This window comes from Pseudochrobactrum asaccharolyticum, from assembly GCF_003314995.1.
Taxonomy (GTDB): Bacteria; Pseudomonadota; Alphaproteobacteria; order Rhizobiales; family Rhizobiaceae; genus Pseudochrobactrum; species Pseudochrobactrum asaccharolyticum.
Window position 1 is genome coordinate 369,566 of record NZ_QNRH01000003.1, and the last position, 57,671, is coordinate 427,236.

The window sequence follows — 57,671 nt, forward strand, 5'->3', positions numbered from 1 at the left end:
GAATACGGTTGCGGGCTCAGGTCCTAAAGGCCGTATCCAGAAAAAAGACGTCGAAGCATGTCTGGCCACAGTTGCGCCTGCCGCAGGTGTAACGCAACCTGTTGCCATACCTGCGCCACGCCCGGTTGCAGTGTCTCAGACTGAGGGTATATTGAATGCCACATGGTTGCGGCAGGGTGAAGCCGGATATTTGCCAATCGTGCTGATCCACGGTTTTGCCTCCGATCTCAACAGCTGGCGTATGCTGTTGGCCGGTAGCAACCTTCGCAATCCGGTGCTGGCACTTGATCTGCCTGCGCATGGTCAGTCGCCGCGTTATGTGCCGGATAGTATCGACATGATTGCTGCGGCGGTTGAGACGACTCTAACTGCGCATAATGTGGGATCATGCATTCTCGTTGGTCATTCGATGGGCGGTGCGGTGGCGACTGTTACCGCTGCGCGTGGCTTTACGGATGTGCGCTCACTGGTACTGATCTCCTCAGCCGGTCTGGGGCCACAGATCAACGGGGCTTTCCTTGAAGGGCTGGTGCGGGCGAAATCTGAGGCCAGTGTAACGCCTTGGCTCAAAGAGCTGTTTGCCGATGAAGCACTGCTGTCAAAAGCCTTCATCAATGCAACTGTTGCACAGGCGAATGATGCTGAACTACGTAATGCGCAGGCAGGCATGGCGGCACAGCTTTGCACTGACGGTACACAAACCTTTGAAATCCGCTCAAGCCTTGCGCAATTGAATATTCCGGTGCGTCTGATCTTCGGTGCACAGGATCGTATTATTCCGGTTGCTCATGCGTCCGGTTTGCCGGGTGAAATCGGTGTGCATGTATTCCAAAAATGCGGACATATGCCTCAGATTGAACAGCGCGATGCCGTACTGCGTATCATCAGCGAGTGCAGCAAAGCCGCACATTAGAACGCGCTTCGATCTGATTGGATCAGATCGGCGCTCTAAACCTGCAGATAACAGACCGCACACCGTTCCCTCTGTCCGGTCTGTATTCTGATCACACTCCGGATAATTGTCATGATTATCCGGAGTGCTTTTTATTAGCTTAATTATGTGAAGGTTCTGTGAGCGCAGATGCGGGATGATCTGCTCCGAGTGCGCGTTGTACGGCTGCGCGGGCGGAAGCAAAATCAGGCATCACCCAATTAGGCTCTTGACCCAGAAACTTATCGAGAAAAGCAATGGCAAAGCCCGGCATCTCCGATGCATTTTCACGATAAGTCCACCATGTGCGCAGATCACTGGCACTTTGGTCGATATCAGGGCTGGTGCCGAACTCCTGTTCCTGCACGGCAGCAATCGCGCAGATGCAGTAGTTGGTATAAAGGAAACCCTCCGGCCAAAAACGGATGATTTCAGTTAAATTTTCAAGCTCACCGCTCAGTTCGTTGTCGGATGGATTTACGGCTTTTGCGGGTGCGAGACGGATCAATTCTTTCAGAACCAGACCGGCTGCAAAAATAATGAAATCTTTCCGGTCAACAGCCGCGTAATGCTTGTTCTGATTGACCAGCTCAATCCAGTTCAGAAAGGCTTCAGTCAGACGTTTTTCATCAATATCATAACGCACACCGGTCATTTCGGAGATCAGATTGGCATGTTTGCGCAAAGTCGCCCGAAACCAGCGTAACTGACGCAGCCTGTGGCGTAGATCAGGTACATTTGCCATCTGGTTTTTGAACAGCAGATCCATCATGAGCTCTTTCTTGTATGCTGACTTTTATGCGGGCACTTCATTGACAGCAATCATAAGCGATGACAGGAGAAATGTCATTGCTATTCGCTGGAACAATCGCTGTGTTCTGCTGGCTTTAAATTATACATATTGACATTTAAAAAAACAAATGTTCTTTAATTCGATCAGGAGAATACTCCGGAAAGATAGAGGAGCAACCGGAGGAGATATCATATGGCGATATGGCAATGGGCATTATTGGCATTGGCATTGCTGTGGGGATTCCAGTCGCTCGGTGTCTGGTTTCAGATGCGCCACTATACGGATGTCATGAAAGGCATCAGTAACAAATACAAGGACGGATATGTTGGTGCAGGCCATGTGCGCGGGCGTTTCGGCAAAGGCGTTATTGTATTAATTGTGGTGGATGAGGATCGGGTCGTACGCAGGTTTTTGGAGATGAGCGGGCGTACGGTCTTCGTTAAATTTATTCGTCAGGAAGCCTTTGAAGGTCTGACATTGGCGCAGCTTCGCGAGCAGCTTGAACAGGATAAATTTCAGCCTGCTGTAGCACATGCGGTGCGTTCTGCCATTGAACAGGCGGAGAGACTGGCGGAGCAGTCAGATGGCGGGGAGGGGCTGACCGGTCTGAAACCGGTGAAAGCCTAGCTTATAGAATTTATAGGGGAGGCCGCATCAAAAATGCGGTAATCAGGGAGGTAATATGTCTATTACAGCAATGTTGGCGCAACATGCCGACGTCACTATGCAATCCCTGCATCATGCGGGCGGGCTGGTGTCCGATGCAGTCCTGAACAGCGGATTGCATGGAAAAATGACGGCGCAAAACAGCATCAATGACTTTGTGGTGCTGGCGCAGGCAACCACAGACACGGGCGCAGCGGCAGCGAGTGATAATATCACCGTTGATCAGTTTCGCGAACGTCTGCAAAATGTGCAGCAGGAAGAACAACTGGGTTGGCTGACGGCGCTCGGCAAACACTTTATCGGTGTTTTCCAGAAGGGCGGCGAAGTACTGACCGGTTTTGTTACCGGCATTATTCCGACTCTTATCGTGCTGATGACGGCTTTTTACGCGATCACTGAACTGGTGGGCGAAAAGCGCGTGCATGGTCTGGCGCGCGGTGCCGGTCGTATTGCGCTGACACGTTATACCGTGTTGCCGCTGCTGTCGGTGTTCTTTCTCACGAATCCGATGGCCTATACATTCGGCTCGTTTCTGGAAGAAAAGCACAAGCCTGCCTTCTATGATGCTGCTGTTTCCTATGTACATCCGCCGCTTGGCCTGTTTCCGCATATCAATCCGGGCGAATATTTCGTCTGGGGCGGCATTCTGGTCGCACTGATGGAGCTGGAAAAGAAGGGCGCAGTTCCGGGCGGATATCACATCACTGTAGCGATCTGGTACGCACTGGTCGGTCTCGTGGTGATCCTGCTTAAAGGCATGCTGACAGAACGCATTACAGCCATTATGGCGCGCCGTCAGGGCATTGAGCTCTGAGAAGCGGGAGGGGAAAAATGGCGAAATCCTATAAGTCCGTAACAATTCAGGCTGGTTCCGGCGGCTGGGGCGGCCCGCTGACTATTCAGCCAACTGAACAGCGTAATAAAGTCGTTTCGGTTACAGGTGGCGGTATTCATCCGATTGCCCGTCAGATCGCTGATATAACCGGCGCAGAAGCGGTAGACGGCTTCAAAGCACCGCCGATTGAAAGCGAAATGGCTGTGGTGGTCGTGGATTGCGGTGGCACCGCGCGTTGTGGTGTCTATCCGCGTAAGCGTATACCTACCATCAATGTCATGCCTGTCGGCCAGTCCGGCCCGCTCGCGCAATATATTACCGAGGATATTTATGTATCGGGTGTAAAACCTGAAAATATTACAATCTCCGATGGTTCTGCTCCCGCAGCATCTGCTACGCAGACAATGCATGAAACACCGGTTACAGCTCCTGTTGAGCAGCCGTCGGAAGGCGGTATTATCGGACTGATCAGCAGTGTTGGTCGCGTGATGGGTGGTATTGTCGGTGTGTTCTTCAATGCCGGTCGCCGCACTATTGATCAGGTTATCCGTAACGTGCTGCCATTTATGGCCTTTGTTACCATGCTGATCGGTTTCATCCTCTATACCGGCATTGGTGATATTCTTGCTCAGCCTCTGGGGCCTCTCGCCAATAATATTATCGGTCTTCTGATCCTGTCTGCGATTTGCGGATTACCGTTCTTGTCTCCGGTGCTCGGACCCGGTGCGGTCATCGCGCAGGTGGTTGGTGTGGCGATCATCGGCCCGCAGATTGCCAATGGTACAATTGCACCGGCAATGGCTCTGCCAGCCTTGTTTGCCTATAACACGCAAGTCGGTTGTGACTTCGTGCCGGTTGGTCTGGCACTGGGAGAAGCCAAGCCTAAAACTATTGAGATCGGTGTTCCGGCGGTTCTGATCAGCCGCCAGATCATGGGGCCGGTTTCTGTGCTGATTGCATGGGCTGTCAGCCTGTTGGTTCTTTAAATATACAGAGAGCGGTTTGGTCGCTAATGACCGGCCGCTCTTCAATAAAGATATGAAATATTGACTGAAAGGTACCGCTATTATGACAATTTCTCTGAATACGCGGGTGACTGCTGTAGGGCCTGAAGTAGCGGATCTGGCTGAAGGCGGCGTTGTTATTCTGTTTGCTGACGGTTCCCCGTCAGAACTGGCTGAAGTTTCCGTTCTGCATGCGATTACAGCAGAGCCATCGGCTGAAGCACCGGTCACCGGTGCAACGATCAGCATTGGTTCACTTGAGGCAAAAATCACCTCTGTCGGTGCCAGCGCATGGCAAAAAGTACTTGATATCGGCCATGTGGTGATTTCGTTTAACGGTGCTGATAATGCCGAGCGTCCGGGTGAAATCTGCGCCTCTGAAGTGGATACAGAAGTGCTGGTTGCGCAGTTGCAGGCCGGTGCCAACATTATCATTCGCGCATAATATTGAAAAGCATTGAGACAGGTATAGCATCATGGAACGCTCGACAATCGTACGGGTGCATGAAGGATTGCATGCACGACCGGCTACCCGCTTTGTAAAGCTTGCCAAAGGCTTTGAAGCGGACATTGAGATTGCGAAAGCGGGTAAGAGCGTCAGTGCAAAAAGCTCTGTCAAACTCATGCTGCTCGGTGTGAAAGAAAATGACACTGTGACCATACGGGCTGACGGCGCTGATGCTATTGAAGCGCTGGAGGCGCTGATTGGCTATCTGGAAAATCCGTTGTCAGGGTTGGAAGATCATGCTGACGCGCCCGTTGCTTCCGGTGCGGCTGTCTCTGTTGAAAACAAAGCACCGGTAATTCCTATAGGACAACCGGATGAGACCGGTTTTATCTCCGGCATTGCTGCCAGTGAAGGCATGGCTCTTGGTGCAGCCTATCCATTTTTTTCGCCGGAAATTACCGCCGATAACCGGATGCTGAAACCGGAGGAAATACCGGCAGAGTTGCAACGGTTCCATGAGGCCGTTGCCTGTGTTCAGCAGCGTATGGATGCGGAACTGCAAGCGGATAATCTTGCCGAAAGTGATCGCGGTATTATTGCAGCGCTGAAAGATATTGCCGCAGATGAAGTTTTGCTGGACGAAGCAAAGGGTCTGATCCGTGGCGGGCTGGATGCTCTCTCTGCCATGCTTGGTGCCAGTGCTGCGGTTGCCCGTCAGTTTTCAGAGATCGATGATCCTTACCTCAATGCGCGTGCTGATGATGTGCAGGCTGTTGGTCGTCAGATTTGTCTGGCGCTGCTCGGGCAGCAGGATATCAGTCTCGAAGCGCTGCCGTATGGTGCAATCCTGATTGCTGAGGATATCGGCGCATGGGATTTTGCCCGTGCACCTTTGAAAAAGATTGGCGCGATTGTCTGTGGTCATGGCGGGGCAACGTCTCATGTGGCCATCATTGCACGCACACATGGTATTCCTGCTGTTTTGGGGCTTGGCAAGGCAATATATCAGCTCAAAGATGTAAAACAGATCGCTGTTGATGGTAGCAAAGGCCGCGTTGCGCCTGAGCCTGATGCACTTATTCGCACAGGTTTTGAACAGGGTATTGCAGCGGCTAAAGCTGAAAAGCTGGCTCTGGAAGTCTATCGCACTCTGATCCCGCAGCGTGCCGATGGCGTGGTGATTGAGATTGCCGCCAATCTCGGTGCTCTGGAAGAGATTGAAGTGGCGCAAGCCGCCGGTGCAATGGGCGTTGGTTTGTTTCGCACTGAACTCTTGTTTATGAAACATATGCATCTGCCGTCTGAGGATATGCAGACGGAAACCTATGCTGCTTTACTCAAGGCCTTTGCGCCTTATTCTGTGATTGTCCGTACGCTGGATATTGGTGGTGATAAGCCGGTTGCCGGTATTGAATTTCCGCAGGAGGAAAATCCGTTTCTCGGCTGGCGCGGTATTCGTATGTGCCTCGACAGGCCGGATATTTTCAAGCCGCAACTGCGCGCTTTATTGCGCGCGGCGGTTCACGGTAAACTCAAAGTCATGCTGCCGATGATCTCGGACGCGGGAGAAATTCGCGCAACGAAAACCCTGATTGAAACTTGCAGGCAAGAGCTGATCGGTGAGGGGAAAGCTTGCGGTGAATTTGAACTGGGTGTGATGATTGAAACACCTGCAGCCGTTTTTGCTGCCCGCCAGCTGGCTCAGGAAGCGGCTTTTTTCTCAATCGGCACCAATGATCTGACGCAATATGTCATGGCCGCAGACCGGTTGAACCCGACCGTCGCTAAGCTGAATGATGTATCGCATCCTGCGGTGATGGCGGCCATTGAGATGACGGCAAAAGCAGCAAACGAAGCCGGAATTATGGTGGGGATGTGTGGTGAGGCGGCTGCACGACCGGATTTGATCGCGGAATTTATCCGCATGGGGCTGACGGAGCTGAGCATGAGCCCTGCCTCAATCCCGCGCGCAAAAAAGCTTATTTCCGAACTGAACTAAGAAAACACCGCCGCATAAATTCACTGATGCGGCGGTGTTTTACATTTACGGCAAGTGAAAAATCAGTGTAGCGAAGAGCTTTTGCAGAGCAACGCTATCATTCTGACTGACGCCTTCAATAATACGATCTTCACGCGCTTCAACAGCCAGCAATGCACTTTCCAGATTGTCGATATTTTCCATATCGGCAGGTTTTGCCGTTGCTAATGCACAGGCCAGTGCAATGGCTGCAAAGCCGCTGATCATTGCAGATTTTGACAAGGTGCCTGACTGGCGTACCGGTTGTTGCCGCAACATTTCCTGAAACAGTGTCGTACACAGCTTGGCACTTTGCTGGATAATATCGGTTGCCGGATCTTGCAGGCGGGCAATATCGGCGCCATGCTGTTGTTTGATCCGCGTATAAACGGTCTTGAAAACGGCTTCCTGAATCAGCAGGTTTTCGGCTTTATACCGGTGCAGAACGGCTTTCGTAAGGTAATACATATCACGGTGAAATGCCCGCTGTCCTTCAGAACTACCGTTAAAGTAAAAGCTTAAACTCCGGACATCCGGCGCGGTTTCATGAATGGACGGATTGTCCGAGACAAGGGATATGGAAATCGTTTCGGCAGTGCTGAACGCCTTATCCATAACCGTTGCCGCCACATGCGCCGCACGGTTCATAACAAGTTCAGGCAGAACTACAGATTTTTCAGCTGGCTGCTGACCATAACGGGTGTGTCGCAGAGCATAGCGCAAACCGCGCAGCTTATCTTTAATGCTAACGGCGATGTCGTTGGGAATGTCCTGATGCATGGTCGTTCATCCTGCGCGCATGATGCGGGTATAACCCGAAATGATGACGGGATTATTGTTTCTTCATGACATAAAAAGCAATAAGCTGCATGCAGAAAAGCCTGCATATCTGTGCCCTTATGCAGCGGGCGCAATAAACTGACGCAAATAATCGGGGAATTGGGTTGAAAAGCACGAAACGTAAGTCGGGAACACCTCAGGAAGCAATTGAACTTATCGTCGGATCAGAGAGCGTTGCCAGTGAGAATAAGACAAACCGGCTACGTACCCGAGCAGCCTGGATGTATTATGTCGAGCAAATGACCCAGAACGATATTGCCGATGTTCTGGGCGTTGGCCGTGTAACGATTGTCCGCCTGCTGGCTGAAGCGCGGGCGCGCAATGAAGTGAAAATTACCATTGAAGGCAAGCTGGCCGGTCTGACAGCACTGGAGCGGATGCTGGAGCAGACATTCGGGTTGGAGCGCGCAATTGTAGCTCCGTTATCGACGCCGGACACTGATCCGGTAGCGCCGATTGCGGCGGCGACCGGCGCTTATCTTTCGGAGAAAGTACAGCATGGTATGCGTATTGGCGTTGGCTGGGGGCGGACATTATCCGGCACCTTGCAACATATCGGTGCGCGTAATCTCAATGATCTTAAAGTCATTTCGCTGCTTGGCGGGATCGCGCAGCCGCGCCGTTTCAACCCGCCGGAATTTGCCTGGCAGTTTGCGCAGATTTTTCAGGGGGAGGGCTATCTGATCCCGGCGCCGGCTCTGGTCGACAGCAAAGAAACCCGTGAGGCTTTGATTGAGCGTTGCGGGCTGAAAGATGTTTTCGAAATGGCTGATGATCTGGATATGGTTCTGCTCAGCATTGGTGGCATTGAGACTGCCAGCAGCACATCTTATCGCGTTGGTCTGATTGATGATGTGCAGAAGCGCTCATTGCTCGAAAATGGTGCGGTCGGCGATATGCTGTTTCATTTCTATGATTGCAACGGCGAGATAGTGTCCGATCCGGTGCATGAGCGGGTGATGTCGGTCAGCATGGATAAGCTGCAAAAAGCGCCTATACGTATTCTCACCTCCGGCGGGCCGGAAAAAGTTGCAGCGCTGCTCGGCGCGATGAAACTGCTGAAACCGACGGTCTTTATTACCGACGAGGTGAGCGCGGCGGCAATGCTGACCAGAATACAGGCGGAAAATGCCGGATAAAGCCTGATGTCAGATCAGGCTTTTCAAGTTCAGTAATTCTTGCGCTGTTGCTTCATCAGTAATCAGCACCTGTGCCTTTGTGGTCAGGATACTTGCGCGGATAGCCTGCGCTTTGCGCACGCCACCGGCAGAGATGATCACCTTTGGCACTTTGCGCAATTCTGTCGGATTAATCGCCATAGCGCGCTTATTGACGGGATGATCGACAATCTCACCCGCTTCATTGACGAACTGACACAAAACATCGCCGACAGCGCCTGCTGCCTGCAGGCTTTCAGCGTCTTCGCTTGTCAAAAGTCCGCGGCGGAAAATGGATGCTTGTTTGCTGACATCCGCAACGCTCAGAATTGCAAGATCAATCTCTGATACTTTCTTTTTCAGCGCTTTCAGATCCTGAATTTCCCATAATTCCTGCGCCAGTTTTTCATGTGGCACAAAGACCGGAGCGGTGATCTGAAACAGTTCTGTTTTGTAAAACTCCGCCAGTCGCCATGCGACCGCAGACGGGTTATAGGCCATGGAATGGGTCAGACCGCCCAGCAGAGAGATAACTGAAAGATCGCTGATTTCGCGCCACTTCAGATTGCTCATACAGGCTTGCAGAGTTGCACCCCAGCCAACACCGATTGTCAGTCCGTCTTGCAGACGATCGGAGAGATAGCGCCCTGTGGCATGACCGATGACCGCAGACAGACTGGCTTCCGACTGGTCAGAGGATGGCACAACAATCGCCTCAAATAATCCGAGATGCTTCTCCAATGCCCGTTGCAATTTGATCAACGGCTCCGCATGGGAATTAAGCGAGATTTGCACAATGCCTTCTTCGCGGGTTGCTGCCAGCAAGCGGAAAGCCTTGATCCGGCTGATATCCAGATTTTGCGCAACTTGTTCTTGTGTCAGCCCTTCAATGTAATAGAGCCATGCGGCGCGCAGTTTTAATTCGTCCTGATCGGCCTGAAATTTGGTTTTCGGCTTACTGCTGCGGGCCATTCTTCTACCTTTTATGTCTTTTTCACACAAAGCATTATCTGTCATCTGTTTGTGATAATGGCGTGATATCAGTGCAAAGGTCAAGATTTCTCTAAAAACATATTTGAACAAAATTATTTAATTTGCAAATTTTGTACAAATAAATCATATATTCCATCACAATTTGCGAGACTCTCCTGTTGCGGAGAGGAGTTATCAAGAGGTGGAATATGCGAATTCTGATTTCAAATGACGACGGTATTGATGCATCCGGCATTGCGGTGCTTGAAAAGGCTGCGCGTCTTTTGACTGATGATGTTTGGATCATTGCGCCGGACGGCAATCGGAGTGCTAACGGTCATTGCGTATCGCTGACCGCCGGATTTTCTGTGAATAAAGTCGCTGATAAGCGCTATGCCTGTACCGGAACGCCGGTTGATTGTGTGATTGCCGCTGTTCACTGGGTTTTCCGCGATCAGAAACTGCCGGATCTGGTTCTTTCAGGTATTAATGCGGGGCGCAATGTTGCGGAAGATGTATCTTATTCCGGCACCATGGCGGTCGCACGTGAGGGCGCACTGAACGGTATTGCATCTGTTGCTTTTTCTGCGCCGCGCGATTTTGAACCGGCAGATACAGCGGCACTTGAATGGCTTGCCAGTCATATCCGTAATTTCTGGGAGACCAGAAGTGACTGGGCGCATGATGGTCACTGGCTCAATATCAATCTGCCGCGCAAATTGCCTGCCGCTTTGGAAATGGCTGAAATCGGCCGCGATAAGAATTTGAAATATGTGACTATTCTGGAAGAAACGGAAACTTCGGTGCGCATCCAGCCGCTTGCGGATCGTGATTATATGACCAATGGCAAGGATGAAAATGCGCTGATTGATGCCGGTAAAGCCAGCGTCACCAATCCGAACTGGTTTGGACATTCACCAGTGCCAGCATCCGTGACAGCCCATAAGCCAGCCTGAGTGCTGACAAAAGCATTGTAAAAAACAACCCCGCTCTGAACCTCAAAGCGGGGTTATTTTGTATGGCGCGCCGGAAAACCGGCTTATTTTTAGCCGCCGATCAGCGGATAAACAATTTTAATCACGTCTTCCAGATGATTGTTGGCGAAGCCTTCCTGCTTCAGGACTTTGCTTTCAACGCTGCCATCATCAGAAAAATGATGTTCCATGTAGCCCACTTCGCGTGTGCCACCCATTTCCGGCACCAGTTCGTCTGTGGTGGTAAAAGCGATTGAAGAGCACCATTCCAGATGTACATTACCACGCTTAGCGGAGCGCTGCTGGTGTAAATGCCCGCTGGCAATCAGGCGCAGTTGCGGATGATTAATCAGGGTTTCAAGACGTCGCCAGCCTTTCGGATCAACCGTCCAGTAGGTCAGTTCGGTGCTATCGGTATTGTCGATATAGATCGGCTGATGGGAGAAAACAGCCAGATAGCGCTGTCCAAGTGATGCGATCTGCGCGTCGATCCAGTCATATTGCTCGGCTTCCTGTGGCAGTCCGGAGCCGATCAACATCGAGCTGATGCCAATGATCCGCCAGTTACCCTGATCGATTGCCCAGCGGTCAGCACCGAAATAATCCGCAAATTTAGCATAGCGCGCAGCATTGATGGCGCTGCCGTTTTCACTTTCCGGCTTGGAAAGGTTCGGATTGTCGCCGATGTCGTGGTTGCCGGCGAGAAAATGAATGACCTTGCCGGATTCCTGAAAGAAATCCCGGCACAGCGCATAGTCTTCATCATAGCGGATTCCATCCAGCGTGATGTCGCCGGTGTGGATGATGAAATCATGATTTGATTCCGCCAGCGGCTTGGCCAGCAGGCGATTATTTTCACGAAAATGCTCCGTGCGCGGAGAAAGATGCGTGTCTGAGATTTGTAATATGCTGAATTTGGACATGTTTTGCTCCCGTCTATGAATGAGTTTGGTGCAAATCAACTCATTCTGTACAAAAGTATTGACTGTGAATAAAAAGTTCAATAATTTTTTTGAAAAGTGATGCCGGTTTCTGTTGTTTTAGCAAAAATGGTTCCGGTGAAATGCTGCCATAGCAAATGAAGAAAGTATTGCATGGCGGTTGTAAGTCTCGGGGAGGGGAAGCGGATGTCCGGTATTGAGATCGTCAATCTCAACAAGAAGTGGACGACATTCCACGCAGTGAATGATGTGAATTTTACCGTAGAGCCCGGAACACTGACCGTGCTGCTGGGGCCTTCCGGTTGCGGAAAATCAACGTCGCTGCGTCTGATTGCGGGTCTGGACTCTGTCACCTCCGGTCAGATTATCATCGGCGGTAAAGATGTAACCAATGCTGCACCGGCAAAGCGTGGTCTGGCAATGGTGTTTCAGTCCTATGCTTTGTTTCCGCACCTGACTGTTGCTGAAAATATTATCTTTGGTCTGCGTGTGCGCAAGGTTTCTGCCGGTGAACGCGATCAGCGTCTAAAGCGGGCAGCTGATATTCTCGGCCTGTCGCATCTGCTGGACCGGCGTCCTTCACAATTATCCGGTGGCCAGCAACAGCGAGTGGCGCTGGGGCGAGCCATTGTGGCCGAAGCTTCTGTTTGCCTGATGGATGAGCCGCTTTCCAATCTTGATGCGCAGTTGCGCCACGAAATGCGCAAGGAAATCCGCAATCTGCAACAGCAGCTGGGTATGACCATGGTCTATGTGACCCATGATCAGATTGAGGCAATGAGCCTTGCCGATCAGGTCATTCTGATGAAGGGCGGCAAGATTGAGCAGAAGGCGAAACCCGCAGAGCTCTATCTGGAACCTGCCACCACTTTTGTTGCCCGTTTCATTGGCACACCACCAATGAATGTTATTCGTATGGCTGATTATGACGGCAAAGCCACGATCAGCGGTGCAGCGGATGCTCCGGCAATTATTGACGGTTCTGCAAGCGGCCTTGCTCTGGGTTTGCGTCCGGAAGAAATCCGCATCGCGGATGAAGGGCGTGTCAAAGCCCGTATTGAGGCCATCGAATATCATGGTGCGGACAGTATTCTGGACTGCCGCGTTGGCGATCAGAATTTACAAGTGCGTATCGAAGGCATTCGCCAGTTCCATACCGGTGACATGGTTGGCCTGACATGGGCGCCATCCGCTGTGCATGTGTTTGACGAAGCAGCAGGGCATCGGGTCGAACGCTCCGCTCTGCCGCTTTAACCGCAATACCCGGAACATTACCATCCATCTGGAGATAATAACAATGACTATGCAGGCAAAACGAACTGTGAAAACGCTCTTTGCAACATCTGCAATACTGGCGGTGCTGGGCGGTTGGGGAACAGCCCATGCTGAACAGGTTGAAATCAGTTTTTATTATCCGGTGGCGATCGGCGGGCCGGTAACAAAAATCGTGGATGATCTGATCACTCGTTTTGAAGGGCAAAATCCGGAGATCAAGGTCAAGCCGATTTATTCCGGCACCTACCCTGAAACACTGAGCAAGTCGCTCACAGCCTTCAAGTCCGGTCAAGCGCCGGAAGTGGCGGTGATGCTCTCGACAGATATGTTTACGCTGATCGAAGAAGACGCCATTATTCCATATGAAGATCTGGCAAAAACCGATGATGACAAAGCATGGCTTGCAGGTTTTTCGCCGGTTTTCATGATAAACAGCAAGAGTGAAGATAAAACATGGGGCGTGCCTTTCCAGCGTGGCACCACAGTTTTCTTCTGGAACAAAGATGCTTTCAAGGAAGTTGGACTTGATCCGGAAAAAGGCCCGCAGGACTGGTCAGAGGTGGTTGATTTTGCAACTAAACTGACCAAACGTTCCGGTAGCGGTAATGTTGAACGCTGGGGCATGCAGGTGCCGTCATCGCTCACATCTTATTGGCTGTTGCAGGGTTATGTTGCGCAAAACGGCGGCAAGATTGCTGAGCCGGACGGTAAAAAAACCTACTTCAATTCGTCTGAAGTTGTTGAAGCCATGCAATATTGGGTCGATCTGGCACACAAACACAAAGTAATGAAGCCGGGCGTGATCGAATGGGCGACCAATCCGAAGGATTTCTTCGAGGGGCGTGCAGCCATGATCACCACCACCAGCGGCAACCTGACCAATGTAAAAAACAATGCGCCTTTCCCGTTCGGCGTGCAGATTTTGCCAAAGAACAAGGCCTATGGCGCCCCGACAAGTGGTGGCAATGCTTATATTTTCAATGTTGAAGATGATGCAAAGCAGCAGGCAGCCTTTAAATTTGTAAAATGGCTGTCTTCGGCAGATCAGGCTGCCGAGTGGAGCATCAAAACCGGCTATATCGCTGCGCGCGATGATGCATGGGAAACCGAAGCGATGAAGAAATATGTTGCCGAATTCCCGGGTGCAAAAGTCCCGCATGACCAGATTCAATATATGGTGCCGGAACTTTCAACCTATGAAAATCAGCGGGTTGCCCGTGTGATTGATGACGCGATTGAAGCGGCGTTGACCGGCAATAAGAGCGTTGAAAAAGCGCTGGAAGATGCTCAGACCGAAGCCGAGCGCATTCTCAAGCCTTATCAGTAAGTCTTAAAGTAATTCAGCTGTGCATGACGGGAGGTCATGCACAGCTCATTCCATCAATAAAGTAATGCAGTGCAGCGCGAATAAATTCCGAGCGCACTGATATAAAAGGCTGGAGGGGCTCGCGTGACTCAGGCGAAAAACCAGATAACACCTTGGCTGTTGCTTTTGCCGGCCACAGTTTTGCTGGCAGTGTTTACGCATATTCCTGCGGTGATGACATTCATCAACAGCTTCTATCAGACGCCGCGCGGCAAGCGTCCGCCGCAATTTGTCGGGACAGATCATTATACAACAATGATCAATGATCCGGTGTTTTGGGCAGCTCTGAAGAATAATGCGATTTATGCGCTCGGCACCGTGCCTGCCTCGATCGCGCTGGCAATGCTGATGGCGATTATCGTCAACTCATCCATTCGCGGTCGCTCGCTGATGCGGATGTCTTTCTTCTTGCCAACCGTCTTGCCGATGATCGCGGTCGCTAATATCTGGCTGTTTTTCTACACGCCGGGTTATGGCCTGATTGATCAGTTTCTCGGACTGTTCGGCTTTCATGAAACGAACTGGCTGGGCAATCCTGATACTGTGCTTGGCAGCCTGATGGCGCTGGCAATCTGGAAAGAAGCTGGTTTCTTCATGATTTTTTATCTGGCTGCTTTGCAGCAGATCAGTCCCAGCTTGTCGGAGGCGGCAGCACTGGAGGGCACAGGGCGTTGGTACTTCTTCCGTCGCGTAACATTTCCGCTGCTGATGCCAACCACATTGTTTGTGCTGATTAATGCGGTGATTAATGCCTTCCGTCTGATTGATCATGTGATCGTCATGACGCGTGGCGGGCCGGATAATGCCAGTACATTGCTGCTTTACTACGTTTACAATGTTGCTTTCCGTTTCTGGGATACGGCCTATGCATCGGCTTTGACTGTTGTGCTGTTGCTGGCGCTGGCTCTCATCGCTTTCGTCCAGTTCGGAATTCTTGATCGCAAGGTGCATTACAAATGAGTGCAATGACATTACCGCATCAGCCGCGTGAGTTCTCTTTCTGGCGTGCTATTGAGACTTTCGGCTGTTATCTGCTTGGCTTCTTATGGATTTTGCCATTGCTCTATGCCGTTTGGATGGCCTTTCATCCACCGGAATATGAGGCACGTTTTGATCTGCTTGCCCCGCTGACACTGGAAAATTTCACCAATGCGTGGAATGCCGCTCCTTTCGGGCGCTACTTTTTCAATACGTTCCTGCTGATCAGCACAATTCTGATTAGCCAGTTTATTATCTGTACACTCGCAGCCTATGCTTTTGCCCGTTATGAGTTTCGCGGCAAGACCATTGTTTTCATGCTGGTGCTGGTACAATTGATGATTATGCCGGAAGTGCTGCTGGTTGAGAATTACCGCACTATTGCTAAGCTCGGTCTGGTTGATACAGTTGTAGCGATGGGGCTGCCTTATATGGCATCAGCCTTTGGTATTTTTCTGCTGCGTCAGACATTCCTAACCGTGCCTAAAGAGCTGGATGATGCAGCGCGTGTGGAAGGCGCAGGGGCGCTCACTACTTTGCTCAAAGTCTATGTACCTTTGGCCAAGCCGATCTATGTGGCCTACGGGCTGGTATCCGTGAGCTACCACTGGAACAATCTGCTCTGGCCACTGGTGATTACCAATTCGGTATCAACACGTCCGCTGACAGTTGGTTTGCAGGTGTTCTCTTCACCGGATCAGGGGGTGCAATGGAGCATTATCTCTGCGGCAGCCTTGATGACCTCAGCACCGCTTCTGATCGGCTTCCTGTTGTTCCAGCGTCAGTTTGTACAAAGCTTTATGCGCGCAGGGATCAAGTGAAAACCATACTTTATAATCGGTAGTACGCTGATAAGAAAAGCACATATCACAAATAAATAATGATGCACTTTGAGAGAGGCAAAACGGATGTCGTAATGCCTCTCTACATTTTAAAACTAAACGCTTGCCCGAACATATTTTTGAGCCCACGGCTAAACCAAAAATCCGCCTTGGAATCAGATAAAAATTAAATTTACTGGACCTGCATCACAAAATGGCCGGTTGTGATTTCTGAATATTGGCGTTCAGGCACTGCATATCCGACAGGACGGATCGGGCTTCGTAATTCTTCCGTTTGCAACTGACGCTTCATATGACGTCTGGCCGGATCAAGTACCGGTACTGCGGCCATCAGCTTGCGGGTATAGGGATGTTGCGGGTTTTCAAAGACAGCTGATCGCGGGCCGATTTCAACAATTTCACCCAGATACATCACAGCGACACGATGGCTGACGCGCTCAACCACGGCCATATCATGACTGATAAACAGATAAGACAGACCAAGACTTTCCTGCAAATCCATCATCAGATTACAGACCTGTGCTTTGATTGAAACGTCAAGCGCAGAGACAGCCTCGTCAGCAACAATGACTTTCGGATCAAGTGCCAAGGCGCGGGCAATGGCAATACGCTGACGCTGACCTCCGGAAAACTCATGCGGATAGCGCTTCATAATATCAGCGGAAAGGCCGACACGTTCCAGCAGTGCCGCTGCTTTTTCCTGAGCTGCGGATTTACTGAGCAAGCCACGCTGAATAAGAGGTTCTGCAATCGCATTGCCGACACTCATACGCGGGTTGAGAGACGCAAACGGATCCTGAAAAATCATCTGCACATTGCGGCGTGCCAAACGCAGTTTTTCAGCATTCAGGTTCAAAAGATCTTCATCTTTGAGCAGGATTTCGCCGGAGGTTGCATTGGCAAGCCGCATGATTGTGCGGCCGATTGAAGACTTCCCGCAACCGGATTCCCCCACCAAAGCCAGTGTTTCACCGGGAAAAAGCTGGAAGGAAACATTTTCAACCGCATGCACTGCACCGGTTGCTTTACCCAACAACCCGCCGGTCACATGATAGCGTGTCGTGAGATTGCGGATATCCAGAATTGGTTTTTGCATATCCACCTGTCTGCTAACCGGCACGGGCTCGTGTTTTTCGCCGGTGGCCATATCAATTACAGGGAAAGGCAAAGGTTCCGCAATACCGTTCATTGACCCCAGATGCGGCACGGCTGATAGCAAGGCGCGTGTATAGGGATGAGCAGCATGCCGGAACAGATCGGCGGTTGCACCATTCTCAACCATTTCCCCGCGATACATGACGACTGTGCGGTCAGCGGTTTCTGCAACCACGCCCATATCATGGGTGATGAATAGGACGGAAGTTCCTTCTTCCTCCTGCAGGGTTTTAATAAGGTCAAGAATTTGCGCCTGAATGGTCACATCAAGCGCTGTTGTCGGCTCATCGGCAATCAGGAGTTTCGGGCGGCTGGCAAGCGCCATGGCAATCATGACACGCTGGCGCATGCCGCCGGAAAACTGGTGCGGATAATCGGAAAAGCGTGACGCTGCATTGGGAATACGCACTTTATCCAGCAGGCGCAGTGTCTCGGCTTTTGCGGCTCTCGCATCAATGTCGCCGTGACAGGTCAAAGCCTCGGCAATCTGGCGGCCAATAGTAAAAACCGGATTGAGCGAAGTCATCGGCTCCTGAAAGATCATCGCCATTTCACGTCCGCGCAGATTACGCATCTGATGCTCTTTAAGAGACAAAAGATTTTGCCCGTTGAGGAATATCTCACCGGAAATACGTGCGGTTTGGCTATCCAGAAGCCCCATGATTGACAGTGAGGTGACGCTTTTACCGGAGCCGGATTCACCGACAATGGCAACTGTTTCACCGGCATTCACATCAAAGGAAACACCTTTGACAACCGGATTCCAAAGCCCGCCATTATGAAAGGCTGTTGTCAGGTTGCGGACGGACAGAACCGGCGATGTGACTGGCTTCTGATCTGGCAGGGACATGACCGGCGCCTCCTCAAGCGGATATCATTTGGGCTATTATACAAAGCGCTGCTGTTTCCTCTTAAGCAGAAGCGCTTTGTTGGCAGGCGTTAAGTGGTTGCAGGATTGCGGGCTGATCCGATGGCAACAGGCTCGAAAGTGAAATCACGATCAAACGGAAATGTCGGATGTGCTTTGCGCAAACGTGGCAGGCGTTCAACAAACTGATCAACGACACCTTGCGACAAGGCCATCAGATTTGGATTGGCAATCGGGGCCAGTTCCGGTGACAAATAGCCGGATTTAACAACGACGATTTTCGCCTGCGCAGGATCAAGGCCGAGCAAAGTGAAATCTGCAATATTGTGATACGGGCGGCGTTTGGCACATAAAACCAGATCAATGCCGCCGATACGCACTACTGCCTGACGATCCGCCGGTTTATCGGCATCTTGCAGACGGACAATAGTGCCTTCTACTATAACCGGCTGGCTGCCTGCTGTGTCCAGTGTCGCGCCAATGGTTAGCTCAAAGCTTGTGCCTTCACCTGCCTCAAAACATTTTTCCAGTGCCGGAGCATCGGTAATACCGGCAAAAATCACGCCTTGCGCCTGCTGACTGATCAGTTCAGCCAGAACATCCGCGCGGTCACCAACGCCGCCGCCGGTCGGGTTGTCGCCGGATTCTGCGAGAATAACAGGCGCTGTTGTGCTGGCAATTGCACGGCTGACACAATCAGCAATCGTGCCGGTTTCGCAACCGAAGACAAAATCTTCACGGGCATCCCAATAAGCCTGTGCCAGCTTTTTAGCTTCGCGTTCAAGAACTGTACGATCTGTACCGGTAAGAATAGCGGCAGCGGTGGCACGTGGTTCATCCGCCCAGACATAGCCCACCATTAAAGACGCATCCCAGATGCCATCGATTGCATCAATGTCCGGCAGGCGAGCATAAAGACCTTTGGCTGGTTCATCTTCCGTTGAAGTTCGCTCCCCCGGCAACACAACCGGCACCGGAGCCCAGATCAGACTAGGCTGCACACCTGTTTCAAGGCTTTTTACCAGCATTGTGACCGAGCGGCGCATGGTTTCTTCAACATCAATATGCGGTGCTGTGCGATAGGTGGAAAACATATTCAGCGCATCAATAATCCGCTGGCTGACATTGCCGTGCAGATCATAGCTGGCAGAGATAGGGCAATCATCACCGACAATCATACGGGCATTGCTGATCCAGTCACCTTCCGCATCTTCCATGCCTTCAACAAACATGGCGCCATGCATGGCCAGATACAGACCATCAATCGGCAGAGCCGCTTTCAAGCGTTCAGAAAACTCTGCTTTAAAGGCCTCGTAGGCTGCACGGGAAACCGGTCCGCCAGGGATGGCACGGGCATGCAAGGTTGGCACAAATTCCGCATCATAATCTTTGAGAAAAGCGAAACGCGGTGCTTCAAGCAAGGCATCACCGCGCAATACATCAAAATCTTTCTCTTGCGCGAGCACAGGATTATAGGTGCTGCATTCAGTATGAATTCCGCCTACGGCAATACGCATGAATAACCTCAATCAGATCGGGTTGGCACGGGTCAATAGGGCCCTGCGGGATTGACAAGAAAACGATGAGCAGCAATGGCTGCGGCACCGCGTGCCCAGACATTATGATCAACGCGCAAAGTGCGGATATTGGTTTGCACCGCCTGTTGCGGTAGTACATTGGATTCAATGGCTTGACGCATCACAGTGCCGAACAGTCCGTCAAAAGCATGTTCATCATGGGTTACAAGAATCTGCCCCGGATCATTCAGCTGAATGATATGCGCGATTGCTAAACCCAAAGCTGAACCGGCGCGATGCAGAATACGGATGGCTGTGCTATTGCCGGTCGCAGCCTGAACTTCAATATCATCAAGTTGCTCGCAGACCATGCCCTCTGCACGAGCCGCTTCACGGATTGCATGCATGGATGACACGGTGTCTAAGCAACCGCGTTTCCCGCAACGGCATGGCAGCCCGCCTGGCTCAATCGTCAGATGGGCGATTTCACCGGCACCACCGTGATTACCGCGATATAGCTGACCGTCGATAAAATGCGCACAACCGATACCGTCGCCAAAGGATACCAGACTGAAATTGGTCACTTCACGGGTTTCGCCAAACAGCTTCTCACTGACAGCAACGGCCTTGGCGTCATTCTCGATATAAACCGGCACTTCAACATGAGCCGCAACCATTTCAGCTAAAGGAACATTTTGCCAGCCAAGTAATGTGGACTGAATGCAATGACTTTGCGTTTCGTCAACAAAACCCGAAAGCGCAATGCCGATCCCTGCCAGTCGTTCTTTTGCTTCAAGATTGCTGGCAAGCAATTGTGCTACAGCTTTGGCAATGCTGGTGGCAATGGTTGCAGGATCGCGCGACAGTGGAATAGTCGCCTGCGCAATAATCGTTCCTCCAAGGTCGGTCAGCACCACAGGCGCAGGATCCTGCATCAATGATACACCCAGCGTTAAGGCGCAATTCGGGTGAATATCCAGCAGCAGCGACGGTCGGCCGGAGCCGTAAACCGGCACAGTTTCCTGCAAAATACCGCGATCAATCAAATCACGCACCAAGCCGCTCATCGCCCCCTTGCTGACGCCAAGTATAGACATCAGTGCGCTGCGGCTGAGAGGGCCGGATTCACTGATGGCTCGGAGTATCTGACGCTGGGACGAAGAAAACATTGGTTCAACATAGCAAGAGGAAAGACTTCTTGCTTGACACTAAGTTCAATTAATGAACTAATCAATAGGGAATTAGTGCAAATTCGATCCAATTAAAAAACATTAGCGTGTTAAATAAGTAATAAGGGGTTACGCATGATGATGGGGCGAACATTCCAGAACCTGCACCAAAGTGCTGTAGGTGCCCGTAAATTTGTTATGGCCGGTGTGCTGCTCGCAAGCGCATCTTTGCTGTCATTTCAGAGCTATGCAGCGACACTGACCGTGATGCAGACCGAAGCGCCGCGCTCGATGGATCCGGGTGATCAGACCGCGACCTATACCGCAGCGGTACTTGATCCTATTTATGAAGGCCTGTTGCGCCGCAGTGATACTGAGCCATATGCGCCGTCGCTTGCCACCGAATGGACAGGTGATGAAACAGGTCTGATCTGGACATTTAAACTGCGCGAAGGTGTTAAGTTTCATGACGGCACGGCGTTTAATGCTGATGCTGTAGTGAAGAATTTCTCCCGTCATCTCGATACCAAGCGCGGCCTTGCAGCCAGCGGCCGCTTGCGTCTTATCCTTGATAAAGTTGAAGCTGTTGATGACAACACTGTCAAAATCACGCTTAAAAAACGCTATCCCGCGTTCCTGTCATTGCTGACAACCGCCTCCTGCTGGATGGTCAGCCCAACGGCTGATGAGGCCGGAACCATCGGTGCCAAAGCGGTCGGAACAGGACCATATCGCTTTGCAGAATATAAATCCGGCGAATATGTGCTGCAGGAAAAGAACCCTGATTATTGGGGTGGCAAAACCGATACTGTTGATCAGATCAAATGGACATGGACATCCGAACCGTCGGTCATGAGCATGGCTATTCAGACCGGGGATGCAGATATTGTCAGTCCTCTGCCTCCGGTTTTTGCCGCACAGCTTGGCAGCAGCGATGAGATTAAAGTTGAAAGCTCTGACGGTGCTGCCGTTTTCTGGGTATCGCTTAATATCAAGATGAAGCCGCTGGACGATGTTCGTGTGCGTCAGGCACTGAACCTTGCAACAGATCGTGACGGCTTGGTGCGTGCGATTATGCAGGGCTATGCAACACCGGCAAATTCACCATTGCCGCCGGTTTTTGCCAATTACGACAAGTCTCTTCCAGCAGCAGCTTTTGACATCGACCAAGCGAAGAAGTTACTGGCTGAAGCCGGTTATCCTGATGGTTTCAGCATGTCGACCGCCGTTCAGGAACCGGAAGCCCGTATCGGTGAACTGTTACAGACGATGTGGGCGAAGATCGGTGTTAAACTTGATGTGCGCCGCATGGAAAGCGGCGTGTGGAGCAAGGCCGCCTTCGCCGATGCTGCAGGCAAAGAAGCTGACGGCATTGGTTCTGTGATTGCCTCATGGTCAACACTGATGAACGGCAATGACCAGCAGTTGCGCCCGCTCTATTATTCCGCAAGTGCGGCACCGGCCGGTGCCAATCTCGGATTCTTCAGTGATACCAAGCTCGACAAATTGCTGGATGATGCCATTGACGTGCAGGATGAAGGCGAGCGCAGCAAGCTCTATAATGAAGCGCAAAAAGAGATCATCGATCAGGCACCGCATGTGTTGCTTTACACAACCAAAGATATCTATGCCCTGCGCAAAGGTATTGATCATGTCAGCGTCATTCCGGGCGGGCAGATCGTTGTGAAAAACGCCGTCAAAAACTGATGACTTTATGGCGCTCATGATGTGCAAAGACATCATGAGCGCTCTGTGATTTTCTTTATGCCATCCGGAACGGGATATGTATGAAAACCTATATTATCCGTAAGCTTATCGGCCTGCCGCTGATCCTGATCGGCGTGTCTCTGCTGATCTTTCTGGCACTGCGTGCATTGCCGGGAGATCCGGCGCGCCTGATGGCGGGGCCAGAAGCGACGCAGGAAGCCGTTGATAATATGCGTTCCCGTCTGGGGCTTGATCGCAGTCTGCCGGAACAATATGCACAGTTCGCTTATGGTGCAGTGCAGGGCGATCTTGGCACGTCTATCCGCTCAAAATTACCAGTGACCAGTGAAATATCTGAGCGTTTGCCCTATACACTGGCTTTGACCCTGACAGCCTATTTGCTGGCGATGGCCATCGGTGTGCCGGCGGGTATGCTCGGAGCAATTTACCGCCATGGCTGGCCGGATCAGATGGTGATGTTTCTGGCGATTATGGGCGCTTCCATCGCCAATTTCTGGCTGGCTTTAATGGCGATGAACACGTTTTCCGTCAAACTCGGCTGGTTGCCGCTGCTCGGTGCATCAAGCTGGAAAAGCTTTATCCTGCCATCTGTGACACTGGCTGTTCTGCCTGCCGCGCTCATTGCCCGTATGACGCGTTCGAGCATGATTGAAGTGCTGGGGCAGGACTTTATTCGTACAGCACGAGCCAAAGGTGTCTCTGTTGCTGCTATTTATTGGCGTCATGCTCTGCGCAATGCACTGATCCCGATCATCACCATTGTCGGGTTGAATTTCGGCGCTCTGATAGGCGGTGCTGTTGTCACAGAATCTGTATTCAACTGGCCCGGCATCGGTCGTCTGCTGGTGGATGCTGTGCGCTATCGTGATTATCCGGTCATTCAGGGCGTTACACTTGTTGCAGTTACCGGTGTTGTCATGGCGAATTTCATTGCTGAGCTGCTGATTGCAACGCTCAATCCGCGCATAAGGTTTAACTGATGACAAATGCTAATCTTATCGCCGGATCATCGCGCCGCAGCACATTCATGCGCTGCATGCATTGGCTGGCTCAACATCCCAGCATTACCATTGGCGGTTTTCTGGTTTCTCTGATTGTGCTATGCGCAATTTTTGCGCCACTTCTGACCGGTGCCGATCCCTATGAACAGGACTTGCTGAGTACAATGCTGCCGCCGTCATGGGAGCATCCCTTCGGGACAGATGACAGCGGACGCGATATTTTTGCGCGCGTGGTTTACGGGGCACGTATCTCCCTGCTGGAGGTCACACTGGGTGTCGGACTTGCTATTATCAGTGGTGTTCCGCTTGGTATCTTGTCAGGCATGGCAGGCAAGCGCGTTGATGCGGTGATTATGTGGTGCATGGATGTGCTGTTTGCCTTTCCGGGCATCGTGCTGGCCATCCTGCTGGTTTCCATTCTCGGCAGCAGTCTGGTCAACCTGCTGGTGGCAATTGCGATTTTCTCCATCCCTGTCTATGCACGTCTTGCCCGTAATCTGACCTTGGGGTTGCGCTCGATGGATTATGTGGAAGCGGCAATTTCTCTCGGGCTACGGCGCTGGCGGGTGATGACCCATTATATTCTGCCAAACGCCATCGGGCCGATTATCGTACAGTCCACCCTGACAGCCGGTACGGTAATTTTGTCGGCAGCCAGCCTTTCTTTCCTTGGCCTTGGTGCGCAACCGCCTTTGCCGGAATGGGGAGCAATGATGTCGAGCGGGCGCAATTATCTCGGTGTGAATATTTATATGTCGCTGTTTCCGGGTATCGCGGTCATGATAACCGTTCTTGGTTTTAACATTCTTGGTGACGGCCTGCGCGATCTTCTGGATCCGCGCCGTTGAGGCACGCATCGATGCAGTATTCAGAAACTTCAAACACAATTCCGGTTTTCGCAGCGGATGTGGGCGGTTCATTTATCCGTCTGGCATTCTCGCCGGAATCGGGAGAGCTTGTGCCTCTTGATAAAGTGACAACACCGGTTGATGACTGGTCAGCATTTGTACAAGCACTCAAAACATTGCTGAATAAGCATGGCGGAGATAATCAGGCACCGCTTGCTTTGTCGATTGCGGGACTGATTGATCCGGCAGACGGGCGGGCATTCTCAGCCAATATTCCGTGTATCAACGGCCATGTGCTTGATCAGGAGCTTGAGCAACATCTCGGACGTCGAGTGGTTGCTGTCAATGATGCCGACAGTCTGGCACTGGCCGAAGCTGGTGAAGGCGCAGGTGCAGGCCATCGCGTTGTGTTTTGCGCAGTTCTTGGTACCGGTGTCGGCGGCGGCCTTGTCAATGAAGGGCGCCTGATACGCGGTGCCGGCGGCATCACCGGCGAATGGGGGCATGGGCCGATCCTCAACACGATGCTAGAGTTAGAGGGTGAAGCAAACCCGCTTTATATACCACGCTTTTCCTGTGGTTGCGGGCAAAAGGGTTGCGTTGACACTATTGGCGGTGCACGGGGCATCGAGCGGCTTCATCGGTATTTGCACAATGAAGAAAGTGACAGCCGCACAATTGTGACAGGCTGGGAGCAGGGGGCTGAAAAGCCCAAACGCACTATTGAGGTCTATCTGCACCTTATGGCTGATCCGCTGGCAGCCGTGATCAATATTACCGGCGCATCCATCGTACCGGTTGGCGGAGGTCTGACAAGTGCTGAGAAGCTTATTCAGGCGCTGGATCGGGCAGTCAGAGCGCGGATTTTACGACGGATTGAGCAGCCGGTTGTTGTGCCCGGTCGGTTCCGCAGTGAAGGCGGATTGATCGGTGCAGCTATATCCGCGCGGCAATTATCATAGGGGCATAACATGAAGAAGATGCTGGAAATTTGCGTTGATGATCCGGAAGGGTTGGCTGTCGCGCTTGAGGGTGGCGCAGACAGAATTGAACTCTGCTCCAGTCTCGATAGCGGCGGACTAACACCGACAGCCGGATTGATCGCGCAGGCCGCTTTGGCACCGGTTCCGGTCTATGCCATGATCCGTCCGCGCGCCGGTAATTTCTGCTTCACTGCATTGGAATCCGAAGCCATGTTGCAGGAAATAGATGCGATGCGCAAAACCGGACTTGCCGGCGTGGTACTAGGTGCTTCAACACATGATAACCAGCTGGATATCGCGCTGTTGCAACGCTTGATTGCGCGGGCAAAGGGGATGGGACTAACGCTGCATCGGGCTTTTGATTTAGTGCCGGAGCCGTTTGAGGCATTGGAACAGGCAATTGAGATGGGCTTTGAACGTATTCTGACCTCCGGCCAGCAATTAAAGGCAATTGACGGGCTTGATCTGCTGCAACAACTGGTACAGCGAGCAGCTGGCCGGATTTCAATCATGCCGGGCAGCGGCGTGAATGTTGAAAATGCGCGAAAGATTTTGCAGGTAACCGGTGTGCATGAAATTCACAGCTCAGGACGCATCAGCCAACCTAATCCGGATGTGAGAAGTGTGGAGCTGGGTTTTGCCCCGCCAGTCTTTTCACAAACCTCTGCTTCCAATATCCGGCAGATAAAAGATATTGTTGAGACTGCACATTAACGTTTTGCATGAAGTTGTTTTTGATGATTTTGTTCTCTCATTGAAATACCGGCACTGTCTCGGTTTCGAGGGTTGAGAACAACCAGTCAATGAAAACACGGACAATAGGTGCTGCACGTGCTTCGTGACGGCAGGTTACAAAAAACGCATCATTGGCAGGAACTGTGTAATCAAAGGGTACGATTAACTCACCGCGGGCAATGAGATTGCTGACTGTCAGGGTATCGCCCAATGCTACGCCCTGATTGTGGAGTGCGGCTTCAATCGAAAGTCGCGCATCGCTGAAATAGTGCTGTCTGCCGCGAGGGACAGATTTAGCTTCTGCAACCGTAGACCATGTATTCCACTCGCGCCCGTCATCACCATGCAGGATCGTATGGTTCTGAAGATCACGCAAAGACCGCAACGGCTGCTTGTTCAGCAATGTCGGACTGATAACAGGAAACAGTTCCAGCCTGCTCCATAGACGTGACCAATGATCACCGCATTTTCCGTCACCATAAAGTAGGCACAGATCAATATCGCGGCTTTGCAGATTGGCCGGATCATTGGACGGAACCAGTGTCAGTTGGATTTCTGGGAACTGCTGTGTGAACAAATGTAAACGCGGGATCATCCATAATGAGAGCAGCGCAGGCACGCAGGCAACTTTTAACCGTCCGCTTGTCGCCGGTCTGGTGACGGCTGTTGTTGCGGCTGCAATTTCAGCAAAAGCATGGCTGACAGCAGGGAGAAGAAATGCGCCCTGTGCTGTAAGTTTGAGCCGTTTTCCGCCTCTTTCAAACAGCGTTACATCGAGGAAGAGCTCCAGTGCACGGATTTGATGACTGATAGCGCCGTGAGTAACATTCAGTTCCTGTGCTGCGGCCGTAACCGACCCGCAGCGTGCAGTTGCTTCAAATGCACGGAGAGGATTGAGGGGTGGCAGGCGATTGGTCATGCAAAATCTCCCTCTCACAATATGTGAGTTATTCTCACATGAGGTATGGGGTTAATGTCAATTGATTTTCATCTGAAATTGCCTCCTAATTATCGAAAGATTTTAAAAAAGATCCGCGGGGACGGGCAAATATAAAAACGGATCAAATATCCGTCGATCTGAGCATTGTTGTTGATCCCCGTCAGAAACGCTGAGGAGAACGGTAATGGCATGGGATGCAAATAAGCTGGATGAACTACGTGCTAAATATGGTGAAAGCCATGGCGGCGAAATGTTTGATCCGGTTTTTCAGAAAGTTGCAGCAAAAATATTTAACGAAAGCGGCACGCGTGTTGCGCCTTATGCTGGTATGCCAACACTTCTGACTGCGCCGCATTTGGCTGTCGATGCGGAAACACCGGATTTTGGCGATCTGCAGGTGGCGCTTCTCGGTGTGCCGATGGATCTTGGCGTGACAAACCGCACCGGCTCACGTTTCGGGCCGCGCGCCTTGCGTACAATTGAACGCATCGGTCCTTACAATCATGTGCTTGGCTGTACGCCGCTTCATGAATTGCGGGTTGCTGATATCGGAGATGTGCCTTTTCGCAGTCGTTACCGGCTGGAAATGAGCCATGACGATATTGAAAAGCGCGTTAGCCAAATTGTGGATGCGGGAGTTATTCCGCTTTCTGTCGGCGGCGACCACTCCATAACGCATCCGATCTTGAAAGCGGTGGGTAAAAAACGTCCGGTTGGTATGATCCATATTGATGCCCATTGTGACACCGGCGGTGCCTATGACCTGACCAAATTCCATCATGGCGGGCCGTTTCGTAATGCGGTGCTGGACGGTGTGCTTGATCCGACCCGTGTTATTCAGATCGGTATTCGCGGGTCATCCGAATATCTTTGGGAGTTCTCGTATGAATCCGGCATGACAGTGATCCATGCGGAAGAAGTGACGGGCATGGGCATTCCGGCTATTATTAAGAAGGCGAAAGCCATTATTGGTGACGGGCCGACTTATTTGTCTTTTGATATTGATAGCCTTGATCCAAGTTTTGCACCGGGTACAGGTACTCCGGAGGTGGGAGGACTGACAACACGCGAAGTGCTGGAACTGTTGCGCGGGCTGAAAGGTATTAATCTGGTTGGCGGTGATGTGGTGGAGGTTGCGCCACAATATGATGCGATGACCAATACGGCACATGCCGGTGCACAGGTTTTGTTTGAAATTCTCAGCCTGATGGTTTTCAGTCCTGCAATAACGGGTCTGCGATAATACGTCAGATAAAGTGAGATTGATTTAAGTTCAAATTTATACATAAATTCACTGGGGAGATTGGCAGTTTATATCTGCCGCTGGGAGGAAGATAATGACGATTATGTCGATGAACCGACGCACTGTATTGGGCGCGGGATTGGCTGGCATATCAGTATTGGCCATGCCTGGTATTTTACGCGCGCAGGACAAATCCTTGAAAGTCGGCGTCTATGGCGGCTACTTCAAAGATTCATTTGATAAGAATATTTTTCCGGAATTCACTAAAGCAACCGGTATTGCGGTGGAGTCGATTGCTGAACCGACAGGTGAGGCGTGGCTGGTGCAGCTCTCACAGGCTGCCCGTGCCGGACAGGCTCCGGCAGACGTTTCAATGATGTCGCAGGTGGCGATGCTGAAAGGTCAGGCCAATGAGCTTTGGGCACCGCTTGATTTAGACAAGATCAAAAACAGCTCGAATTTGCTGGATCGCTTTATCAATAAATATCCTGACGGTCGTGTTGCCGGTATTGGTGCTGTGTCGTGGTATATTACACTTGTCACTAATACGGATGTTTATAAAGAACCTCCGACTTCTTGGGCAGCACTGTGGGATCCGGCCAACAAGGATAAGCTTGGACTGCTGGCTTTGGTTTCTAACTCCTTTTTGCTGGACGTGACTGCAAAAACCTATTTTGACGGGCCGGAAATTCTGGATGCGGAAGAAGGTATTCTCAAGGTTTTTGACAAATTAGCGGAAGTAAAACCGAATGTCCGGCTGTGGTATCGGGATGAGGCGCAGTTTGAGCAGGCGCTGAAATCCGGTGAAATTCCGATGGGGCAATATTATCACGATGTCACGGGGCTTGCGGCCGCTGACGGTAACCCTGTCCGTTCAACCTTCCCGAAAGAAGGCGGCATTCAGGATGCGGGCAGCTGGGCATTATCCAGTGCATCCAAGAAGAGCGAAGAGGCGCATATTTTCATTGATTATATGTGTCAGCCTGCCATTCAGGCGACGCTTGCCCGTAAAGTCGGTACATCGCCGACTGTCAAACGCGACAGTATGGATTTGACTGCTGAAGAATTTGCAGCGGTATCATCTGATATTGATCCGGTCATTCCGCGTTTTGCCATGTATCAGACACGTGCTGACTGGCTTAATCAAAAATGGACGGAAATGATCGCCGGTTAAAAACAGCGCGACATCGGTTTTCCGTCGCGTTTTGCATATTCATAACTCCTGTCAGGTTTTGTCCCTGACGGGAGCACCTTAAGGCAATTGCCAATATTCAATATTATGCGCGTTTGAGGGCAGGTAAGAAGGATAAGCATGTCGGGACTTGCACTTCAGAATATTGTGAAAGAATTCGGGAATTTTCGTGCAGTCAATAATGTTGATCTGCATGTACCTCACGGCACATTCGTTTGTATGCTGGGGCCGTCCGGCTGCGGGAAGACAACATTACTACGCATGATCGCAGGTCTTGACCTGCCAACTACTGGCAAAATTGCGCTAGATGATCAGGATATTACCCGCATGCCGACCCATAAACGGGAGCTCGGCATGGTGTTTCAGTCACTGGCATTGTTCCCGCATTTATCGGTGGGAGAGAATATTGCTTATCCGTTGCGGATCCGTGGTGCAGGTAAGCAAGAGCAAAAACAGCGTGTGGATGAACTTCTGGATATGATCCATCTCAAGGGGTTCGCTGACCGGCCTGTGGCTAAGTTATCCGGCGGGCAACGACAGCGCGTGGCTATTGCCCGTGCCTTGACGATAGCGCCAAAACTATTTTTGCTTGATGAACCACTCTCGGCGCTGGACGCAAAATTGCGCGAAGCAATGCAGGTTGAGTTGCGGCAACTACAACAGAGGCTTGGTATTACGACCATTGTTGTGACGCATGATCAGCGTGAAGCAATGACAATGGCTGATACGGTTGTGGTGATGAATGGCGGCGAAATTCGTCAGGTTGCTCCGCCAATTGAAATTTATCGTCGACCGGCGGATAGTTTTGTGGCCGATTTTATCGGGCAAACTAATTTGCTGGAACTCGAGAAAGATGCCGCTCAGCGCGTGCTGGCCTTCGGGCAAGTGGTTGAGGCTGTCACTATGCCTGACGATCTTGCCAAGGGTATTCTATGTGTACGCCCTGAGGATATTGAGCTTATTGCGCCGCGCGAAGGCGTTCTGTCAGGTCAGGTGTCTTTTATTCGCGATCTGGGCGCAACAACAGAAACTTTCATTGACATTGCCGGCAGGCAAATTGTTGCGGTTTCAACGCAAAGAGAGAATACGCAAATTAAAGTCGGGCAGATGGTTGGTATTGCGTTTGCTCAGGATAACAGCGTGGTGCTGCGCAAATGAGACGTGAACCGCCACAGCATTTAAGTGATTATATGCCGATCCTGTTTCCGGCATTGATGCTGATTGTGTTTTTTGTGGTTCCGTTCGGAACAATGATTGCGGTGAGTTTTTTCAAGCGTCAGGCAGGCGGGTTTTATACAACAGATTTCGTGCTGGATAATTATGCCCGTTTCATATCAACGTTTTTTGGCGGTGTGCTGAGCTTCTCAGTGGGGCTGTCAATTCTGGTCGCAGTTTGCTGCGTTATATTGGCTTTACCTTTCACCTACTTATTAACGCGGATGCAAAAACAAGTGCAGGTCGTGTGGCTGGTAGCGCTGTTGTCAATTCTGTCCTTGTCAGAGGTGATCATCGGCTTTGCCTGGTCAACTCTGTTCTCCCGCACGGCAGGGATTACCAATATTTTGGTTCTGTTAGGGTTGATGCAGGAGCCTGTGGCATTAACGCCGAGTTTTGGTGCCGTTTTGACAGGCATGGTTTATCAGGCGTTTCCCTATACCGTGCTCGTTTTATTTCCTGCACTTGTGCGACTTGATCCGACGCTGACAGAGGCCGCACGAACACTGGGAGCGTCGCCTGTCAAAGCTTTTGCAACGGTCGTTATTCCTGCCTTGCGCAATACGATTATTGCTACATTGATCATGGTGTTTATCTTTGCGCTGGGAAGTTATTTGCTGCCGCAACTCTTGGGGCGTCCGCAGCACTGGACTTTGTCGGTATTGATCACCGATCAGGCGATTTACCAGTCCAATATGCCGTTTGCTGCAGCAATGGCTGTCTTTCTGGTGTTGGTAACGCTTGGCTTGGTGGCGCTGACAGTGATTGCCGGTAAAAAAGGAGAAACAGCATGAGCGGATTTCTCCGAAAACTATATTTCTGTCTGATCGGCCTGTTTCTGGCACTGCCGCTGATTGTGGTGGCCGGTGTGTCGATTAATGAGAAACAAGCGTTGAATTTTCCGCCCAAAGGCATGTCATTGCATTGGTATGCTGAGATTTTTCTGAATCCAGAATGGAGGAACGCATTGATCGCATCGCTGATTTTGGCGCTGTTATCTGCGGCTTTTGCTGTTTCAATTGCTCTGCCATTGGCATGGTTCGTTTGGCGGAGAAAAGCCAAATGGGCAAATATTTTCCAACTTCTGGGAATTGCACCCTTTACGCTGCCGCCGGTTATCACCGCACTGGGGCTTTTGACGTTTTGGGCAACGACCGGTTTTTACGGACAATCCTGGACGGCGGTTATCAGCCACGGTATTTTCTTTGTCACGCTGCCACTGGTAACACTGTCTCTGGGGTTCAGTTCTATCGACCGCTCTTTGGTTGAAGCCGCGGCTACTATGGGTGCAGGAGATCGGGTCATTTTCCGCACCGTCATTCTGCCGTTGATTACGCCCTATATTGTTTCCGGATATGCTTTTGCGTTCGTTTTATCACTCAACGAATATATCGTGGCCTATATGACGGTTGGTTTCACTATGGAAACGCTACCGATCAAAATCTTCAATTCTCTGCGTTATGGCTACACACCGACAATGGCATCGGTCACTTTGCTGTTCGTACTGACTGCAGCGGTTATCTTTGGCCTTGTTGCGCGTTTTGGCGATTTACCAAAGCTTTTGGGCGCGATGTCCGATCGCGATTGAGACGCGTAATCAAAAGGTCTCACAAAATATCCTCAGTGGTATTGCTCCTCTCATGCCTACTCACTCGGGTAGCTTATCGGGGCAGGTATTTTATGTATTTATCTCATGCACTAAAAGCGTGAATAAATCAGCGATTTTAAAGGCAGTTTGCATCCTGCTATCGCTGAAATAAAATATCTGAGGGAATGACAATGAGCATAGCTGGCATATGGCAAAATGAATACGGATCACGCATGACCCTGACAGTGCGTGGTTCAGTCGTTGAAGGTGTTTACGCATCGACAACCGGTTCTACCGGTGAATTCAGCGTGACAGGCTGGGCTTGTGAAAACGCAGCCACTACAGAGGCCGGACAGCCTGTTGCTCTTTCGATCAAATGGCATACGCTCGTTGACGGGGAGGCAGATGCAAGCTGGAACTGGGCATCTGCAATGGGCGGTCAGGTCAATATTGTTGATGGTCGTGAAGCAATGGTTTTGTCACACTTTATGATTGCCTCGCGATCATTCGAAGGCCTATGCAAGCACGGCGTATATATCGATAAGCTGACATTCTACCGGATCAGTGATGTACCAAAACCAGTCGAAAACCTTAACTTTATTGAGGCGAAAGCTGATGATCCTATGAGCGGATCGTGGATAACATCTGACGGGAGCCTGATGGATATTTCTGTCCGGTATGAGAGCGAATACAGGTTCGGCCACCTGAGCGGCTTCTTACATTTCGATGGTATGAAACTGGCTTTATCCGGCTTCACTGATGTGAAGGCAGAAGATGATCAGCTTGATCTGCAGGCTACAAGTATTGTTGTGCATGATGCGCTCAATAATAGTACCATCGCGATGGGTGGATTTTTGAAGCTGAAAGACGGTGCATTAGAATTGCAGGTGCTGACTAATCAGACGACAGGCAGTGAAGTCAGCTATACGCAAAGCCAGATCAGTTTCTTACGTTTTACCCGTAAGGTTTAATATAAATCTGCCAGGCGCACAGCAGTGCCTGGCAGATTAATGAGCTGGGATAGTTTCAGACGCTTGGTATTCAGCTCCGGCCGCAAGCAATCTGCTCATGGAGGGAGCAATGCCAGATTATCCAATCATTCCTGATATTGAACAGCTGCTTCAGCTCAAGCTGATGGTCCCGCGCCTGCCGGTAAATCTGGTGAACAGACCCAGATTAATAGAGATATTAGACAGCGCTCCTGACCACTCTTTTATAAAATTTATTGCACCGGCAGGTTTTGGAAAAACAACCTTGTTGGCGCAATGGTGCGCGCATTTATCAGCACGTGGCGAAAAAGTTGCCTGGCTGTCACTGGATGACAGTGATGCCGATCTGTACAGGTTTTTGACAGGAATTGTGCGCGCACTGGAAATTGCACAGATTGATACCGGCATCTTGTTATCAAAGATTGACCGTGATGCCTCTGAACTCAGCATCAATAACTTGCTGCGTGATTTGTACAAAGTTTTAGCGGGCGTGCGTGAACCCGTCACGCTGATCTTGGATGATTATCATCGTGCATCGAACAATCATCTGGATGAACTATTAGAGCATCTACGCAGTCATTTATCCGCGCATGTCCGGATTTTGCTCAGTACTAGATTACGGGCTGAGAATACGCATCGTCATAAATTCATTGCTTCAACTCTGGTTGAGATAACCAGTGATATGCTGCGCTTTACGCCCGAAGAGGCGCGTCAGGTTCTCAATATCGATATTTGTGATACGGATCGCGACGTGTTGGTGGAGCGAATTGAGGGATATCCCGTTGTGTTGCAGCTCGCGCGGCTGGTGGCCTTTCAAGGGCAGTCTTCGCCGGATGTGCTGGAGCGGTTAATGGCACGGGGCGGGCATCTCTGGAGTTTTCTGACTGAGGAAGTGCTGCGCAATCTGCCGGAAGAGGTTGTCGATTTCTTGCTGGATACATCGATATTTGACCGCTTTACCGTGGAAATCGCGGATGTCGTACGGCAGCGTAAAGATAGCTGGCAAATCATGTCGCAGTTAGAAACGCTGCAATCATTATTGACGCCGTTGGATTCCAATAATCACTGGTATCGTTATCATCATCTTTTTGCAGAATATTTACAGGCTCAGTTACGGCAGCGTTACCCGGCAAAACTGGCTGCGCTGCATTTGCGCGCCTCCGAAGCCTTCCAGCAATATAACATATTGGGGGAGGCAGTACGCCATGCCAGTCTGGCCGGTGATTATGGTCGCTGCACGCAGCTGATTGAATCCGCCGGAGGATGGCGGCTGGTGCTTTATGGCGGCATGAGCCAGCTCAACCAGTTGCTGAATTACATTCCTAAAGCCGAGAGACTGTCACATCCGAGATTATTGCTCGCCGAAGCCTATTTAATGCTGAAAAGCGGAAATATGACAGATGCTCGCACAACATTTAATCTGGTTGCACAATCAATGCCGGATTTCCCGCCGGACTGGGATTTGCTGGATGAATGGGGGCGTGATTTTTTCAGCGTTGATGTGCTCATCCGAACCTATGAAGATAATAGTGTTAACGCCAATTATCTTGCATTCTTTGAAAAAATCAAAGACTGGCCGCCGGAAACTGACGGGCTTGCTTATGGTGTACTCGGTTGTGCGGGGGCTGTTTATGCGTTGTGTCTCGGCAGGTTGAATGCAGCAGAAGAATTTGCCCGAAAAGCGATGACCGCGATGCGGTTTGATAACTCGGTTCTCGGTCTGAATTACTGTTTTATCCATGCAGCCATTGCCTGCACATATCGTGGTGAATTGCGCAGCGCGGCTGCTTATTTGTCACGTGCACAAGCAATGGCTATCGAGAATTTTGGCGAAGACAGCGGGCTGAAGGCAATTATCGATGTCTTACTGGTGATGGTCAATCAATGGGGCAACAATGATCTGAGCATTGTCTCTGCTGAATATGATGCTTCATTTCAGCAAGTCTGCGACTATGACGGCTGGTTTGACATCTATGCGGCAGGGCTGGATGCCCGCTTCTGGATAGCATGGAAAAGCAGGGATATTCGTAAGCTTGATCAGGTGATCCGCGATGGCGCCAACCTGACCCGCTCACGTGGTCTTGACCGTCTTTCCGGGCTGGTTGAAGCGCAAACGCTGCTAAGGCATTGTCTTGTGCAGGACGAAAAGTCCGCATTTGCTGTCGCGCAACATCTTGGTCAAATATATCCGTTGGGATGCTGGCGGGAAAACGCTGCTAAGTGGCGACCATATCAGGATGTGGGCTACGTACTGATCAGCTGGTTGCTCACGCATAATATTCAGCAAGCAAAATTACGGGCTGATGATCTGTTGTCTTGTGCAAAAAATTACGGTGCCGGTCTCTATCAGATTCGTGCTTTGTTATTGCGTGCCCGTGTTGCCCAAGCGTTAAAGGATCGTGAGAAAGCGTGCGGGCTGATCGGACAGGCCGTTGAACTTGCGGCAGCGGAAAAGATTATTCGTCCTTTTCTCGAACAATACGAATTGGCACAGTGTTTTACGCAGCTTAAGCGTGAATTATGGGAAACCGGCCGCCATCCGGTCGAAGCTTCTTTCTTGTCGGATGTCACTGATATTCTGAGTGAGTTCTATCCGGATACGCAACAAACACTGCTGGTTTTAAGTGCCCGTGAACAGGAAGTGATGCAAGAATTATCACGCGGATTGACGAATAAGGAAATCGCGCGTGTTCTGGATATGACGGAACATACTGTGAAGTTTCATTTGAAAAATATCTTCGCAAAATTGAACGTCGACAGACGTGCCCACGCGATTGAGATTTACCGAAGAACGGAAGCTTCGACCCTATAAAGCTACCCGTTCGGGTAGGGCACTGGCTGGCTGCCTGAGCACAGCTATGCTTCAAGGTAGCTTGTACGCTGAAAGCTCTCAGAGGACACTCGCTCCTTAATATCACAGAAGACCGGAACATAATTTACCGGCACGTGATTTTAAGAGGGAGAGGACATGTCAGCCATATCGCATACAGAGCAGCCGGCAACAACGCCATTGAAAATTCTATGGGTTAATCCCATCAATCAATCGGGCTATGACCAGCCTATTGCAGATTTGATTGAACGCGTGAAGCTGCCCAATACTGAAGTTCACGTTGTGTCACTTGATATTCCCGAGCCGGTGAAGCTGACCAATCTTGAATGGCGCGGATTTGAAAGCAAAATCTGGTTTCCGGTTACAGCCATTGCCAATTATGCGGCAGAAAACGGCTATGATGGTTATGCGATTGGTTGCTTTTACGATACTGCTCTGGATGAGGCGCGTGAGGTCTCCGGCGATGCAGTCGTGTGTGCACCTTGCCAGTCGGCCTTGCAGATTGTTTCCAATCTTTGCAACCGCTTCTCGGTGGTAATCGGAGTGCAAAAATGGAAGGTGCAGATGGAAGATCGCATCCGCCATTATGGTTATCATGACAGACTGGCTTCATTCCGTACAATTGGTTTGCATGTTGACGAGTTTCAGCAGGACAAGCAATGCACTGAAGATGCTATCCGTAAAGCTGTACGCGATGCGATTGAAATCGATAAAGCAGAAGCCATTATTCTCGGCTGCACAATTGAATTCGGCTTCTATGCGCAACTGCAAAAAGAATTCAATGTGCCGATCGTAGATGCGCTCTATGCCTGCTTTAAAGGTACGGAAAATGCAGCGCTCAATAAAGTCCAGTTCGGCTGGAAACCGAGCCGGCTCTATAGCATGGCTCCGCCGGAAGCCGCGCGTCTGAAAGAAAGCGGCATTTTTGCTGCACCTGCACCGATTGCAAACACAGTGATCGTTCCGCGCGCCTAAGCGGACTGCAATGGCATCAGAGTAGCCACCAGCAGATGAACGGCTGCTCTGACTGCCGCAACTGCGCACTTAAAATACATCATAGGAAAAAGAGTTATGAAAACTCGCGCAACCGGCAAAAATGCAGCATATATCTGTGCTGCTGCCATAACAATTTTAACGCCATTATTGAGTGTGACGCCCTCAAAAGCAGGGAATTTTATCGGGCATTCGACACCGGGCAAACCCGGCTATGCCATTCAGTTCTGGCCGAGCTTTTCGCACAAATCGGGCGGCGCTAACTCTGCGGGTAGCTTTTATCAGCTGGCCTGGTTCAGTGAAACCGGACTGACCGGCACCAAGCGCGATCAGTTTGAGCTCTGGCTTGGTTTTAATGCAGGCTATGCAGGTACAACATCCGGCTCCGGCGATGCGCAGTGGGGTGCCACCGCACCACAGATCGGTTTCGAGTACTATTACGAGGTTGTTCAGCCTGAAGTAGAGGCCGGAAAAGCCGGACATCGCAACTGGTGGATCAGTCCGACATTGATGGTCAATACCCCCAACGGCAACGATAAATCGAGCGGTTTTGGTGCTGGAACGAACCAGTTTTCTGTTGCCTTTAACATCAATAATTACATTGCCTATGATCGCTGGCAACTGACCGTTTCACCGGTCTCAGCGCTGTATTCCTTTGAAAACCGGCATAAATCTGAATGGATTAACGGCAAGCAAAAACGTTTGCGCGGTGGCTTGTCGCTGACCTTTGCAGATGCCGCCCTTGGCTATCGTGTGACGGATGATCTGAGTGTCGGTATTCATCATCAGTTTGATGTTTTTAACAGTGCGTCATCCGATTTTAAACGCAGCGAAAGAGGGGCGGTTGGCCCGAGCTTTACCTATACGGGCTTTGCTTCAAAGGGGTATTTTATGTCTGCGACGCTGGATTTTGACTACTACAACAGAGGCACCACCCGCAGCACGACCCTGAATACATGGCTGGCGAAAACGTTCTGAAGCTTTACGCGGCAAATCAGACAACACCCGATCTTACAATGCATGATCAGGCATTCTCCTGAACTAAGTCTTGGGAAATATTGAGATGAACAACAAAACAATACGTGTAGCAACGGATGTCGGGGGGACATTTACAGATCTCGTTTGCTTTGAAACGGATAAGCAAACGGGGCAATCCCGCATCATTACAGCCAAGTCAGACACCACGCCGCCAAACTTTGAGCAGGGCGTTCTGAATGTTCTGGATAAAGCGCAGATTGATCCCGCTACAGTTGATTTTCTGGCTCACGGAACAACGGTTGTTATCAATGCGCTGACGGAACGTAAAGGCGTTAAAGTCGGGCTTATCACGACCGAAGGTTTCCGCGATACTTTGGAAATCGCCCGTGGGAATCGTCCTGATTTTTTCAACCTGCACTATAAAAAACCGGAGCCGTTTGTCCCGCGCTATCTGCGCCGTGAATTGCAGGGACGCCTGTCCTATAAAGGGGAGGAGCTGACTGCTCTTGATCTGGCGCCGCTTGCTGACATTCTCGCCGATTTTAAGCGGGAAGGTGTTGAGGCCGTCGCGGTTTGCTTTCTCCATTCATATGCCAATAGTGCGCATGAAGAAGCAACATTGGCAGAGATTAAACGCCTGTGGCCGGAAGTGTCCGCTGTTTCATCACACCAGATCACTCGTGAATGGCGCGAATATGAGCGCTGTAATACCACGGCTTTGTCGGCCTATGTTCAACCATTGGCTGAGCGTTACCTGTCGCGTCTTGCGAGCGGATTACAGGAAAAGGGGTTGCGCAGCGATCCGTATATTATGCAGTCCAATTGCGGCGTGAGCACTCTTGAGACGACTGCACAAATTCCCATTACCATGGTGGAATCCGGTCCTGCATCCGGTTTCTGGGGCGCGGCAGAACTTGGTAAGCTGATTGATGAACCTAATATTCTCGCACTTGATATCGGGGGCACGACCGCAAAATGCTCTCTGATTGAGAAAAGCGAAGTTAAGATCAAGACCGATTATTGGATCGAGCGTGATCAGACCTCGGCAGGCTATCCGATTATGGTGCCGGTTGTGGATCTGGTGGAAATCGGCAATGGCGGCGGATCAATCGCCTGGGTCGATAATTTTGAAGAGCTGCATGTGGGGCCGCAATCCGCAGGGGCATCACCGGGGCCTGCTGCCTATGGCAGAGGCGGCGATAATGCCACGACAACCGATGCCAATTTATGGCTCGGGCGCATCAATAAGGATTATTTCTGTGGCGGTGAAGTTGTTGCCGATATGGCAGCTACAGAAGCTGCGATTAAACAGGTTGGCGACAGGCTGGGCATCAGCACTGATGAAGCCGCACGGGGCATCATCCGTATTGCTAATAATAATATGGTCAATGCGCTGAAACTGGTGTCGCTGAATCGCGGGCATGATCCGCGTGAATTTACACTGGTTGCTTTTGGCGGCGGCGGCGCATTGCATGCGGTTGCACTTGGACTGGAACTGGGTGTTAAAAAGGTCGTTATTCCTGCCGGCGCTGCGGTATTCTCAGCATGGGGGATGATGATGTCGGACTTGCGACGCGACTATTTTGTAACCCGTCTTGCCGAGCTGGATACAGGCTCTACCAAAGTGATCGAAGATGTCTTCTCCGAAGCTGAAACGCTCGCCTTGGCACAGTTCGCGGCTGAGAATATTGACGCGAGCAAGGTGGAGTTCCAGCGCTATGGCAAATTCCGCTATCAAAATCAGGAACATACTACTGAGGTTCTGATCGAGGCCGGAGCAATTACACCGCAGCGTATTGCTGCAATTGAAAGCGCTTTCCACGAACTCTACGAGCAGGAATATACCTATCGTCTGAATGCACCGGTTGAAATGGTCGGTATCCATCTGGTGGCTTCGTCCGAGGTTGGCAAGTTGACCATGAAGAAGCAGGAGCTGTCCGGTGCAGATGCGCAGACGGCACTCAAAGGCCGTCGTGATGTTGATTATGCACTGGAAGGGATTCATAGCGCCGCGATTTATGATCGTGATCTGCTTATGCCGGGTATGAGATTCATGGGGCCTGCCATTATTGAGGATTCCGGTACAACCGTTGTCATTCATCCGGACAATGACGTTCAGATCGATGGTTACGGCAATATTCACGTCGTTCTGGCGGCATAAGGGAGAGACCAATGAACAAGCATCTTCAAGACCCTATTACGCTGCGGATTATCCAGAACTCACTTCAGGCAACGGCGGATGAAATGTTCGCAGTCATGCGCAAGACTGCCATGAGTTCGATTATTTATGAAGTGCTGGATATGGGAACCGGCATTACAGACCCTAAAGGTCAGCTGGCATCCTCCGGCGCGGGTATTCCTGCATTCGTCGGTGTTCTCGACAAAGCGGTGAAAGTGCTGGTTGAGAAGTTCAACCAGCCGGGCGATATTGAACCGGGCGATGTTTTCGCAACCAACGATCCTTATTATGGCGGCGTTACCCATCTCAACGATATTATTGTGGCAATGCCCGTCTTCTCGGGAGATCAGATTATCGCATGGACAGCCGCTATCGGACATAATTCGGATGTTGGCGGCATGGCTCCGGGCTCGCTGAGCGGTGACGCAAACGAGATTTTTCAGGAGGGCTTACGCCTTCCGGCGATTAAAATGATCTCAAGGGGCGAGCCGATCCGTCCGGTCATTGAAATCATCAAAACCAATTCCCGTATGCCGGATGTCCTTGAAGGCGATGTCTGGGCGGCGATTGCCTCTGTGCGGATTGGCGCCAAGCGGTTGGTGGATGTCAGCGAGAAATACGGCGTTGAAACATTCAATCATGCCATGAGCTCATTCATGGATATGGGGGAGAAGATTGCGCTGTCCGAATTGCAGAAACTGCCGAAAGGACAGTTTGAGCTTTCTGAAGAACAAGATGACGGCCGTATCTTTAATGTGAAAATTACGATCACAGATACGGAATTCATTGTTGATCTGCGTGATAATCCTGATCAGTCGGACAATCCGGTCAATACCAGTCGTGACGGTGTGATGATCTCCGCACAGATGCTCTTTAAATCTCTGACCGATCCTTATTCTGCGGCCAATGAAGGCTCATTCCGGCCTATCAAACTTCTGACCCGTAAAGGCTCGGTCTTTGAGGCGCAAGAACCGGCACCGATGGGCTTCTACTATGAGATTGAGTTGCGGGTTTACGATATTATGTGGCGCTGCCTTGCACCGCATGTATCTGATCGTCTTGCAGCCGGTCACTTCGCCTCGGTTTGCGGAACATTTATCAGCGGTCTTCATCCTGATACCGGTCGCCAATATACAATTATTGAACCGCAGATCGGCGGCTGGGGCGCAAGCCGTACCGGCGATGGCAATAGTGCGATGTTCTGTGGTTTCCATGGTGAAACCTATAATTGTCCGGCTGAAATCAATGAAGCGCGTAACGGGGTTTTTGTTGACCGTATGGAACTGAACCTTAATCCGGGAGGTGAGGGGAAACATACGGGCGGACGCGGTATTATTATGGATTATCGCGTGCGGGCTAATAACTGCCTTTTGACCATGGGCTATACCCGTTCGAAATTTCCGCCTTGGGCACTTGAAGGCGGACATGAAGGCTCTTCCAACTATGTTGAAGTGCTGCGTGCAAAAGACGGCAGCAAAGAAACATACGCTTTTGTCTCCGGTTTGAAGGCTTACACGAACGATGTGATCCGTGTTGTGACCGGTAATGGCGGCGGATTTGGCGATCCGAAAGAGCGTGATCAAACCCTCGTGGCACAAGATATTCGCAATGGCGTGCTGAGTCTTGAGCGGGCCCGCTCTGTCTATGGCTATCAGGGCTGACAGAAATAGCGACTTCTGAAGCGTAGTTTTAAGTCAACATATTTCGCCTCGTCAGTGAGGCGAAATATGAAAGCCCCTTTGCGTCTTGCGGACAGGGGCTGAGCCGGAAATCTTGTAATCTATGAAGGATGTTGATGATGATTGGTTGTTCCGATTATGCAACAGAATTGGCAGCTATTCGCCTGTGGGAAGACAAGGCACCTGCAATCACAGATGACGAGCGTTGGCAGCGTATTGGTAATGCCAGAAAGCTGATGGCTGAAGAGGGCGTTGACGCACTTATCATCGGTGCCGGAACCAGCCTGCGATATTTTACCGGTATTCGCTGGGGGATGATTGAACGGCTGGTTGCTTTAGTTCTGCCTTTGCAGGGAGAGCCGGTTATTATTTGCCCTGCTTTTGAAGAAGGGTCGCTAACCGCAGAATTCTCTATGGATATACGCGGTTGCTATTGGCAGGAACATGAAAGTCCCTATGCGCTTGTTGCCCGTGTCCTCGCGGAGAACCAATGCGCTGCGCTGGCCATAGACCCGTCCCTTCCGTTCGGCATGGTGCACGAGTTGAGCTGCGCTCTGGCAAACGTCAAAATATCTTCAGCAAGCAACATTGTTGATCAATGTCGCCGCATTAAATCGCCTGCGGAAATTGCGATTTTGCAACAAGCCAAGCTGATGACCCTTGAAGTGCAAAGGCGCGCATCCCGTATTCTGAAAGCGGGAATGAAGGCAAGTGAGGTTTGTTCCTTTATCACTGAAGCACATAAAGCCATTGGCAGTGACGGCACGACATTTTGTATTGTCCAGTTTGGCACTTCCACCGCCTTTCCGCATGGGTTGCCGCAGGACGATGTTCTGGCAGAGGGAGATATGGTGCTGGTTGATACCGGCTGTCTCGTGGAGGGATATAATTCCGATATTACACGCAGTTATGTTTTCGGAGAACCTGATGCCGAGCAGCAGCGTATCTGGAATATCGAAAAAGAAGCACAATTAGCGGTCTTTAACGCTGCCCGTCCGGGTGCTCTTTGTGAGGTTCTGGATCATGTTGCCCGTACGATTCTTGAACAGCACGGATTGGGACCTGACTACCAGCTGCCGGGTTTACCTCATCGCACAGGTCACGGCATCGGCATGACTATCCATGAGGCACCATATCTCGTACGCGGCGATAAAACTCCGCTGCAAGCGGGAATGTGTTTTTCCAATGAACCGATGATTGTTATTCCGGATCGCTTCGGCATCCGCCTTGAAGACCATTTTTATCTCACGAAGACAGGTGCGCAATGGTTTACGGAACCAGCACTTAGCATCACGCAGCCTTTCGGAGAATAGGCACATTTAACAAGAAACGAGCCGTTCAAGGCTCACTGGGGAGGAACTGAATGTCTGGTTTATCAAACGAGGCAGCTACGAGCGGCTATGCCAAAGAACTGGTGCCTGAAAGTGAACAGGGCACTGGCTGGAAGATTTTCTTTATTGTTGCAGGCAGCCTGTGCGGATTACCTGTTTTTATTCTTTCAGCGCATATTTTCTCAAGCCTTGGCTTTGTTCAGGGCATGGCAGCTGTGGCTGTGGGAGGGGTAATTTCGGGTTTGCTGGGGGCTATGACGGCTTTTACCGGTTCTAAATCGCGCATGGGGCTGGCGTTGCTCGCAGATCAGGCATTTGGCCCATGGGGAGCAAGTCTGGTGAAACTGGTTATCGCCATTTCACTGATCGGATGGTTTGGTGTGAATATTGGCGTTCTGGGTGTTACTGCTGCCAGTGCGCTCACACAGATGACCGGCTATAATATTGCTGCACTCACCGTTGGTTTGCCCGTCTGTTTACTTATTGCGGGTATCACTCTCTACGGCGCCTCCGGTCTGGAGCGTTTAGGCAATATTCTTGTGCCGGCTACTTTGCTGGTATTGATTGCTTCACTGGTTTTAGTTGCACCGCAATTGGGAGAGGTTTGGAGCAAGCAGGGCAACGGTGCAATCAGTTTTGGCGGCGCTGTTTCTGCGGTTGTTGGTGCCTATGTTGTGGGCATCGTTATTCAGCCGGATTATGGTCGATTTGTCCGCCGTCCTGCATTTGCGGCAATGGGGGCAGGTGTGGCGCTGGGGATTGCTTATCCGGTCATCATGACCATGTCTTCTGTCGCAAGTCTTGCATCGGGAACACCTGAATTTATTTCGGCAATGATCCTGCTGGGGTTTGGCTTACCTGCACTATTAGTGTTGCTGCTGGGGGCGTGGATTGATTCATCCGCATGTCTGTATTCTGCCAGCCTGTCACTGGCCAATCAGTTTCCGCGTTTCAGGTTCATTACGATTATCGCAGCAATAACAGTTGTGGGCGTGGTACTGGTTGTAGTGGGTGCGGATAAAGCGTTTATCCCGTTTTTGATCGCGCTGAGTGTAAGCCTGCCGCCGCTGGCAACAATTCTGGTACTTTCCGCGCTTTTGCCGCAACCGTCACACCCTCATGCTGTTCACAGAGCCATTCCAGTAGTGTGCTGGGCATTGGCAACGATTTTCGGTTTAATGACCAATTACGGCTATTGGAGCTTTTCAACATTGCCGACATTTGATGCCGTTCTGATCTCGGCTGTTATCTTTATTATGTTGCGGGTTGCGGTCTCTTTTGCACCTTTAACGTCAGCCGTTAGTGACGGGTCAGTCGAATAATTATACCTTTTGCATTATCTGAATAACCGGTCTGAAGTTGCTTTAAATGGTAATTCAGGCCGGTTTTGAATATTTACGTGTCAGCAAAAGTGTATCGTAAAGCACATTAATTTATGCGTTTTCATATATGAGATTTTTATATCTCTTATCATTTCCCTCTCTCGAACCACTATGCATTTTTGCACCATAATTCCGCCTGATTTCGGCTCGTCCCGCCTTTAGCGGTGCGCCGGAAGCAGCCGTTGCATCTGCACCGGCTGAAATTCAGGAGTTCGGATGATGGATATCATTATGATTGCCGCAGGCGCCGGATTTATCGGCCTGTCTTATTTTTACGCCCTTGTTTGCGACCGGCTGTGAGGGCGCATCATGTGGTTTGATTATGTTCTCGGCGGCTCGGTTGCCGCATTGCTCAGCCTCTATCTGCTTTATGCACTGGCACGACCTGAGCGCTTCTAACACTTTGTTTTGTCGCATTGTCCTACGCAAAACCGCTTCACACTTTTGCTGGAAATGCTTTAAAAGACAGAAAGTATCTTCCAATGACTTTCAACGGAATATTGCAAATTGCGATCCTGTTCGGGCTCACAATTCTGCTGGTGAAACCGGTCGGTGGTTATCTGACCCGCGTGTTCACCGGTGAACGAACCTTCCTTTCGCCGGTAATCGCACCGGTTGAGCGCGGCCTCTACAGATTGGCCGGAACCCATGAAAAAGAAGAACAACACTGGACGGTCTATGCGGCATCGTTGTTGATGTTCAGCATTGCCGGTTTTGTGGCGCTCTATCTGTTGCAGCGTCTGCAAGGTGCATTGCCTTATAATCCTGCTGGTATGCAGGCTGTCGAGCCGACTTCTGCCTTTAATACGGCAATCAGCTTCATGACCAATACCAACTGGCAGGGTTATGGCGGTGAAAGCACGATGAGCTATTTCACCCAGATGGCCGGTATCACAGTGCAGAACTTTGTCTCTGCCGCAGTGGGTATCGCCGGAGCTATGGCGATTACCCGTGGCTTTGCCCGTTCTTCGAGCAATACCATCGGCAATTTCTGGGTCGATCTGACCCGCGCCACGCTTTATGTGCTGCTGCCGATCTGCATCATCGGCACACTTGTACTGGTCTGGCAGGGCGTGCCGCAAAATCTCAATGATTATACGCTTGCAACCACGCTGGAAGGTGCGCAGCAAACCATTGCGCAAGGCCCTGTGGCCTCGCAGATGATTATCAAACATCTGGGCACCAATGGCGGTGGCTTCTTCAATGCCAACTCGGCACATCCGTTTGAAAATCCGACGGCGTTGACCAATCTTATTCATCTGCTGTCGATTTTCGTAATTTCTACCGCCATGACCAATGTGTTCGGCCGTATGGTTGGCAATCAGCGTCAGGGCTGGGTGCTGTTCGCCGTCTTTGGCGTTCTGGTGGTGCTGGGAACATCAGTGCTCTATTGGGCTGAGGCCAGCGGTAATCCACTGATGCAGGCGTTGAGCGTGGTTGGCGGTAATATGGAAGGCAAAGAAGCGCGCTTCGGCATTGCGCTGTCGGCGCTGTTCTCTGAGGTCACAACAGCGGCTTCCACAGGTGCGGTCAATAATATGCATGACAGCCTGATGCCACTCGGTGGTCTGGTGCCGCTGTTTAATATGCAGATCCCAAATCTCGGCGGTATTGGTGCTGGTATCTACGTCATGTTGCTGTTTTTCATTCTGGCAATCTTTATTGCTGGTCTGATGGTTGGCCGCACACCGGAATATCTGGGCAAAAAAATTGAGGCCAAAGAGGTCAAGATGAGCCTGCTGGCCACGCTCGGACCATCACTTGCCATTCTCGGTTTTGCTGCATTGGCTGTGGTTTTGCCGCAAGGTTTGTCGAGCATTCAGGATGCAGGCCCGCATGGTTTCAGCGAAGTGCTTTACGCTTACTCATCCGGTGCCAACAATAACGGCAGTGCCTTTGCCGGTCTCAATGCCAATACGCCTTTCTACAATCTCACCATTGGTTTTGCGATGCTGATGGGGCGCTTTTTGCTGATTGTGCCGGTGCTGGCGATTGCCGGTTCGCTGGCCGCCAAGAAAACCGTTCCTGCCTCGGCCGGTACATTGCCGACCACTGGCCCGTTGTTTGTTGGTTTGGTCTTTGGTGTGACGATGATTGTTGGTGGTTTGACTTTCTTTCCGGCCTTGGCGCTGGGGCCGGTTGTTGAGCATTTCGCAATGCTCTCCGGTCAGCTGTTTTAAAGGTGCATGATGGCGAAGAATTCTTTTCTGATGAAGCAATTATTCCGTTCGAATTCCACACAGAAGCAAAATCTGCGCGGTGTGAAAAAGGAAGATTGCCCGAAACTCACCAGCATTATGCTGATCCTTGTGCTGGCGATGCTGGCCGGTGTTTTCCTCGTGAAGGCGCTGACCTGAGTTTAAGTTAAAACATTAACTTATCACTCTATTTCCATGAAAATTCTATGCAGTTAATAAAATGATCTGCATAAATTCAGACGGAGGGCTCTGATGAGCCAGTCAAAATCTTCCAGTATTCTGGATGCCAAAATCCTGTTGCCTGCGATAGGCGGCGCTTTTCGCAAACTCGATCCGCGAAGCCTCGCTAAAAATCCGGTGATGTTTGTCGTTGCCGTTGTCACACTGTTGACGAGCGTGCTGTTTATCAAAGATATGGCAAGCGGCGGCTCTGATCTGGGCTTCTCGTTTCAGATTATTCTGTGGCTGTGGTTTACCATTCTGTTTGCCAATTTTGCGGAAGCGGTGGCTGAAGGGCGCGGTAAGGCACAGGCGGAATCTCTGCGCCGCACCCGTACCGAAACCGAAGCAAAATTGCTGAGTGGTGACAGCAAGACCAATTATACGATTATTGCAGGCAACAGCCTTAAAGTCGGTGATGTGGTGCTGGTGGAAGCCGGAGACATTATTCCATCCGATGGCGAGGTGATTGAAGGTGTGGCCTCGGTGAATGAGGCGGCGATCACCGGTGAATCCGCGCCGGTTATCCGTGAATCAGGCGGTGACCGTTCAGCCGTTACTGGTGGTACGCAAGTGCTGTCCGACTGGATACGCGTACGGATTACCGCTGCTGCCGGATCGACCTTTATTGACCGTATGATCTCACTTGTGGAAGGTGCTGAGCGCCAGAAGACACCCAATGAGATTGCGCTGAACATTCTGCTTGCCGGTATGACGCTGATCTTTGTGCTGGCTGTCGTAACCATTCCGAGCTTTGCCACTTATGCAGGCGGTTCAGTGCCGGTGATTGTGCTGGTGGCTTTGTTCGTTACGCTGATCCCGACCACTATCGGCGCTTTGCTCTCAGCCATCGGTATTGCCGGTATGGATCGCTTGGTGCGGTTTAATGTACTGGCTATGTCCGGCCGTGCGGTGGAAGCTGCCGGTGACGTGGATACGCTGCTGCTCGATAAGACTGGCACAATTACGCTTGGTAACCGTCAGGCTACAGAGTTTTGTGCCATCACAGGTGTCAGTGAACAGCAACTGGCCGATGCGGCGCAGCTTGCCTCACTTGCCGACGAGACACCGGAAGGTCGCTCCATCGTTGTGCTGGCTAAAGAGAAATACGGTATCCGTGCCCGCGATATGGCAAGCCTCCATGCAAGCTTTGTGCCTTTTACCGCACAAAGCCGGATGAGCGGTGTGGATGTGGATGGCAGTATCATCCGTAAAGGTGCTGTAGATGCGGTGCTGAAATATGTCGAGGCAGAAGGTGGTAAAGCTTCGACACCTGCCCAGCTACAGGAAATCCAGTCAATTGCCGCGCAGATTGCCAAGGCGGGTGGAACACCGCTGGCGGTGGTCAAGGACGGGCAGCTGATGGGCGTGGTCTCGCTGAAGGATATTGTCAAAGGCGGTATCCGTGAGCGTTTTGCAGAACTGCGCCGCATGGGCATCCGCACGGTGATGATTACCGGTGATAATCCGATGACGGCTGCGGCGATTGCCGCAGAAGCGGGCGTGGATGATTTTCTGGCACAGGCAACTCCGGAGAACAAGTTGTCGCTGATCCGTGAGGAGCAGGCCAAGGGCAAGCTGGTGGCAATGTGCGGTGACGGTACTAACGATGCGCCGGCGCTGGCGCAGGCTGATGTGGGCGTGGCGATGAATACCGGTACAGTAGCTGCGCGTGAAGCGGGCAATATGGTCGATCTCGACAGCGACCCGACCAAGCTGATCGAGATTGTGGAAATCGGCAAGCAATTGCTGATGACGCGTGGTGCGCTGACAACCTTCTCGATTGCCAATGATATTGCCAAATATTTCGCGATTATTCCGGCAATGTTCCTCGCTTTCTACCCGCAGCTCGGTGTGCTGAATATTATGGGGCTGCATAGTCCGCAGAGCGCCATTCTCTCGGCCATCATCTTCAATGCGCTGATTATTGTGGCATTGATCCCGCTGTCACTGCGCGGGGTTAAATATCAGGCGGTTGGTGCGGGCGCACTGCTGAGCCGCAATCTGATGATCTACGGTCTTGGCGGGATTATCGTGCCTTTCGTAGCGATCAAGCTGATTGATATGGCAATTACCGCTCTGGCTCTGGTGTAAGGAATAAACCCATGTTGAAACAATTACGTCCTGCTGTGGTGATGATTGTCAGTCTGACCGTAATCACCGGTATTGCCTATCCGCTGGCTATGACCAGTGTGGCGCAGACCCTGTTTCCCTCTCAGGCCAATGGCAGTCTGATCGTGAAGGACAATAAGGTGATCGGCTCATCCCTGATCGGTCAGCAATTCACCTCTGAACGGTATTTCCACGGTCGCCCGAGTGCAGCAGGAGAAGGCTATAATGCTGCATCCTCCGGCGGTTCCAATCTGGCGCCAACCAGCGCAGCATTACTGGATCGTGTAAAGGCCGATGTAACTAAGCTGCAGGCAGAGAATCCAAATCAGGCGGTGCCTGTTGATCTGGTGACAGCATCCGGCAGCGGGCTTGATCCGCATATTACGCCGGAAGCGGCACTGTTCCAGATACCGCGTATTGCCAAGGCTCGCGGACTGGATGAGCGTAAACTCAAGACTTTGGTTGAAGCACATATACAAGAGCGTTTGCTGGGTGTGCTCGGCGAGCCGGTTGTGAATGTGCTTGCGCTTAATCTCGCACTGGATCAGGTTAAATAAGACAGAACATGCAGAGTCCGGATCATAATTGATGAATGATGACAGTCAGCTGCAGGAAAGTATGCGCAATGGTGACAACAGACCGTCACCGGATGCGCTGCTCGCCAAAGCCGAACAGGAAACACGCGGCCGCCTCAAGATTTTTCTCGGGGCGGCTCCGGGCGTTGGTAAAACCTATGAAATGCTGATGTCCGGCCGCAGTCTGCTGACTGACGGAGAGGATGTGGTGATCGGGGTTGTCGAGACCCACGGTCGTCAGGAAACACAGGCGCTGACCGAAGGCTATGAGATTATTCCCCGTGCGCGTGTCGATTATAAAGGCCATGTGCTTGAGGAGATGGATCTCGACGCTGTACTGGCGCGACGTCCAAAGCTGGTACTGGTGGATGAGCTGGCGCATACCAATGCTCCGGGTAGCAGGCACCCCAAGCGTTATCTTGATGTTGAGGAACTGCTGGCCAACGGGATTGATGTTTATACCACGCTAAATATTCAGCATGTCGAGAGCCTTAATGATGTGGTGGCGCAGATCACCCGTATCCGTGTCCGCGAAACCGTGCCGGACAGTATTATCGACCGTGCAGATGATATTGAAATCGTTGATATTACGCCGGAAGACCTGATCAAGCGTCTGAAAGAAGGCAAGGTTTATCTGCCAAAGACGGCGAAACGTGCGACACAGAATTACTTCTCTGCCGGTAATCTCACAGCCTTGCGCGAGCTTGCCCTGCGGCGCACGGCGCAGCGTGTGGACGATCAGTTGCTCAGCCATATGCAGGCCAATGCCATTTCGGGGCCTTGGTCAGCGGGTGAGCGTGTGCTGGTTTGTATTGATGAGCAGCCGCATGGCGCGGCACTGATCCGCTATGCCCGCAGACAAGCAGACCGGCTGCGTACGCCATGGACAGCGCTCTATGTGGAGACATCCCGCGCGGCAACACTCTCTGAAGAAGAGAAAGACCGTATTGCCGCCACCTCACGGCTGGCAGAGCAACTCGGCGGTGAAATCATCACGCTGACCGGTCATGATGTGGCGCAGGATATTATCAATTATGCTTTGGCACATAATTTTAGCCACATCGTAATCGGTAAGCCGAATAAGCCGCGTCTGCGCAAGATTTTTGAGGGCTCGGTCTCTCATGATCTGATCCGCAAGGCCGGTAATCTCAGTATCCATATTATTTCCGGCAGCCAGCAGGATGCCGTGCCGGTGCGGCAAGTGGCAACAGCGGAGGAGAAGGCGTTTTCACTGCGGCCGTACCTGATGAGCCTTGGTTATATCGCGATTGCGCTGGTTGTCGGTACGCTGCTCGATCATGTGCTGGATGTACGCAATATTGCGCTGGTGTTTTTGATGGCCGTGCTCGCGACGGCTGTGGCCTCCGGTTTGCGACCCGCTTTATTCGCCTCGCTGGTCAGTGCCTTTGCTTTCAATTTTCTGTTTCTTCCGCCGCTCTACACGCTGCATATTGCAGGGCCGGAGAGTGTGATTGCGCTGGCATTTTTCATTTGTGTGGCGCTGGTCGCCAGCAATCTGACTGCGCGTGTGCAACGGCAGGCAGTGGCCGCTCGTAACCGCGCGAGAACAACGGAAGGTCTATACCAGTTCAGTAAAAAACTGGCGGTGGCGGGTACGTTGGAGGATGTACTTTGGGCAACGGTCTATCAGATTGCTGCAATGCTGAAAGTACGCGTTGTCGTATTGTTGCCAGATGAAGGCACGGCTAATACGTCTATTTCCGTACGTGCCGGTTATCCGCCGGATGATACGCTGGCCGATGCGGATATTGCCGCTGCCCGCTGGGCTTGGGAGCATGACCATGCGGCCGGACGTGGTGCGGATACTTTGCCTGGTGCAAAGCGGCTTTATCTGCCGCTGCGTACCGGCGGCGATACAATCGGCGTGGTCGGGCTGGATGATGACCGGCAAGGGCCAATCCTGACGCCAGAACAGCAACGCTTGTTCGATGCACTGGCAGAGCAGGCCGCTTTGGCAATCGCGCGTATTCAGCTGGTGGATGATCTGGACAGGGCGCAATTGGCGGTTGAGGCGGATCGATTGCGCTCGGCCTTGCTGACCTCGATCTCTCATGATCTGAAAACGCCGCTTGCAGCTATTCTCGGCGCTGCGGATACGCTCAAAAGCTATTCCGGCTCTTTGCCGGATGAAGACCGTGCGGAACTGTTGACAACAGTGGTCGATGAGTCTGAGCGGCTCAATCGCTTTATCGCCAACCTGCTGGATATGACGCGGATTGAATCGGGGGCTATGCAGCCGAATAAATCGCTGCATTATCTGGGCGACATTGTTGGCAGTGCGCTGAAGCGTGCCGCGAAAATTCTGCAACATCATCGTGTTGAAACCGATATTGCCGCCGATTTGCCAATGCTGAAACTTGATCCGGTGTTGTTTGAGCAGGTCTTGTTCAACTTACTGGATAATGCCGCCAAATATGCGCCTGAAGGCAGTCTCGTGCAGATTTCAGGACAGGTAGAGCAGGGTGACATCGTATTGCGTATTAGTGATGAAGGTGCAGGCATACCGGTAGGCGATGAGATGCGCATTTTTGACAGTTTCTACCGCGTGCGTAAAACTGATCAGGTGCGCGCCGGAACAGGGCTGGGGCTGGCAATCTGCAAGGGCTTTACAGAAGCGATGGGCGGCACCATTACTGCTGCCAATCGGAGTGATTATTCAGGCCATAGCGGCGCTGTTTTTACCATCAGATTGCCGCTCAGCAGCTGCGCTGAAATGATAAGCGGAACAGAAGAGGGATTATCCTCCCAATGACACAAAATATTGTCAAAATCCTAGTGGTGGATGATGAGCCGCCAATTCGTAAATTATTGCGCGTAGGGCTAGGGACAGAAGGCTTTTTAATACTCGAAGCACCATCGGCAGCCATTGCCAGAGAAATTATGCGGGATGACCGGCCTGATCTGGTGCTGCTGGATCTCGGTCTGCCGGATATGTCCGGCCACGATCTTCTGACACTGTGGCGCTCGGAATTGATTGATCTGCCAGTGATTATTCTTTCCAGCCGCACAGATGAAAGCGGAATCGTCAAGGCGCTGGAACTCGGTGCTGATGATTATGTGACCAAGCCGTTTGGTATGAAAGAACTGGCAGCCCGAATCCGTGTCGCACTGCGTCATAAATTACAGGAGCAGGGCGAAAAACCAGTCTTTCAGACCGGTGAACTGTCGGTGGATCTGGTGAAGCGTATCGTACGGCTCAAAGAGCACGAGATTAAGCTCTCGCCGAAAGAATATGATATTTTGCGTATTATGGTGCAGCATGCAGGTAAGGTGCTGACACATAGTTTCATTCTCAATCAAATTTGGGGTGGCATGAGTGATGTGCAATATCTGCGTGTCTATGTGCGCCAGTTGCGTCAGAAGCTAGAGGAATCGCCAGATCAACCATTTTACATTCTGACAGAGACAGGTGTTGGCTATCGGTTACGCGAGCCTGATAGCTGAAACAGATATCTTTTAATACTCAAAATAGTTCCATAATATATATTATGTGATCTACAACGATTATAAAAACATTTAAAATTAAAATGCGCTTTACATAAAGTACCCATAAATAACAGAATACTAAGAGCTCCACCTATGAGCATATTGATTTAGAGGAGCACCGTAAAATACAAAAGTCGCACTTCAGACAGCATGCTGCAAAACGCTTAAGCCCCCGTCAATGGTCAGACAGGTTGCCGTCATAAACGGGCACTCATCCGAAATCATAAACACTGCTGCCATCGCAATTTCCTGCGTCGTCGCAAGGCGTCCGCCTGGGTGCAGGCGCATGGTTTCAGCTTCTGCAGCCACCGGATCTGGAAAACTATTCCAATAATCCACATTCTTCTGCGTCAGCACATAACCCGGTGCAATCGCATTCACCCGTACCTGTTGCGGTGCATATTCCAGCCCTAGCGATTTGGTCATACCGAGCAAAGCGTGTTTGGCCAGCGGATAAGGAAAAGTATGCGGAATAATGGTGAACGAATGCGTTGAGGCGATATTAAGAATAGCGCCGCCGCCCTGCTCTATCAACCGTGGCAACACAGCCTTAGAACAATTCCACGCACCTTTGAGATTAACGTCAAAACAACGGTTCCACGCTTCATCATCCATTTCCAGCGGTTTGCTGAAAACGTTGATACCGGCATTATTGACCAGTGCATTGATTTGTCCGATTTCCGCATCGGCCTGAATAAAGGCATTTTCAATCGCCTTTGCATCAGAAATATCTGCCTGAGCAAAACCAACTTTCGCACCACTTGCCCGTAAGCTCAGTGCTTCTTTTTCCAGCAATGCGCCATCTGTATCAATCAGGAACAGAGCCGCTCCTTCACGGGCAAAACATTGTGCAATCGCAAGTCCGATACCCTGTGCGGCACCGGTGACAAAAATACGTTTTCCGATCAGACGATCAACCATACCAATTATCCTTTTTGAACGCCCGATTTACCACTCGGCGAAACTTCCGTCTTCATGACGCCAGACAGGATTGCGCCAGCGATGTCCGGTCTTTGCCCGCTCAATCACATAGGCCTCATCCACCTCGACACCAAGACCGGGCCCTTGCGGGATAGAAACAAATCCGTCTTTATAATCAAAGACTTCACGATTAGTGATATAATCCAGGATATCATTATCCTGATTATAATGGATATTCAGGCTCTGCTCCTGAATAAACGCATTGTAACTCACGGCATCAATCTGCAGACAGGCCGCCAGCGCTATCGGTCCCAGCGGGCAATGCGGCGCCAGTGCAATATCATAAGCTTCGGCCATAGCCGCAATTTTGCGACACTCCGTGATCCCCCCCGCATGAGATAAGTCAGGCTGGATAATATCCACATAACCGCCGGAGAGAATATTTTTAAAATCCCAGCGGGAATAGAGACGCTCACCCAGTGCAATCGGTGTCGATGTGTGGCTGGCAATTTCTTTCAGCGCTTCATAATTTTCAGACAATACCGGCTCTTCGATGAACATCAGCCGGAACGGATCGAGAGCTTTTGCCAGAACTTTCGCCATAGGCCGGTGTACACGTCCATGAAAATCAGCACCAATACCAATATGTGGTCCGACGGCATCCCGCACAGTGCCGATCGTTTCCACGATGGCGTCAATCTTGGCGTAGCTGTCAACAATTTGCAGCTCTTCTGCGCCGTTCAGCTTCAAAGCCGTAAAACCGCGTTCAACCATTTCTCGCGCATTGCGTGCCACATCAGACGGACGGTCACCGCCGATCCATGAATAGACCTTAATGCGATCACGACACTGGCCGCCGAGCAACTGGTGCACCGGCACATTCAGTGCTTTGCCCTTAATATCCCACAAAGCCTGATCAATACCGGCTATCGCGCTCATATGCACTGCGCCACCACGATAGAAACCACCGCGATACATGACATTCCAATGGTCTTCGATCAGAAAAGGATCTTTACCGATCAGATAATCAGACAGCTCATGCACAGCCGCTTCAACGGTCAGAGCGCGGCCTTCAACAATCGGCTCTCCCCAACCGGAAATCCCCTCATCGGTTTCCACTTTTACAAACAGCCAGCGCGGCGGCACAATATAGGTCGTGAGCTTGGTGATTTTCATTTTGTTACCCTTTTATCAAGCATTTCCAGTAAAAGTGGGACCCGGTTTTACGTCAGGAAATGCGTAAAAACAAAAAATGGAGCATTTCCCTGTTCTAATTAAAACTGGAATGCTCCAGACCTGATGTTTTAAGGTACTCAGGCTGCAAGCGAATTGTTCCGGACAGGCTTTCAGACGGTTGCAATATTTTCAGCCCGCCATAGTCACTCCGGCAGTGATCCCCTGCCATATGGGACATCGGCTCCAGACAAAAATAATCCGAGCGGGATTGTGGTTCCGGAACACCATGTGGAACATAGAGAAAGAACCGGTCAAAGAGCGGGTCGGCCCTGATAGCCAGCGCTGTATTCTGTTCCGGCCAGACTATGCGGGCTTTGCCGTCCCATCCCTCAAAGCCGTTATTCACCCAATGATCCGGCAATTTTTGCAGCGTGCTGAAATTCAGATCATCCGGCAGATCCATACAGCTCTCCGGCAAATATCCCGCTCCCTGCGTCCACACTTTGCGTGTATTGAGCTGTAATTGTGTTTGGCGGGTCAGATGAAAATACGGATGCCAGCCCAAGCCGAAAGGCATGGCTCTGTCCCCTTTATTGGTCACGCGCATGGTGAGACTGAATCCTATCTCATTCAGGCTGAAAACCTGTTCCGCTTCATAGATAAAAGCAGCACCCGCCTGATGATGGGTAAAATGCAGCGCTAAATGATGATCTGACACTTCTGCAACCTGCCAGATGCCCTGCCAGCTTTCACCATGAATATAAAGAGGATCATCATCAGTATTCGGCTGAAACTGGTAATCATTCCCCTCAAAGCTGAAACGGTTTTGCGGGATACGGTTGCCAAACGGAATAAGCGGAAATCCTCCACTCTCTACAGGTGCGGCATTCGTGCTTTTGGCTTCACGCAGCAATGGTATATTTTTGCCCTGATCGGTCCACCACAGGCCATGCACCGTGCCGCCTTGCGTGGCAATATGCGCTTCAAATTGTGCCGTTTTCAATGTGATGATGCTCATAGATCCGTCCGATCAGCCGATTTTAACATCAGGTTCAAATTTGCCTTTGAATGGCAAATCCAGCACGAAAGTAGCGCCTGCAGGTTGTTGCTGGCGTGCGGCTTCATCCATGCCAAGCCATGCAGAGGTGACCAGCATTTGGTTCGCATCCCTGCCAACAAAAGCGGGGCAGCTCGGCTGTGAAACCGGCAAAGCAATCGAGCGCAGAAAACTGCCATCCGGTGCATATCCGGCAATCTGTGAGCCACCCCATAGCGCCACCCAGAAATTGCCTTCTGCATCCACAATCGCGCCATCGGGGTTGCCCGCAGGAAATGCGGCCAGAAAAACTGATGCCTCGCCAACCGGCAGCCCGTTGGCAGGATCAAGCGGCACCCGCATAACTCTGCGCAAAGCAGTATCTACAAAATAGCCAACAGCCCCGTCAGGCGAGAAACAAATGGCGTTACTAATGGTGATCTTGTCGAAAATCTTGCGCAACGCGCCCTTATAATACCAGTAAATTGCACCGGCTTCCGGCTCCGCCTGCCAGCCCATAGTCCCCAGCCAGAAGGCTCCTGACGGGTGCACCCGCGCATCATTGGAACGGGTTACCGGATTATCAGCTTCAAGCTCCAGATGCAGAGATAAATCCCCCGTTGTTACATCACGCAGATATAAGCCGCGCTCCGTAAAAACGAGTTGCGTATGCCCATCCACGCGCGCCAGCGCACTGGCTGCAAATGGCAGATCATGTTGCTTGCTGACGCCGCTTCCGAACTGATACGCACAGAGCTTCGCATTCAGAATATCAAACCACCAAGCCGTATCTGTATGAGGATCATAGGTTGGCCCCTCACCCAGCTTACACAGCGGAACATCAAGTGCGGCCGGCACAAACATCTCAGCCATGTATATCACCAAAGGTCTGATCATAGGCTGTTATCGTCAATCGTGCCTTTGCCCGCACAGTTTCAGCACTGTCTCCCGGCTTATAAAGGCTGGAACCAATGCCGAATGTTCGTATGCCCGCACGGGCATATTCGCCGAAATTCTGATCAGATACGCCACCGACTGCCCCGATGACTGCATTTTCAGGCAGGATCGTTTTAATCGCCGCGATACCGGAAGCGCCCAGCGATCCGGCAGGAAAAAACTTCAATGCGGATGCACCGCTGCGAATTGCCAGCAAAGCTTCACTTGCCGTGTAACAGCCGGGCATCGTAATCAGCCCGCAGGACGAGGCATGGCGGATCACCTCTGCATCCGTATTCGGGCTCACCATAATCCGCCCGCCAATATCCGCCAGACGCTGCGCATCCGCTGTTGTCAGCACTGTACCAGCACCAATCAGAACTTTATCGCCGAACAGCTTCACTGCTTT

General features: G+C 51.2%; 50 protein-coding genes (2 of these 50 running past the window's edge). 37 read left to right on the forward strand and 13 right to left on the reverse strand.

The annotated features are described in order from the left end of the window. Positions 1-913, forward strand: the 3' portion of a protein-coding gene (locus DFR47_RS10065) for an acetoin dehydrogenase dihydrolipoyllysine-residue acetyltransferase subunit (protein WP_113944278.1). Its footprint begins 428 nt before the window's first position; only the last 913 of its 1,341 coding nucleotides appear in the window; its start codon lies beyond the left edge, outside the window; the stop codon is at positions 911-913. Between the two features lie 139 nt (positions 914-1,052). Here the strand turns inward: DFR47_RS10065 and DFR47_RS10070 are convergent, their stop codons facing one another. Then, entirely contained in the window at positions 1,053-1,700 is a 648-nt protein-coding gene (locus tag DFR47_RS10070; RefSeq protein WP_113944509.1) for a hypothetical protein, read from the reverse strand. Positions 1,701-1,916: 216 nt separating this feature from the next. Here DFR47_RS10070 and DFR47_RS10075 point away from each other — a divergent pair, with 216 nt between their 5' ends. The 5 genes from DFR47_RS10075 to ptsP all read left to right on the forward strand — a co-directional run bounded on the left by DFR47_RS10075 (position 1,917) and on the right by ptsP (position 6,676). After that, positions 1,917-2,351 carry a transcriptional regulator GutM gene (locus DFR47_RS10075; RefSeq protein WP_113944279.1) on the forward strand — a complete coding sequence of 145 codons (435 nt, stop codon included), beginning with the start codon at positions 1,917-1,919 and terminating at the stop codon, positions 2,349-2,351. A gap of 55 nt (positions 2,352-2,406) precedes the next feature. Continuing rightward, the gene (gene srlA, locus DFR47_RS10080; RefSeq protein WP_113944280.1) at positions 2,407-3,204 is read left to right on the forward strand and encodes a PTS glucitol/sorbitol transporter subunit IIC; all 798 of its coding nucleotides are present in this window, start codon (positions 2,407-2,409) and stop codon (positions 3,202-3,204) included. 17 nt (positions 3,205-3,221) lie between these two features. After that, a complete protein-coding gene (srlE, locus tag DFR47_RS10085) occupies positions 3,222-4,211 on the forward strand; it encodes a PTS glucitol/sorbitol transporter subunit IIB (RefSeq protein ID WP_113944281.1) in 990 nt (329 codons plus the stop codon). An 82-nt stretch (positions 4,212-4,293) separates the two neighbouring features. Further along, complete coding sequence (locus DFR47_RS10090) at positions 4,294-4,674, forward strand: PTS glucitol/sorbitol transporter subunit IIA (protein ID WP_113944282.1); 381 nt, start codon at positions 4,294-4,296, stop codon at positions 4,672-4,674. 31 nt (positions 4,675-4,705) lie between these two features. Then, complete coding sequence (ptsP, locus tag DFR47_RS10095) at positions 4,706-6,676, forward strand: phosphoenolpyruvate--protein phosphotransferase (RefSeq protein WP_113944283.1); 1,971 nt, start codon at positions 4,706-4,708, stop codon at positions 6,674-6,676. Between the two features lie 45 nt (positions 6,677-6,721). Here the strand turns inward: ptsP and DFR47_RS10100 are convergent, their stop codons facing one another. Then, positions 6,722-7,474: a hypothetical protein gene (locus DFR47_RS10100; RefSeq protein ID WP_113944284.1), complete on the reverse strand. Its 753-nt coding sequence runs from the start codon at positions 7,472-7,474 to the stop codon at positions 6,722-6,724. A 164-nt stretch (positions 7,475-7,638) separates the two neighbouring features. Between DFR47_RS10100 and DFR47_RS10105 the strand changes: the two genes are divergently transcribed. Continuing rightward, positions 7,639-8,673 (forward strand): sugar-binding transcriptional regulator, encoded by a 1,035-nt coding sequence (locus tag DFR47_RS10105; RefSeq protein WP_113944285.1) that lies wholly within the window; start codon positions 7,639-7,641, stop codon positions 8,671-8,673. 9 nt (positions 8,674-8,682) lie between these two features. Here DFR47_RS10105 and DFR47_RS10110 read toward each other — a convergent pair whose 3' ends face one another. Then, positions 8,683-9,663 (reverse strand): sugar-binding transcriptional regulator, encoded by a 981-nt coding sequence (locus DFR47_RS10110; protein WP_113944286.1) that lies wholly within the window; start codon positions 9,661-9,663, stop codon positions 8,683-8,685. A gap of 209 nt (positions 9,664-9,872) precedes the next feature. On the opposite strand from DFR47_RS10110, the gene surE reads away from it, so the two are divergent. After that, the gene (surE, locus tag DFR47_RS10115) at positions 9,873-10,619 is read left to right on the forward strand and encodes a 5'/3'-nucleotidase SurE (RefSeq protein WP_113944287.1); all 747 of its coding nucleotides are present in this window, start codon (positions 9,873-9,875) and stop codon (positions 10,617-10,619) included. Positions 10,620-10,708: 89 nt separating this feature from the next. Here surE and DFR47_RS10120 read toward each other — a convergent pair whose 3' ends face one another. Then, the gene (locus tag DFR47_RS10120) at positions 10,709-11,560 is read right to left on the reverse strand and encodes a metallophosphoesterase family protein (RefSeq protein ID WP_113944288.1); all 852 of its coding nucleotides are present in this window, start codon (positions 11,558-11,560) and stop codon (positions 10,709-10,711) included. Positions 11,561-11,764: 204 nt separating this feature from the next. Here DFR47_RS10120 and DFR47_RS10125 point away from each other — a divergent pair, with 204 nt between their 5' ends. The 4 genes from DFR47_RS10125 to DFR47_RS10140 all read left to right on the forward strand — a co-directional run bounded on the left by DFR47_RS10125 (position 11,765) and on the right by DFR47_RS10140 (position 16,018). Then, on the forward strand, positions 11,765-12,832 hold the full coding sequence (locus tag DFR47_RS10125; protein WP_113944289.1) for an ABC transporter ATP-binding protein: 1,068 nt from the start codon (positions 11,765-11,767) through the stop codon (positions 12,830-12,832). Positions 12,833-12,875: 43 nt separating this feature from the next. Next, positions 12,876-14,180, forward strand: a complete 1,305-nt coding sequence (locus DFR47_RS10130; protein WP_113944290.1) for an ABC transporter substrate-binding protein — start codon at positions 12,876-12,878, stop codon at positions 14,178-14,180. 123 nt (positions 14,181-14,303) lie between these two features. Continuing rightward, complete coding sequence (locus tag DFR47_RS10135) at positions 14,304-15,179, forward strand: carbohydrate ABC transporter permease (RefSeq protein WP_113944291.1); 876 nt, start codon at positions 14,304-14,306, stop codon at positions 15,177-15,179. Beyond that, positions 15,176-16,018 (forward strand): carbohydrate ABC transporter permease, encoded by an 843-nt coding sequence (locus DFR47_RS10140; protein ID WP_113944292.1) that lies wholly within the window; start codon positions 15,176-15,178, stop codon positions 16,016-16,018. The genes DFR47_RS10135 and DFR47_RS10140 overlap by 4 nt, the downstream gene beginning before the upstream one ends. Before the next feature lie 193 nt (positions 16,019-16,211). Here the strand turns inward: DFR47_RS10140 and DFR47_RS10145 are convergent, their stop codons facing one another. From DFR47_RS10145 to DFR47_RS10155, 3 genes are all read right to left on the reverse strand, one after another. Continuing rightward, positions 16,212-18,044 (reverse strand): ABC transporter ATP-binding protein, encoded by a 1,833-nt coding sequence (locus DFR47_RS10145; RefSeq protein ID WP_113944293.1) that lies wholly within the window; start codon positions 18,042-18,044, stop codon positions 16,212-16,214. 89 nt (positions 18,045-18,133) lie between these two features. After that, positions 18,134-19,579, reverse strand: a complete 1,446-nt coding sequence (locus tag DFR47_RS10150; RefSeq protein WP_113944294.1) for a M81 family metallopeptidase — start codon at positions 19,577-19,579, stop codon at positions 18,134-18,136. Between the two features lie 32 nt (positions 19,580-19,611). Continuing rightward, on the reverse strand, positions 19,612-20,748 hold the full coding sequence (locus tag DFR47_RS10155; protein ID WP_113944295.1) for an ROK family transcriptional regulator: 1,137 nt from the start codon (positions 20,746-20,748) through the stop codon (positions 19,612-19,614). A gap of 135 nt (positions 20,749-20,883) precedes the next feature. On the opposite strand from DFR47_RS10155, the gene DFR47_RS10160 reads away from it, so the two are divergent. The 5 genes from DFR47_RS10160 to DFR47_RS10180 all read left to right on the forward strand — a co-directional run bounded on the left by DFR47_RS10160 (position 20,884) and on the right by DFR47_RS10180 (position 26,022). Next, a complete protein-coding gene (locus tag DFR47_RS10160; RefSeq protein ID WP_245416527.1) occupies positions 20,884-22,455 on the forward strand; it encodes an ABC transporter substrate-binding protein in 1,572 nt (523 codons plus the stop codon). An 80-nt stretch (positions 22,456-22,535) separates the two neighbouring features. Then, positions 22,536-23,456, forward strand: a complete 921-nt coding sequence (locus tag DFR47_RS10165) for an ABC transporter permease (RefSeq protein WP_113944296.1) — start codon at positions 22,536-22,538, stop codon at positions 23,454-23,456. Continuing rightward, positions 23,456-24,325 carry an ABC transporter permease gene (locus tag DFR47_RS10170; RefSeq protein ID WP_113944297.1) on the forward strand — a complete coding sequence of 290 codons (870 nt, stop codon included), beginning with the start codon at positions 23,456-23,458 and terminating at the stop codon, positions 24,323-24,325. Before DFR47_RS10165 ends, DFR47_RS10170 begins: the two co-directional genes overlap by 1 nt. 11 nt (positions 24,326-24,336) lie before the next feature. Continuing rightward, on the forward strand, positions 24,337-25,287 hold the full coding sequence (locus DFR47_RS10175) for an ROK family protein (protein WP_113944298.1): 951 nt from the start codon (positions 24,337-24,339) through the stop codon (positions 25,285-25,287). Between the two features lie 9 nt (positions 25,288-25,296). Beyond that, on the forward strand, positions 25,297-26,022 hold the full coding sequence (locus tag DFR47_RS10180) for a copper homeostasis protein CutC (RefSeq protein ID WP_113944299.1): 726 nt from the start codon (positions 25,297-25,299) through the stop codon (positions 26,020-26,022). Between the two features lie 37 nt (positions 26,023-26,059). Here the strand turns inward: DFR47_RS10180 and DFR47_RS10185 are convergent, their stop codons facing one another. After that, a complete protein-coding gene (locus DFR47_RS10185) occupies positions 26,060-26,962 on the reverse strand; it encodes a LysR substrate-binding domain-containing protein (RefSeq protein WP_113944300.1) in 903 nt (300 codons plus the stop codon). A gap of 205 nt (positions 26,963-27,167) precedes the next feature. On the opposite strand from DFR47_RS10185, the gene speB reads away from it, so the two are divergent. The 20 genes from speB to DFR47_RS10285 all read left to right on the forward strand — a co-directional run bounded on the left by speB (position 27,168) and on the right by DFR47_RS10285 (position 53,151). Further along, on the forward strand, positions 27,168-28,226 hold the full coding sequence (gene speB / locus DFR47_RS10190) for an agmatinase (protein ID WP_113944301.1): 1,059 nt from the start codon (positions 27,168-27,170) through the stop codon (positions 28,224-28,226). Positions 28,227-28,320: 94 nt separating this feature from the next. Next, positions 28,321-29,400, forward strand: coding sequence for an ABC transporter substrate-binding protein (locus tag DFR47_RS10195; protein ID WP_113944302.1), 1,080 nt, complete (start codon positions 28,321-28,323; stop codon positions 29,398-29,400). Between the two features lie 138 nt (positions 29,401-29,538). Next, positions 29,539-30,576 (forward strand): ABC transporter ATP-binding protein, encoded by a 1,038-nt coding sequence (locus DFR47_RS10200; protein WP_113944303.1) that lies wholly within the window; start codon positions 29,539-29,541, stop codon positions 30,574-30,576. Then, positions 30,573-31,427, forward strand: a complete 855-nt coding sequence (locus tag DFR47_RS10205; protein ID WP_113944304.1) for an ABC transporter permease — start codon at positions 30,573-30,575, stop codon at positions 31,425-31,427. Before DFR47_RS10200 ends, DFR47_RS10205 begins: the two co-directional genes overlap by 4 nt. Further along, positions 31,424-32,221 (forward strand): ABC transporter permease, encoded by a 798-nt coding sequence (locus tag DFR47_RS10210; protein WP_113944305.1) that lies wholly within the window; start codon positions 31,424-31,426, stop codon positions 32,219-32,221. The genes DFR47_RS10205 and DFR47_RS10210 overlap by 4 nt, the downstream gene beginning before the upstream one ends. 191 nt (positions 32,222-32,412) lie before the next feature. Next, entirely contained in the window at positions 32,413-33,192 is a 780-nt protein-coding gene (locus tag DFR47_RS10215; RefSeq protein WP_281011598.1) for an avidin/streptavidin family protein, read from the forward strand. Between the two features lie 109 nt (positions 33,193-33,301). Beyond that, a complete protein-coding gene (locus DFR47_RS10220) occupies positions 33,302-36,022 on the forward strand; it encodes a helix-turn-helix transcriptional regulator (RefSeq protein ID WP_170137478.1) in 2,721 nt (906 codons plus the stop codon). A 156-nt stretch (positions 36,023-36,178) separates the two neighbouring features. Then, positions 36,179-37,015 carry an aspartate/glutamate racemase family protein gene (locus tag DFR47_RS10225; protein WP_113944308.1) on the forward strand — a complete coding sequence of 279 codons (837 nt, stop codon included), beginning with the start codon at positions 36,179-36,181 and terminating at the stop codon, positions 37,013-37,015. Between the two features lie 96 nt (positions 37,016-37,111). Continuing rightward, complete coding sequence (locus DFR47_RS10230) at positions 37,112-38,011, forward strand: transporter family protein (RefSeq protein ID WP_113944309.1); 900 nt, start codon at positions 37,112-37,114, stop codon at positions 38,009-38,011. 85 nt (positions 38,012-38,096) lie between these two features. Further along, positions 38,097-40,172 carry a hydantoinase/oxoprolinase family protein gene (locus DFR47_RS10235; RefSeq protein WP_113944310.1) on the forward strand — a complete coding sequence of 692 codons (2,076 nt, stop codon included), beginning with the start codon at positions 38,097-38,099 and terminating at the stop codon, positions 40,170-40,172. Between the two features lie 11 nt (positions 40,173-40,183). After that, positions 40,184-41,851, forward strand: coding sequence for a hydantoinase B/oxoprolinase family protein (locus DFR47_RS10240; protein WP_113944311.1), 1,668 nt, complete (start codon positions 40,184-40,186; stop codon positions 41,849-41,851). Between the two features lie 134 nt (positions 41,852-41,985). Continuing rightward, positions 41,986-43,182, forward strand: coding sequence for a M24 family metallopeptidase (locus tag DFR47_RS10245; protein WP_245416528.1), 1,197 nt, complete (start codon positions 41,986-41,988; stop codon positions 43,180-43,182). 50 nt (positions 43,183-43,232) lie between these two features. Further along, positions 43,233-44,522 (forward strand): cytosine permease, encoded by a 1,290-nt coding sequence (locus tag DFR47_RS10250; RefSeq protein ID WP_113944313.1) that lies wholly within the window; start codon positions 43,233-43,235, stop codon positions 44,520-44,522. Positions 44,523-44,891: 369 nt separating this feature from the next. Continuing rightward, the gene (locus tag DFR47_RS10255; protein ID WP_022711895.1) at positions 44,892-44,981 is read left to right on the forward strand and encodes a potassium-transporting ATPase subunit F; all 90 of its coding nucleotides are present in this window, start codon (positions 44,892-44,894) and stop codon (positions 44,979-44,981) included. Between the two features lie 83 nt (positions 44,982-45,064). Then, complete coding sequence (gene kdpA, locus DFR47_RS10265; RefSeq protein WP_113944315.1) at positions 45,065-46,762, forward strand: potassium-transporting ATPase subunit KdpA; 1,698 nt, start codon at positions 45,065-45,067, stop codon at positions 46,760-46,762. Between the two features lie 9 nt (positions 46,763-46,771). Next, a complete protein-coding gene (locus tag DFR47_RS21765) occupies positions 46,772-46,939 on the forward strand; it encodes a hypothetical protein (RefSeq protein WP_170137479.1) in 168 nt (55 codons plus the stop codon). Positions 46,940-47,032: 93 nt separating this feature from the next. After that, positions 47,033-49,093: a potassium-transporting ATPase subunit KdpB gene (kdpB, locus tag DFR47_RS10270; protein ID WP_113944316.1), complete on the forward strand. Its 2,061-nt coding sequence runs from the start codon at positions 47,033-47,035 to the stop codon at positions 49,091-49,093. An 11-nt stretch (positions 49,094-49,104) separates the two neighbouring features. Continuing rightward, complete coding sequence (kdpC, locus tag DFR47_RS10275) at positions 49,105-49,668, forward strand: potassium-transporting ATPase subunit KdpC (RefSeq protein WP_113944317.1); 564 nt, start codon at positions 49,105-49,107, stop codon at positions 49,666-49,668. A gap of 31 nt (positions 49,669-49,699) precedes the next feature. Beyond that, a complete protein-coding gene (locus DFR47_RS10280) occupies positions 49,700-52,459 on the forward strand; it encodes a sensor histidine kinase (RefSeq protein WP_113944318.1) in 2,760 nt (919 codons plus the stop codon). Continuing rightward, positions 52,456-53,151: a response regulator transcription factor gene (locus DFR47_RS10285; RefSeq protein WP_113944319.1), complete on the forward strand. Its 696-nt coding sequence runs from the start codon at positions 52,456-52,458 to the stop codon at positions 53,149-53,151. The genes DFR47_RS10280 and DFR47_RS10285 overlap by 4 nt, the downstream gene beginning before the upstream one ends. Positions 53,152-53,334: 183 nt before the next feature. Here the strand turns inward: DFR47_RS10285 and DFR47_RS10290 are convergent, their stop codons facing one another. The 5 genes from DFR47_RS10290 to DFR47_RS10310 all read right to left on the reverse strand — a co-directional run. After that, a complete protein-coding gene (locus tag DFR47_RS10290; RefSeq protein WP_113944320.1) occupies positions 53,335-54,114 on the reverse strand; it encodes an SDR family oxidoreductase in 780 nt (259 codons plus the stop codon). 27 nt (positions 54,115-54,141) lie between these two features. Continuing rightward, entirely contained in the window at positions 54,142-55,290 is a 1,149-nt protein-coding gene (gene dgoD / locus DFR47_RS10295; RefSeq protein ID WP_113944321.1) for a galactonate dehydratase, read from the reverse strand. Positions 55,291-55,384: 94 nt separating this feature from the next. Next, positions 55,385-56,308, reverse strand: a complete 924-nt coding sequence (locus DFR47_RS10300; protein WP_113944322.1) for an aldose 1-epimerase — start codon at positions 56,306-56,308, stop codon at positions 55,385-55,387. 12 nt (positions 56,309-56,320) lie between these two features. After that, positions 56,321-57,199 (reverse strand): SMP-30/gluconolactonase/LRE family protein, encoded by an 879-nt coding sequence (locus tag DFR47_RS10305; RefSeq protein WP_374788370.1) that lies wholly within the window; start codon positions 57,197-57,199, stop codon positions 56,321-56,323. Next, on the reverse strand, positions 57,192-57,671 hold the 3' portion of the coding sequence (locus DFR47_RS10310; RefSeq protein ID WP_113944323.1) for a 2-dehydro-3-deoxy-6-phosphogalactonate aldolase. 162 nt of this gene lie beyond the right edge of the window; the window shows 480 of its 642 coding nt (coding positions 163-642); the start codon falls outside the window, past its right edge — the gene reads right to left on this strand; its stop codon occupies positions 57,192-57,194. The genes DFR47_RS10305 and DFR47_RS10310 overlap by 8 nt, the downstream gene beginning before the upstream one ends.

What these genes read in the sequence shown, in the direction of transcription:
- DFR47_RS10070 (WP_113944509.1), bottom strand. Translation starts at nt 1,700, where the DNA reads ATGGATCTGCTGTTCAAAAACCAGATGGCAAATGTACCTGATCTACGC.
- DFR47_RS10075 (WP_113944279.1), top strand. Translation starts at nt 1,917, where the DNA reads ATGGCGATATGGCAATGGGCATTATTGGCATTGGCATTGCTGTGGGGA.
- srlA (WP_113944280.1), top strand. Translation starts at nt 2,407, where the DNA reads ATGTCTATTACAGCAATGTTGGCGCAACATGCCGACGTCACTATGCAA.
- srlE (WP_113944281.1), top strand. Translation starts at nt 3,222, where the DNA reads ATGGCGAAATCCTATAAGTCCGTAACAATTCAGGCTGGTTCCGGCGGC.
- DFR47_RS10090 (WP_113944282.1), top strand. Translation starts at nt 4,294, where the DNA reads ATGACAATTTCTCTGAATACGCGGGTGACTGCTGTAGGGCCTGAAGTA.
- ptsP (WP_113944283.1), top strand. Translation starts at nt 4,706, where the DNA reads ATGGAACGCTCGACAATCGTACGGGTGCATGAAGGATTGCATGCACGA.
- DFR47_RS10100 (WP_113944284.1), bottom strand. Translation starts at nt 7,474, where the DNA reads ATGCATCAGGACATTCCCAACGACATCGCCGTTAGCATTAAAGATAAG.
- DFR47_RS10110 (WP_113944286.1), bottom strand. Translation starts at nt 9,663, where the DNA reads ATGGCCCGCAGCAGTAAGCCGAAAACCAAATTTCAGGCCGATCAGGAC.
- surE (WP_113944287.1), top strand. Translation starts at nt 9,873, where the DNA reads ATGCGAATTCTGATTTCAAATGACGACGGTATTGATGCATCCGGCATT.
- DFR47_RS10120 (WP_113944288.1), bottom strand. Translation starts at nt 11,560, where the DNA reads ATGTCCAAATTCAGCATATTACAAATCTCAGACACGCATCTTTCTCCG.
- DFR47_RS10125 (WP_113944289.1), top strand. Translation starts at nt 11,765, where the DNA reads ATGTCCGGTATTGAGATCGTCAATCTCAACAAGAAGTGGACGACATTC.
- DFR47_RS10130 (WP_113944290.1), top strand. Translation starts at nt 12,876, where the DNA reads ATGACTATGCAGGCAAAACGAACTGTGAAAACGCTCTTTGCAACATCT.
- DFR47_RS10140 (WP_113944292.1), top strand. Translation starts at nt 15,176, where the DNA reads ATGAGTGCAATGACATTACCGCATCAGCCGCGTGAGTTCTCTTTCTGG.
- DFR47_RS10145 (WP_113944293.1), bottom strand. Translation starts at nt 18,044, where the DNA reads ATGTCCCTGCCAGATCAGAAGCCAGTCACATCGCCGGTTCTGTCCGTC.
- DFR47_RS10150 (WP_113944294.1), bottom strand. Translation starts at nt 19,579, where the DNA reads ATGCGTATTGCCGTAGGCGGAATTCATACTGAATGCAGCACCTATAAT.
- DFR47_RS10155 (WP_113944295.1), bottom strand. Translation starts at nt 20,748, where the DNA reads ATGTTTTCTTCGTCCCAGCGTCAGATACTCCGAGCCATCAGTGAATCC.
- DFR47_RS10160 (WP_245416527.1), top strand. Translation starts at nt 20,884, where the DNA reads ATGATGATGGGGCGAACATTCCAGAACCTGCACCAAAGTGCTGTAGGT.
- DFR47_RS10165 (WP_113944296.1), top strand. Translation starts at nt 22,536, where the DNA reads ATGAAAACCTATATTATCCGTAAGCTTATCGGCCTGCCGCTGATCCTG.
- DFR47_RS10170 (WP_113944297.1), top strand. Translation starts at nt 23,456, where the DNA reads ATGACAAATGCTAATCTTATCGCCGGATCATCGCGCCGCAGCACATTC.
- DFR47_RS10175 (WP_113944298.1), top strand. Translation starts at nt 24,337, where the DNA reads ATGCAGTATTCAGAAACTTCAAACACAATTCCGGTTTTCGCAGCGGAT.
- DFR47_RS10180 (WP_113944299.1), top strand. Translation starts at nt 25,297, where the DNA reads ATGAAGAAGATGCTGGAAATTTGCGTTGATGATCCGGAAGGGTTGGCT.
- DFR47_RS10185 (WP_113944300.1), bottom strand. Translation starts at nt 26,962, where the DNA reads ATGACCAATCGCCTGCCACCCCTCAATCCTCTCCGTGCATTTGAAGCA.
- speB (WP_113944301.1), top strand. Translation starts at nt 27,168, where the DNA reads ATGGCATGGGATGCAAATAAGCTGGATGAACTACGTGCTAAATATGGT.
- DFR47_RS10195 (WP_113944302.1), top strand. Translation starts at nt 28,321, where the DNA reads ATGACGATTATGTCGATGAACCGACGCACTGTATTGGGCGCGGGATTG.
- DFR47_RS10200 (WP_113944303.1), top strand. Translation starts at nt 29,539, where the DNA reads ATGTCGGGACTTGCACTTCAGAATATTGTGAAAGAATTCGGGAATTTT.
- DFR47_RS10205 (WP_113944304.1), top strand. Translation starts at nt 30,573, where the DNA reads ATGAGACGTGAACCGCCACAGCATTTAAGTGATTATATGCCGATCCTG.
- DFR47_RS10210 (WP_113944305.1), top strand. Translation starts at nt 31,424, where the DNA reads ATGAGCGGATTTCTCCGAAAACTATATTTCTGTCTGATCGGCCTGTTT.
- DFR47_RS10215 (WP_281011598.1), top strand. Translation starts at nt 32,413, where the DNA reads ATGAGCATAGCTGGCATATGGCAAAATGAATACGGATCACGCATGACC.
- DFR47_RS10220 (WP_170137478.1), top strand. Translation starts at nt 33,302, where the DNA reads ATGCCAGATTATCCAATCATTCCTGATATTGAACAGCTGCTTCAGCTC.
- DFR47_RS10225 (WP_113944308.1), top strand. Translation starts at nt 36,179, where the DNA reads ATGTCAGCCATATCGCATACAGAGCAGCCGGCAACAACGCCATTGAAA.
- DFR47_RS10230 (WP_113944309.1), top strand. Translation starts at nt 37,112, where the DNA reads ATGAAAACTCGCGCAACCGGCAAAAATGCAGCATATATCTGTGCTGCT.
- DFR47_RS10235 (WP_113944310.1), top strand. Translation starts at nt 38,097, where the DNA reads ATGAACAACAAAACAATACGTGTAGCAACGGATGTCGGGGGGACATTT.
- DFR47_RS10240 (WP_113944311.1), top strand. Translation starts at nt 40,184, where the DNA reads ATGAACAAGCATCTTCAAGACCCTATTACGCTGCGGATTATCCAGAAC.
- DFR47_RS10245 (WP_245416528.1), top strand. Translation starts at nt 41,986, where the DNA reads ATGATGATTGGTTGTTCCGATTATGCAACAGAATTGGCAGCTATTCGC.
- DFR47_RS10250 (WP_113944313.1), top strand. Translation starts at nt 43,233, where the DNA reads ATGTCTGGTTTATCAAACGAGGCAGCTACGAGCGGCTATGCCAAAGAA.
- DFR47_RS10255 (WP_022711895.1), top strand. Translation starts at nt 44,892, where the DNA reads ATGTGGTTTGATTATGTTCTCGGCGGCTCGGTTGCCGCATTGCTCAGC.
- kdpA (WP_113944315.1), top strand. Translation starts at nt 45,065, where the DNA reads ATGACTTTCAACGGAATATTGCAAATTGCGATCCTGTTCGGGCTCACA.
- DFR47_RS21765 (WP_170137479.1), top strand. Translation starts at nt 46,772, where the DNA reads ATGGCGAAGAATTCTTTTCTGATGAAGCAATTATTCCGTTCGAATTCC.
- kdpB (WP_113944316.1), top strand. Translation starts at nt 47,033, where the DNA reads ATGAGCCAGTCAAAATCTTCCAGTATTCTGGATGCCAAAATCCTGTTG.
- kdpC (WP_113944317.1), top strand. Translation starts at nt 49,105, where the DNA reads ATGTTGAAACAATTACGTCCTGCTGTGGTGATGATTGTCAGTCTGACC.
- DFR47_RS10280 (WP_113944318.1), top strand. Translation starts at nt 49,700, where the DNA reads ATGAATGATGACAGTCAGCTGCAGGAAAGTATGCGCAATGGTGACAAC.
- DFR47_RS10285 (WP_113944319.1), top strand. Translation starts at nt 52,456, where the DNA reads ATGACACAAAATATTGTCAAAATCCTAGTGGTGGATGATGAGCCGCCA.
- DFR47_RS10290 (WP_113944320.1), bottom strand. Translation starts at nt 54,114, where the DNA reads ATGGTTGATCGTCTGATCGGAAAACGTATTTTTGTCACCGGTGCCGCA.
- dgoD (WP_113944321.1), bottom strand. Translation starts at nt 55,290, where the DNA reads ATGAAAATCACCAAGCTCACGACCTATATTGTGCCGCCGCGCTGGCTG.
- DFR47_RS10300 (WP_113944322.1), bottom strand. Translation starts at nt 56,308, where the DNA reads ATGAGCATCATCACATTGAAAACGGCACAATTTGAAGCGCATATTGCC.
- DFR47_RS10305 (WP_374788370.1), bottom strand. Translation starts at nt 57,199, where the DNA reads ATGGCTGAGATGTTTGTGCCGGCCGCACTTGATGTTCCGCTGTGTAAG.